At 68.3% G+C, this 56,502-nt stretch carries 50 protein-coding genes (1 of these 50 cut by a window edge); 26 read left to right on the forward strand and 24 right to left on the reverse strand.

Annotated elements, in window-relative coordinates:
- From dnaB to HZI36_RS18005, 3 genes are all read left to right on the forward strand, one after another.
- Positions 1-700, forward strand: partial view of a replicative DNA helicase gene (dnaB, locus tag HZI36_RS17995; protein WP_179404006.1) — the end only. It extends 1,721 nt beyond the left edge of the window; 700 of the gene's 2,421 nt are visible here — the last part of the coding sequence; its start codon lies beyond the left edge, outside the window; it ends in the stop codon at positions 698-700.
- A gap of 138 nt (positions 701-838) precedes the next feature.
- Positions 839-1,465, forward strand: coding sequence for a DUF47 domain-containing protein (locus HZI36_RS18000; protein ID WP_179404007.1), 627 nt, complete (start codon positions 839-841; stop codon positions 1,463-1,465).
- 10 nt (positions 1,466-1,475) lie between these two features.
- Positions 1,476-2,486, forward strand: a complete 1,011-nt coding sequence (locus tag HZI36_RS18005) for an inorganic phosphate transporter (protein WP_179404008.1) — start codon at positions 1,476-1,478, stop codon at positions 2,484-2,486.
- Between the two features lie 100 nt (positions 2,487-2,586).
- Here HZI36_RS18005 and HZI36_RS18010 read toward each other — a convergent pair whose 3' ends face one another.
- The 11 genes from HZI36_RS18010 to HZI36_RS18060 all read right to left on the reverse strand — a co-directional run bounded on the left by HZI36_RS18010 (position 2,587) and on the right by HZI36_RS18060 (position 14,592).
- Positions 2,587-3,732, reverse strand: a complete 1,146-nt coding sequence (locus HZI36_RS18010; RefSeq protein ID WP_179404009.1) for a C40 family peptidase — start codon at positions 3,730-3,732, stop codon at positions 2,587-2,589.
- Between the two features lie 229 nt (positions 3,733-3,961).
- Positions 3,962-5,809 (reverse strand): PhoH family protein, encoded by a 1,848-nt coding sequence (locus HZI36_RS18015; RefSeq protein ID WP_179404010.1) that lies wholly within the window; start codon positions 5,807-5,809, stop codon positions 3,962-3,964.
- Positions 5,810-6,143: 334 nt separating this feature from the next.
- A complete protein-coding gene (locus tag HZI36_RS18020; RefSeq protein ID WP_179404011.1) occupies positions 6,144-6,605 on the reverse strand; it encodes a redoxin domain-containing protein in 462 nt (153 codons plus the stop codon).
- A gap of 82 nt (positions 6,606-6,687) precedes the next feature.
- Positions 6,688-7,584, reverse strand: a complete 897-nt coding sequence (locus tag HZI36_RS18025; RefSeq protein WP_179404012.1) for a polysaccharide deacetylase family protein — start codon at positions 7,582-7,584, stop codon at positions 6,688-6,690.
- A 19-nt stretch (positions 7,585-7,603) separates the two neighbouring features.
- Positions 7,604-8,662, reverse strand: coding sequence for a bifunctional UDP-4-keto-pentose/UDP-xylose synthase (locus HZI36_RS18030; protein WP_179404013.1), 1,059 nt, complete (start codon positions 8,660-8,662; stop codon positions 7,604-7,606).
- Complete coding sequence (locus HZI36_RS18035) at positions 8,659-9,606, reverse strand: formyltransferase (RefSeq protein ID WP_179404014.1); 948 nt, start codon at positions 9,604-9,606, stop codon at positions 8,659-8,661. Before HZI36_RS18035 ends, HZI36_RS18030 begins: the two co-directional genes overlap by 4 nt.
- On the reverse strand, positions 9,603-10,637 hold the full coding sequence (locus HZI36_RS18040; RefSeq protein ID WP_179404015.1) for a glycosyltransferase: 1,035 nt from the start codon (positions 10,635-10,637) through the stop codon (positions 9,603-9,605). Before HZI36_RS18040 ends, HZI36_RS18035 begins: the two co-directional genes overlap by 4 nt.
- A 6-nt stretch (positions 10,638-10,643) precedes the next feature.
- Complete coding sequence (locus HZI36_RS18045) at positions 10,644-11,795, reverse strand: DegT/DnrJ/EryC1/StrS family aminotransferase (RefSeq protein WP_179404016.1); 1,152 nt, start codon at positions 11,793-11,795, stop codon at positions 10,644-10,646.
- A gap of 155 nt (positions 11,796-11,950) precedes the next feature.
- Complete coding sequence (locus tag HZI36_RS18050; protein WP_179404017.1) at positions 11,951-12,322, reverse strand: EamA family transporter; 372 nt, start codon at positions 12,320-12,322, stop codon at positions 11,951-11,953.
- 14 nt (positions 12,323-12,336) lie between these two features.
- Positions 12,337-14,106: a glycosyltransferase family 39 protein gene (locus HZI36_RS18055; protein ID WP_179404018.1), complete on the reverse strand. Its 1,770-nt coding sequence runs from the start codon at positions 14,104-14,106 to the stop codon at positions 12,337-12,339.
- A gap of 114 nt (positions 14,107-14,220) precedes the next feature.
- Positions 14,221-14,592: an Mth938-like domain-containing protein gene (locus tag HZI36_RS18060; RefSeq protein WP_179404019.1), complete on the reverse strand. Its 372-nt coding sequence runs from the start codon at positions 14,590-14,592 to the stop codon at positions 14,221-14,223.
- A gap of 230 nt (positions 14,593-14,822) precedes the next feature.
- On the opposite strand from HZI36_RS18060, the gene HZI36_RS18065 reads away from it, so the two are divergent.
- The 15 genes from HZI36_RS18065 to HZI36_RS18135 all read left to right on the forward strand — a co-directional run bounded on the left by HZI36_RS18065 (position 14,823) and on the right by HZI36_RS18135 (position 31,538).
- Positions 14,823-16,061 (forward strand): aminotransferase class I/II-fold pyridoxal phosphate-dependent enzyme, encoded by a 1,239-nt coding sequence (locus HZI36_RS18065; protein WP_179404020.1) that lies wholly within the window; start codon positions 14,823-14,825, stop codon positions 16,059-16,061.
- Between the two features lie 64 nt (positions 16,062-16,125).
- Positions 16,126-17,454, forward strand: coding sequence for a homoserine dehydrogenase (locus HZI36_RS18070; protein WP_179404021.1), 1,329 nt, complete (start codon positions 16,126-16,128; stop codon positions 17,452-17,454).
- A gap of 15 nt (positions 17,455-17,469) precedes the next feature.
- Complete coding sequence (gene thrC / locus HZI36_RS18075; protein ID WP_179404022.1) at positions 17,470-18,921, forward strand: threonine synthase; 1,452 nt, start codon at positions 17,470-17,472, stop codon at positions 18,919-18,921.
- Positions 18,922-18,957: 36 nt separating this feature from the next.
- On the forward strand, positions 18,958-20,181 hold the full coding sequence (locus HZI36_RS18080; RefSeq protein ID WP_179404023.1) for a YbfB/YjiJ family MFS transporter: 1,224 nt from the start codon (positions 18,958-18,960) through the stop codon (positions 20,179-20,181).
- A gap of 123 nt (positions 20,182-20,304) precedes the next feature.
- Entirely contained in the window at positions 20,305-20,841 is a 537-nt protein-coding gene (locus HZI36_RS18085) for an NUDIX domain-containing protein (protein ID WP_179404024.1), read from the forward strand.
- A gap of 74 nt (positions 20,842-20,915) precedes the next feature.
- A complete protein-coding gene (locus HZI36_RS18090) occupies positions 20,916-21,353 on the forward strand; it encodes an acyl-CoA thioesterase (RefSeq protein ID WP_179404025.1) in 438 nt (145 codons plus the stop codon).
- 22 nt (positions 21,354-21,375) lie between these two features.
- On the forward strand, positions 21,376-22,305 hold the full coding sequence (locus tag HZI36_RS18095; protein WP_179404064.1) for a branched-chain amino acid ABC transporter permease: 930 nt from the start codon (positions 21,376-21,378) through the stop codon (positions 22,303-22,305).
- A complete protein-coding gene (locus HZI36_RS18100) occupies positions 22,298-24,424 on the forward strand; it encodes a branched-chain amino acid ABC transporter ATP-binding protein/permease (RefSeq protein ID WP_179404026.1) in 2,127 nt (708 codons plus the stop codon). Before HZI36_RS18095 ends, HZI36_RS18100 begins: the two co-directional genes overlap by 8 nt.
- Entirely contained in the window at positions 24,421-25,125 is a 705-nt protein-coding gene (locus HZI36_RS18105) for an ABC transporter ATP-binding protein (protein WP_179404027.1), read from the forward strand. Before HZI36_RS18100 ends, HZI36_RS18105 begins: the two co-directional genes overlap by 4 nt.
- Before the next feature lie 133 nt (positions 25,126-25,258).
- Positions 25,259-25,486: a sulfurtransferase TusA family protein gene (locus tag HZI36_RS18110; RefSeq protein ID WP_179404028.1), complete on the forward strand. Its 228-nt coding sequence runs from the start codon at positions 25,259-25,261 to the stop codon at positions 25,484-25,486.
- Between the two features lie 203 nt (positions 25,487-25,689).
- On the forward strand, positions 25,690-26,070 hold the full coding sequence (locus tag HZI36_RS18115; protein ID WP_179404029.1) for a hypothetical protein: 381 nt from the start codon (positions 25,690-25,692) through the stop codon (positions 26,068-26,070).
- A 281-nt stretch (positions 26,071-26,351) separates the two neighbouring features.
- Positions 26,352-27,056 carry a response regulator transcription factor gene (locus HZI36_RS18120; RefSeq protein WP_179404030.1) on the forward strand — a complete coding sequence of 235 codons (705 nt, stop codon included), beginning with the start codon at positions 26,352-26,354 and terminating at the stop codon, positions 27,054-27,056.
- A gap of 86 nt (positions 27,057-27,142) precedes the next feature.
- Positions 27,143-28,438 carry a FecR domain-containing protein gene (locus HZI36_RS18125; RefSeq protein WP_179404031.1) on the forward strand — a complete coding sequence of 432 codons (1,296 nt, stop codon included), beginning with the start codon at positions 27,143-27,145 and terminating at the stop codon, positions 28,436-28,438.
- Between the two features lie 12 nt (positions 28,439-28,450).
- A complete protein-coding gene (locus tag HZI36_RS18130; protein ID WP_179404032.1) occupies positions 28,451-30,838 on the forward strand; it encodes a CHASE2 domain-containing protein in 2,388 nt (795 codons plus the stop codon).
- Positions 30,839-30,881: 43 nt separating this feature from the next.
- Positions 30,882-31,538, forward strand: a complete 657-nt coding sequence (locus tag HZI36_RS18135) for a DUF4136 domain-containing protein (protein WP_179404033.1) — start codon at positions 30,882-30,884, stop codon at positions 31,536-31,538.
- 69 nt (positions 31,539-31,607) lie between these two features.
- Here the strand turns inward: HZI36_RS18135 and galU are convergent, their stop codons facing one another.
- A complete protein-coding gene (gene galU, locus HZI36_RS18140; RefSeq protein WP_179404034.1) occupies positions 31,608-32,495 on the reverse strand; it encodes a UTP--glucose-1-phosphate uridylyltransferase GalU in 888 nt (295 codons plus the stop codon).
- Between the two features lie 87 nt (positions 32,496-32,582).
- Positions 32,583-35,450 (reverse strand): valine--tRNA ligase, encoded by a 2,868-nt coding sequence (locus HZI36_RS18145; protein WP_179404035.1) that lies wholly within the window; start codon positions 35,448-35,450, stop codon positions 32,583-32,585.
- A 137-nt stretch (positions 35,451-35,587) separates the two neighbouring features.
- Between HZI36_RS18145 and HZI36_RS18150 the strand changes: the two genes are divergently transcribed.
- Positions 35,588-37,951 carry a UvrD-helicase domain-containing protein gene (locus tag HZI36_RS18150; protein WP_179404036.1) on the forward strand — a complete coding sequence of 788 codons (2,364 nt, stop codon included), beginning with the start codon at positions 35,588-35,590 and terminating at the stop codon, positions 37,949-37,951.
- Positions 37,948-38,775: a 5'-methylthioadenosine/adenosylhomocysteine nucleosidase gene (locus tag HZI36_RS18155; protein ID WP_179404037.1), complete on the forward strand. Its 828-nt coding sequence runs from the start codon at positions 37,948-37,950 to the stop codon at positions 38,773-38,775. Before HZI36_RS18150 ends, HZI36_RS18155 begins: the two co-directional genes overlap by 4 nt.
- A 46-nt stretch (positions 38,776-38,821) precedes the next feature.
- Here the strand turns inward: HZI36_RS18155 and HZI36_RS18160 are convergent, their stop codons facing one another.
- The 5 genes from HZI36_RS18160 to HZI36_RS18180 form a co-directional block, all read right to left on the reverse strand.
- The gene (locus tag HZI36_RS18160) at positions 38,822-40,054 is read right to left on the reverse strand and encodes an MFS transporter (protein ID WP_179404038.1); all 1,233 of its coding nucleotides are present in this window, start codon (positions 40,052-40,054) and stop codon (positions 38,822-38,824) included.
- 178 nt (positions 40,055-40,232) lie between these two features.
- The gene (locus HZI36_RS18165) at positions 40,233-41,111 is read right to left on the reverse strand and encodes an efflux RND transporter periplasmic adaptor subunit (RefSeq protein ID WP_179404039.1); all 879 of its coding nucleotides are present in this window, start codon (positions 41,109-41,111) and stop codon (positions 40,233-40,235) included.
- 13 nt (positions 41,112-41,124) lie between these two features.
- A complete protein-coding gene (locus tag HZI36_RS18170) occupies positions 41,125-41,328 on the reverse strand; it encodes a DUF1656 domain-containing protein (protein WP_179404040.1) in 204 nt (67 codons plus the stop codon).
- Between the two features lie 2 nt (positions 41,329-41,330).
- Complete coding sequence (locus HZI36_RS18175) at positions 41,331-43,526, reverse strand: FUSC family protein (protein WP_179404041.1); 2,196 nt, start codon at positions 43,524-43,526, stop codon at positions 41,331-41,333.
- Between the two features lie 15 nt (positions 43,527-43,541).
- A complete protein-coding gene (locus HZI36_RS18180) occupies positions 43,542-45,104 on the reverse strand; it encodes an efflux transporter outer membrane subunit (protein ID WP_179404042.1) in 1,563 nt (520 codons plus the stop codon).
- A gap of 158 nt (positions 45,105-45,262) precedes the next feature.
- Between HZI36_RS18180 and HZI36_RS18185 the strand changes: the two genes are divergently transcribed.
- Together HZI36_RS18185 and HZI36_RS18190 are read left to right on the forward strand one after the other, a co-directional pair.
- Positions 45,263-46,204, forward strand: coding sequence for a LysR family transcriptional regulator (locus HZI36_RS18185; RefSeq protein ID WP_179404043.1), 942 nt, complete (start codon positions 45,263-45,265; stop codon positions 46,202-46,204).
- Between the two features lie 118 nt (positions 46,205-46,322).
- A complete protein-coding gene (locus HZI36_RS18190) occupies positions 46,323-46,469 on the forward strand; it encodes a hypothetical protein (RefSeq protein WP_179404044.1) in 147 nt (48 codons plus the stop codon).
- A gap of 37 nt (positions 46,470-46,506) precedes the next feature.
- Here HZI36_RS18190 and HZI36_RS18195 read toward each other — a convergent pair whose 3' ends face one another.
- The 4 genes from HZI36_RS18195 to wrbA are packed head-to-tail and all read right to left on the reverse strand — an operon-like array spanning position 46,507 to position 49,917.
- Positions 46,507-47,355, reverse strand: coding sequence for a metallophosphoesterase (locus tag HZI36_RS18195; RefSeq protein WP_179404045.1), 849 nt, complete (start codon positions 47,353-47,355; stop codon positions 46,507-46,509).
- Positions 47,356-47,381: 26 nt separating this feature from the next.
- Positions 47,382-48,803 (reverse strand): FAD-binding oxidoreductase, encoded by a 1,422-nt coding sequence (locus HZI36_RS18200; protein WP_179404046.1) that lies wholly within the window; start codon positions 48,801-48,803, stop codon positions 47,382-47,384.
- Between the two features lie 26 nt (positions 48,804-48,829).
- The gene (locus tag HZI36_RS18205; RefSeq protein ID WP_179404047.1) at positions 48,830-49,315 is read right to left on the reverse strand and encodes a DUF2069 domain-containing protein; all 486 of its coding nucleotides are present in this window, start codon (positions 49,313-49,315) and stop codon (positions 48,830-48,832) included.
- A complete protein-coding gene (wrbA, locus tag HZI36_RS18210) occupies positions 49,312-49,917 on the reverse strand; it encodes an NAD(P)H:quinone oxidoreductase (protein ID WP_179404048.1) in 606 nt (201 codons plus the stop codon). Before wrbA ends, HZI36_RS18205 begins: the two co-directional genes overlap by 4 nt.
- Before the next feature lie 90 nt (positions 49,918-50,007).
- Between wrbA and HZI36_RS18215 the strand changes: the two genes are divergently transcribed.
- Entirely contained in the window at positions 50,008-51,354 is a 1,347-nt protein-coding gene (locus HZI36_RS18215) for a YihY family inner membrane protein (RefSeq protein WP_179404049.1), read from the forward strand.
- A gap of 13 nt (positions 51,355-51,367) precedes the next feature.
- On the opposite strand, the gene HZI36_RS18220 is transcribed toward HZI36_RS18215, so the two are convergent.
- Positions 51,368-51,697 (reverse strand): Mpo1-like protein, encoded by a 330-nt coding sequence (locus tag HZI36_RS18220; protein ID WP_179404050.1) that lies wholly within the window; start codon positions 51,695-51,697, stop codon positions 51,368-51,370.
- A gap of 153 nt (positions 51,698-51,850) precedes the next feature.
- Here HZI36_RS18220 and HZI36_RS18225 point away from each other — a divergent pair, with 153 nt between their 5' ends.
- From HZI36_RS18225 to aroC, 3 genes are all read left to right on the forward strand, one after another.
- Positions 51,851-52,306 (forward strand): CBS domain-containing protein, encoded by a 456-nt coding sequence (locus HZI36_RS18225; RefSeq protein WP_179404051.1) that lies wholly within the window; start codon positions 51,851-51,853, stop codon positions 52,304-52,306.
- 16 nt (positions 52,307-52,322) lie between these two features.
- A complete protein-coding gene (locus HZI36_RS18230) occupies positions 52,323-54,257 on the forward strand; it encodes an MFS transporter (RefSeq protein WP_179404052.1) in 1,935 nt (644 codons plus the stop codon).
- 96 nt (positions 54,258-54,353) lie between these two features.
- Positions 54,354-55,454 (forward strand): chorismate synthase, encoded by a 1,101-nt coding sequence (aroC, locus tag HZI36_RS18235; protein WP_179404053.1) that lies wholly within the window; start codon positions 54,354-54,356, stop codon positions 55,452-55,454.
- 115 nt (positions 55,455-55,569) lie between these two features.
- On the opposite strand, the gene HZI36_RS18240 is transcribed toward aroC, so the two are convergent.
- Positions 55,570-56,502: electron transfer flavoprotein-ubiquinone oxidoreductase (locus tag HZI36_RS18240; RefSeq protein WP_179402508.1), on the reverse strand; the 933-nt coding region annotated here is incomplete at its 5' end.

The following is a 56,502-nucleotide window of genomic DNA, read 5'->3' on the forward strand; positions in this document are numbered from 1 at the left end:
GTTCTCGATGAACATCGGCGAATACGTCGCGGTCGAGTACGGGCTGCCGGTCGCGGTGTTCTCGATGGAAATGCCGGGCACGCAGCTCGTGATGCGGATGCTCGGCTCGGTCGGCCGGCTCGACCAGCACCGGATGCGTACCGGGCGCCTGACCGACGAGGACTGGCCGAAGCTCACGCACGCGGTGCAGAAGATGAGCGAGGCGCAGCTCTTCATCGACGAGACGGGCGGCCTGAACCCGATGGAATTGCGCTCGCGCGCGCGGCGCCTCGCGCGGCAGTGCGGGAAGCTCGGCCTCATCATCGTCGACTACCTGCAGCTGATGTCGGGCTCGTCGCAGGGCGAGAACCGCGCGACCGAAATCTCGGAAATCTCGCGTTCGCTGAAGAGCCTCGCGAAGGAGCTCGACGTGCCGGTGATCGCGCTGTCGCAGCTGAACCGCGGCCTCGAGCAGCGGCCGAACAAGCGCCCGGTGATGTCGGATCTGCGCGAGTCGGGCGCTATCGAGCAGGACGCGGACGTGATCCTGTTCATCTATCGCGACGAAGTCTACAACCCCGACAGCCCGGACAAGGGCACTGCCGAAATCATCATCGGCAAGCAGCGTAACGGTCCGATCGGGCCGGTTCGACTCACGTTCATGGGGCAATACACGAAGTTCGATAATTTTGCGGGTGCGCAGAACTTCTACGGCGAGTAACGCCGGTTTGTAAACCCCCCATTCGCCGACGTTGTATCGACGCGCGCGGAAACGCGCGTCGCGCGTCGCCGCGCGAGCGAAAACTGTACAATGTCGCCGATTTTCATGACAGCAGTTTGACCATTTTTCAGGAATCCCATGTTCGGTCGATTCATGCCCTCCGAGGGCAAGTTCTTCGAAATCTTCAATGCGCACGCGAATTTCATCGTGTCCGGCGGCCGCGAGCTCGAGCTGCTGATCGACAATCTCGCCGACGCCGAGATTCACAAGCAGAACGTGCAATCGGCCGAGAAAGCCGCCGACAAACTCACGCACGAAGCGATCGATCTGTTGCACAAGACCTTCATCACGCCGCTCGATCGTGACGAGATCCACAAGTTGATCACGACGATGGACGACATCCTCGACCTGATGGAGGACGTCGCCACGGCCGTGTCGCTGTACGACGTGCGCGCGGTCACGTCGGAGGCGAGCCAGCTCGCGCACATCGTCACGCAGTCGGTGCAGCACGTGCAGCAGGCGGTGTCGCTGCTGTCCGACATGAAGCAGTCGCGCCAGATCCTGAAGGCATGCGAAGAGATCGATCGCTGGGAATCGGAGGCGGACCGCGTGCTGCGCTCGGCGATGTCGAAGCTGTTCCGCGAAGAAGACGACGTGAAGACGCTGATCAAGCTGAAGGCGATCTACGAGCTGCTCGAAGAGACCACCGACAAATGCGAGGACGTCGCGAACATCATCGAAGGCATCGTGCTGGAAAACGCCTGAGCCGAACACGATGCATTCAATACAACTCGCCCTCTGGATAGTCGCGGCGCTGGTGCTCGTCGCGCTCGTATTCGATTTCATGAACGGCTTTCACGACGCGGCGAACTCGATCGCCACCGTCGTGTCGACCGGCGTGCTGAAGCCGCAGCAGGCGGTCGCATTCGCGGCCGTGTTCAACGTCATCGCGTATTTCATCTTCCACCTGAAGGTCGCGCAGACCGTCGGCAAAGGGACGATCGATCCCGCGATCGTCGATCATTACGTCGTGTTCGGCGCGCTCGTCGGCGCGATCGGCTGGAACGTGATCACCTGGTACTACGGGATTCCGTCGAGCTCGTCGCACGCGCTGATCGGCGGCCTCGTCGGCGCGGCGGTCGTGAAGTCGGGCTGGGGATCGCTGAACGTCGACGGGCTGCTGAAGACGGTCGCGTTCATCTTCATCTCGCCGCTGCTCGGCCTCGTGCTCGGCTCGCTGTTCATGCTCGGCGTGTCGTGGCTGTATTTCCGCACGCCGCCGAGCAAGGTCGACCGGCGCTTCCGGCGGTTCCAGCTCTTCTCCGCGAGCCTCTACAGCCTCGGCCACGGCGGCAATGATGCGCAGAAGACGATCGGTATCATCTGGATGCTGCTGATCGCGACCGGCTATTCGTCCGCGACGGCCTCCGCGCCGCCCGCGTGGGTGATCGCCGGCTGCTATCTGTCGATGGGCCTCGGCACGCTGTTCGGCGGCTGGCGGATCGTTCGCACGATGGGGCAGAAGATCACGAAGCTGAAGCCGGTCGGCGGCTTCTGCGCGGAAACGGGCGGCGCGCTGACGCTGTTCATCGCGTCGTTCCTCGGGATTCCGGTGTCGACCACGCATACGATCACCGGCGCGATCGTCGGCGTCGGCGCGACGCGCAAGCTGTCCGCGGTGCGCTGGGGCGTCGCCGGCAACATCGTGTGGGCGTGGGTGCTGACGATTCCGGCGTCCGCGCTGATCGCGGCGGGCGGGTGGTGGCTCGGACACAAGATCTTCTGAGCGCGCCGGTCCGCTGACTCCGCCGACGTATGCAGGCGCCGCGTGCCGAAGGGCTGCGGCGCTTTTTCCATGGTGCGGCGTGGGTTGCGGTGCGTGCGGATCAGTCGCTGCCGTTCGCGAAACGCGCGATCGGGTCGTCGCCGGTGCGGGTGCCGGCGTTCACGGGCGCCGACTGCGTCGACGCGCGCAGGACCTGCACCGGGTCGGGCGCGCGTGCCCCGGCCCCGGCCGGGCGGCCGGCCGCGCGGGCCATCGACGGTGGCGGCGCGAACGTATCGGAGGTCGCGGCGCCCGGCAGGTCGCTGGGGTTGACCGCGACGGTCGGGATCGACGTACCGGTGTTCCGCACGCTTTCGTCGCTCGACGCCGATGCGGCGGCCGGCTCAGTGGCCAATTCAGCGGTCGACTCAACGGCTGGCGCGACCGTAACGGCTGCCGCCGACTGCTGTTGCGCGGCGGCGAAATGCGCCGGTGGCGGCTCGTATGGATCGGCCGAGGCCGATGCGGTCGCGCCGCGCGACGGAACCGGTGCTGGCATTGGCGCCGCGACCGGCATCGGCGCACGCGCCTGCGCCGCGACAATGGGCGCAATGGCAGGCGAGGGCGAGGGCGCGACCACGGGCGCCGGAGCCACCGCCGCCGCGAGCGCCGGCTCAGCCTGCGGCGGCGCCGCATTGCGTCGCGCTTCGTAGGTTGGCGAATCAAACGGCGTCGCGCGCGGCGGCGCGACGCGGCGAATCCCGTCGAAGCGCTTCGCCCAGTACGGATTCGTCAGGTAGTCGAGCCGCACGGTGCCGCCGGTCGACGGTGCATTCACGAAGCGCAGTTTGCCGACGTAGATGCCGACGTGCGAGTGCGGCCGGCCGGTCGTGTTGAAGAAGATCAGGTCGCCGGGCGCGACCTGGTCGGGCTCGATCTCGACGCCGCGACCGCTCATGTCGGCGGTCGTGCGCGGCAGGTTCACGTCGGCCGCGCGGCCGACCACGTAGCGCACGAGTCCGCTGCAGTCGAAGCCGCTCGCCGGCGTGTTGCCGCCCCAGCGATACGGAACGCCGACGAGGCTCATCGCCTGGATCGAGATTTCTTCCTGACCGACGCTGTGGTCGACGAAGTGCGGGAAATCGGCGGGCGGCTTGAACGCGCGCGGCGTCGTGATCGTCATGCCGTTGGTGCGCGCCGATTGCCGCGGCACGCTCGAGCAGGCGGCGAGCAGCAGGACGACGAGGACGGGGCAAATTCGACGCATGAGAAGCGGGCGAACGCGATGCGCTCACCAATCGTATGACGGCAGCAAACCGGATAGTAGTCCGTGCGGCAGGGCTTTCGCAACCGTTCCTGAGAATTTACTTGAAGTTTTGCGCAAGAACGTGGCGAGCACGTGACGCCGGGCGCCGCGATTTTTTCCGGCCCCAAAAATAAAAAACGGCGCCCCGAAAGCGGAGCGCCGCGATGTGCCGTCGAAACGGCGGCAGGCGTTACAGAATCTCGGACGCGTAGTCGGCGAGCCGCGAGCGTTCGCCGCGCGCGAGCGTCACGTGGCCGCTGTGTCCCCAGCCCTTGAAGCGGTCGACGACGTAGGTCAGGCCCGAACTGCCTTCGGTCAGGTAAGGCGTGTCGATCTGCGCGATGTTGCCCAGGCAGACGATCTTCGTGCCCGGGCCCGCGCGCGTGACGAGCGTCTTCATCTGCTTCGGCGTCAGGTTCTGCGCCTCGTCGATGATCACGTACTTGTCGACGAACGTGCGGCCGCGCATGAAGTTCATGCTCTTGACCTTCAGCCGCGAGCGGATCAGCTCCTGCGTCGCCGCGCGGCCCCATTCGCCGGCCGCATCGTCGGTCTTCTGCAGCACTTCGAGGTTGTCGTCGAACGCACCCATCCACGGCTGCATCTTCTCTTCCTCGGTGCCCGGCAGGAAGCCGATGTCCTCGCCGACCGGCACGGTCGCGCGCGTGACGATGATCTCGTTGTAGCGCTTGTCGTCGAGCACCTGCGCGAGGCCGGCCGCGAGCGCGACGAGCGTCTTGCCGGTGCCGGCCTGGCCGAGCAGCGTGACGAAGTCGATCTCCGGGTTCATCAGCAGGTTCAGCGCGAAATTCTGCTCGCGGTTGCGCGCGGTGATCCCCCACACGTTGTTCTTGTGGTGGCTGTAGTCGCGCAGCGTCTGCAGCAGCGCCGTCTTGCCGTTCAGCTCGCGGACGATCGCGTGGAACGTCGGCTCGCCATTCTGCGGCTCCAGGTAGACGAACTCGTTGACGAGCATCGACATGACGAGCGGGCCCGTCACGCGGTAGTACGTCGTGCCGGTTTTCGTGTCCTGCCAGCTCTCCATGCCCTTCGCGTGCTTCGCCCAGAAGTCCTGCGGCAGCTCGCGCACGCCGTTATAGAGCAGGTCCTTGTCTTCGAGAACCTGATCGTTGAAGTAGTCTTCGGCGGGCAGGCCGAGCGCGTGCGCCTTGATCCGCATGTTGATGTCTTTCGACACCAGCACGACCTGGCGGTCCGGCCGGTCGCGCTGCAGCGCGCGCACGACGCCGAGGATCTGGTTGTCGGCCTTGCCTTCCGGCAGACCTTCGACGGGCGGAATGTTCGTCAGCGTCGTCTGGAAATACAGGCGGCCGAGCGCGTCGCGGCTGCCGAGACGCGACAGCGGAATGCCCGCGGTGATCGGGCCTGCGTCCGCGACGAGCTGGTCGAGCGTGCGGCTCACCTGGCGCGCGTTGCGCGCGACTTCCGACATCCCCTTCTTGTGATTGTCGAGTTCCTCGAGCGTCATCATCGGCAGATAGACGTCGTGTTCCTCGAAGCGGAAGAGGCTGCTCGGATCGTGCATCAGCACGTTCGTATCGAGCACGAACAGTTTCTGGATCTCGGCCTCGGCGGACTTGCGGCCGCGCGACTTCGGCGCCTTGCCGGTCGCGGCGGCTGCGGTGGGCGAAGCGGCCGCGGCCGGCTGCGGCACCGCCGGCTTCTCGGCGCGTGCGAGCGGCGCGGCGGGTTGCGTGGCGGGTGGCACGGCCTCGGCGGGCACGGCCTGCAGCAGCGCGGCGGTCTGTTTCGTCCTGCGGCCGCGCGCGGGAGCGGGCGCGGCGTCCTGAGCCGAAGCGGATGCGACCGCGTTGACCGCCCGAAGCGGGGCGGCGACATTCGCGGCGGGTGCCATTGGCTGGGCCACGTTCGCCGGGCCGTAATCGCCGGCGGCAGCGGTGGCGGACAGGTCCCCTTCGGCGGATTTCTTCGCGGCTTTCGCGGGTCGCGCTTTCGCCTTGTATTCGTCGGGCGGCAGCAGGCTGCCGAGCTTGCTGGGGGGGGTAGGCAAAGGCATGGTGTCCCTCGGGAGGAATCGTATCGCTTGGGATGCGCCGCTGATCGCATCCTGCAACGCTCGTGGCATGCAGTTTGCGCGCGGTGGCGCACGGGAATGTCGAAGTGCCGGTTCGCCTAAATGTCGATCAGCTCCTTGATGCGGTGAGTGGCCGGCTCGCATGCCGGCGCGCGAACATAAAAAAAGCCGCTACCCCGTCGACCGGGACAAGCGGCTCGGCTTCTATGATCATCGCGCTGCGCGTCACAGGCCGGACAGCATCGCAACGACTCCCGGCGCAGCTACGAGAAAAATGGGGCGAACAGGCATTCATTGCGGCCCAATATAGCGCGGGTCAAAGCGCTTGTACAGCACTTAGCACGTCGTCGACATGGCCCGGCACTTTCACGCCGCGCCATGCCTGACGGAGCACGCCGTGAGCGTCGATCAGGAACGTCGAGCGCTCGATACCGCGCACTTCCTTGCCATACATTTTCTTCATTTTGATGACATCGAACAGCGCGCACAGCGCTTCGTCGCCATCGGAGACCAGCGGGAACGGCAGCTCGAGCTTCGCCTTGAAATTGTCGTGCGAGCGCAGGCTGTCGCGCGACACGCCGACGATTTCCGCACCGGCCTGCTTGAACTTCGGATACAGCTCGCGGAATTGCAGCCCTTCGGTCGTGCAGCCGGGCGTGTTGTCCTTCGGATAGAAATACAGCACGAGCTTCGTGCCGCGCAGCGCGGCCAGCGAGAACTCGCCGCCCGTGGCGGGCGCGGTGAAATCGGGAACCTGGCGGTCTACTTCGACGGACACGTGACTCTCCTGACGGGTGGGCGGCGCGGCGGATGACGCGCGCCGGGGGAAGGCGGGAGCGCGCGGCGTCGCGCGCGCATGCTCAGTCGGGCTGGACGATCAGTTCGCCCGAACGGCCCGGGATCTCGCCCCAGGTGACAGGGTACGATGGCAGCGTGTCGCGGTCCAGCGTCGCCGCGTAGTCGCCCATGGTAGCGAACGTATGACCCTGTGCGCGCCAGCCCGCGAGCAACTGCTCGAACACCGGCGCGAGCTTCTGGCCTTCGAGTTCCGCGTGCAGCGTGAAGACCTGGTCGTGCGGATTCGTCTCGGTGAACTTCAGCAGATGCGTGGCGACGTTGTGCGTGTCGATGCCGTCGACGCCGAGCACTTCGTCGAGCGTCGGCAGCGTCGTCGGCATCTGCACGTGCGCGAGCGTTCTGCCGCGAACGACCGGCAGATACGGCCCGTGCCCGCGGCCGTCGGATGCATAGCGCATGCCCCATGCGTCGATCTGCTCGAACGCGGCCTCGTTCATCTGCCAGCCGGCTGCGCCGTGCGTGGCGGGCGGCGCGCCGAACACCTCGACGAAGCGCGCATGGCTCTTGCCCATCTCGCGCGCGGTCCAGTCGCGGTCGCGCTGGCGGACGTTGTCCTGCCAGAGCACGTGATCCCACGTGTGGATCCCGCATTCGAAGCCGGCCTCGTGGATCGCACGCATGTCGGCGACCGCGCGGCGGCCGATGTCGGGGCCGGGCAGCAGCACACCGTACATCAGCTGCTTCACGCCGTAATGCTCGACGACGGACGTGCGCGACACCTTCTTCAGGAAGCCCGGCCGGAACACGCGCCGCAGCGCCCAGCCGGTGTGATCCGGACCGAGGCTGAACAGAAAGGTCGCGCGCGCGTTGAAGCGATCGAAGATGCGCGCGAGGTTCGGCACGCCTTCGCGCGTGCCGCGCAGCGTGTCGACGTCGATCTTGAGGACGATGCGTGCCAAGCGTGTGCCTTCCGTCTCGTCAGCCTTGCTGCTGCTCGACGAGCGCGCGCGCCTCGCCGACGTGGCCGCGGTACGCCTCGAAGATCTTGCGCAGTGCGTCGTCGAACGTCGAGCCCGGCGCCCAGCCGAGCTCCTGCATCGTGTTGTCGATCTTCGGCACGCGGTTCTGCACGTCCTGATAGCCGTTGCCGTAGTACGCGCCCGACGTCGTCTCGACGAGCTGCACCTGCTTGGCCGACTCCGCGTACTCGGGGTACTCGGCCGCGAGTTCGAGCATCTTGTGCGCGAGTTCGCGCACCGAGAAGTTGTTCTTCGGATTCCCGATGTTGTAGATCTTGCCCGTCGCGATGCCGTTCGGGTTCTCGATGATCTTCATCAGCGCGCTGATGCCGTCGTCGATGTCGGTGAACGCGCGCTTCTGCGAGCCGCCGTCGACGAGGCTGATGTTCTCGCCGCGCACGATGTGCCCGAGGAACTGCGTGACGACGCGCGAGCTGCCTTCCTTCGGCGTGTAGATCGAGTCGAGGCCCGGGCCGATCCAGTTGAACGGGCGGAACAACGTGAAGTTCAGGCCTTCCATGCCGTAGCCCCAGATCACGCGGTCCATCAACTGCTTCGAGCACGCGTAGATCCAGCGCGGCTTGTTGATCGGGCCGTAGGTGAGGGCGGACGCGTCCGGGTCGAACTGCTCGTCCGCGCACATCCCGTAGACTTCGGACGTCGACGGGAACACCAGGTGCTTGCCGTACTTGACGGCCGAGCGCACGATCGGCAGGTTCGCCTCGAAGTCGAGCTCGAACACGCGCAGCGGCTGCTTCACGTAGGTGGCGGGCGTCGCGATCGCGACGAGCGGCAGGATCACGTCGCACTTCTTCACGTGATACTCGACCCACTCCTTGTTGATCGTGATGTCGCCTTCGAAGAAGTGCATCCGCTCGTGCTCGACGAGGTCCCCGAGCCGATCGGTCTGCATGTCCATGCCGAACACTTCCCAATCGGTGGTTTCAAGAATGCGTTTCGACAGGTGATGGCCGATGAAGCCGTTCACACCGAGGATCAGGACTTTTTTAGCTTTCATGAATGACGGGAAGATTGAGTGAGCTGCGCGAACGCGGCGGGCGACACGACGGTTTCTTCGCCGTCGCGCGGCTGCCGCAGTTCGAGAATGGAGATGGCGCGGCCGTCGCCGCAGACGCCGAGTAGCGCATTATCGCTTACCGCGAGGCCCGGCGGCAAATCCGCCGCGGCGCGCGCGGCCGCGCTGCCCGGCGCCGCGAGCCGCGCGCGCGCGACGATGAAGCGCACGCCGTCGAGGTCGGTGAACGCGCCCGGATAAGGGGGCGCGACCGCGCGGATCAGGTTGTACACGTGGGCCGCCGGCTGCGTCCAGTCGATCCGGCCGTCCTCCGGCTTGCGGCCGCCGTAGTAGCTGCCGGCCGCGAGATCGTTCGGCAGGTGCGGCGCGTCGCCCGCGAGCAGCGCGGGCAGCGCGCGCCACAGCGTCTGCTCGGCCGCGACCGTGACCTTGTCGAACACCTGCGCGGCCGTGTCGTCCGGCAGGATCGGCACTGCGGTCTGGCCGACGATCGCGCCCGCGTCGGGCTTCGCGGCCATCTCGTGCAGCGTCGCGCCGGTCTCGGTCTCGCCCTTCAGCACCGCCCAGTTCGTCGGCACGCGGCCGCGATACTTCGGCAGCAGCGATCCGTGCACGTTGTACGCGCCGCGCGGCGCGAGCGCGAGCAGGTCGACCGGCAGCATGTGCCGGTAGTAGAACGAGAAAATGAAATCGGGCTTCGCGTCGGCGACCGCGCGTCGCGCGTCGTCGCTCGCCGGGTCGGCCGGCGTGATGACCGGAATGCCGTGCTCGGCCGCGACCGATGCGACGCTGCCGAACCAGATGTTCTCGCTCGGATTGTCCTCGTGCGTGACGACGAGCGCGACGTCGACGCCGCGCGCGAGCAGCACCTGCAGGCAGCGCACGCCGACGTTGTGATATGCGAAGACGACGGCGCGCGGCTTCATCGCGACACCTCCTGACTGGCGGGTAGCGTGACGCCGGGCGCGCCGTTGCGTTGCTCGAGCACCATGTGGATCAGGTAGCGCGGCCGCGCGCGCACCTGCTGGTAGATGCGGCCGATGTACTCGCCGAGCAGCCCGAGCGCGAAGATGATCACGCCGAGCAGGAAGAACGTGATCGCGAACAGCGTGAACACGCCCTGGACTTCCGCGCCGACGATGAAGCGCCGCACGAGCAGCAGCACGAAGAGCGCCGCGGAGCCGCCCGACAGGATCACGCCGATGAACGACAGCCACTGCAGCGGCACGACCGAGAAGCCGGTCACGAGATCGAAGTTCAGGCGGATCAGGCTGTACAGCGAATACTTCGATTCGCCGGCGAAGCGCTCCTCGTGCGCGACCTCGATCTCGGTCGGGTTCTGCGCGAACGTGTACGCGAGCGCCGGGATGAACGTGTTCACTTCGCCGCACTGGTTGATCGTGTCGATGATGCGGCGGTCGTACGCGCGCAGCATGCAGCCCTGGTCGGTCATCTTGATCCGCGTGATGCGCTCGCGCAGCCGGTTCATCGCCATCGACGCCTTGCGTCGCCACAGACTGTCCTGCCGCTGCTTGCGGATCGAGCCGACGTAGTCGTAGCCCTCGCGCATCTTGTCGATCAGCTTGCCGATTTCCTCGGGCGGGTTCTGCAGGTCCGCGTCGAGCGTGATCACGATCTTGCCGCGCGATTGCTCGAAGCCCGCGAGGATCGCCATGTGCTGACCGTAATTGCCGTTCAGCAGCACGATGCGGGTCGTGTCCGGACGCGCGCGGAACTGGTCGGCGAGCATCGCGGCCGAGCGGTCGCGGCTGCCGTCGTTGATCAGGATCACTTCGTACGACGTACCGAGCGCGTCGAGCGCCGGGTAGAGCCGCGAAAAGAGCGCGGCGAGACCGTCTTCCTCGTTGTACACGGGGATGACGATCGAGACTTCCGGCAGTCCGGCGTCCGGGCGCCGGCCGTCCGGATTCCCGTCGCGTGATTCAATGTGACTCATGTCCGGTTATTTTCCGTATTGTTCGCAAATCTGATTGGTGGCGTCGACCACGCGCGCGACGTCGTGTTCCGTCATCTGCGTGAAGAGCGGCAGCGTGACCGTCGACGCGCCGTACCGCTCCGCGTGCGGGAACATGCCCTCCCTGAAGCCGAGCGCGCGGTACAGCGAGAACAGATGGATCGCCGGGTAGTGAACGCCGGTGCCGATCCCGTGCTCCTTCATCCGCGCCATGAATTCGCCGCGCGTGATCGACAGCGCGTCGAGCGGCAGCGTGATCTGGAACATGTGCCAGTTGCCGTGCTCGAAGTCCGCGACCGGCAGCCCGATTCCGCGCTTCACGGCCGCGCCGCCATCGAACGCCGCGAAATATGCGCGCGCGAGCGCGCGGCGCGTGTCGGTAAAGCGCGCGAGATGCGGCAACTGGCCGAGGCCGACGCGCGCGGCGACGTCGGTCAGGTTGAACTTGCCGCCGAGCACGTCGCAGTCCATCCCGTCGAAGCCGGTGCGCGTGATCCCCTGCAGCCGGTATTTCTGCGCGAGGGTCGCCTCGTCCTCGTCGTTCAGCACGAGCGCGCCGCCCTCGATCGACGTCAGGTTCTTGTTCGCGTGGAAGCTGAACGACACCAGATCGCCGATCGCGCCGATCCGCTTGCCGCGCCACGTCGAGCCGAGCGCCTGCGCGGCGTCCTCGATCACGCGCAGCTTGTGCGCGTGCGCGATCGCGTACAGGCGGTCCATGTCGACCGGCAGCCCGGCCAGATACACGGGGATGATCGCCTTCGTGCGCGGCGTGATCGCGCGCTCGACGAGCTCGAGGTCGATGTTGCGCGTGAGCGGATCGATGTCGACGAACACGGGCGTCGCGCCGGTCTCGAGAATCACGTTGCTCGTCGAGACCCACGACGCGGGCGTCGTGATCACCTCGTCGCCGGGGCCGACGCCCGCGATGCGCAGCCCGATCTCGAGCGTGCAGGTGCCCGAGTTGAACGTGCGCACCGGGCGCCCGCCGAAGTACTCGGACAGCGCGGCCTCGAAGCGCTGGTTCTGCGGGCCGGTGGTGATCCAGCCGGAGCGCAGCACCTCGGCGACGCCCTGAATGGTGTCCTCGTCGATCTCGGGGCGGACGAAAGGCAGGAACGGAACGGCAGTCTGGCTCATGAACGCTTGGCTCGTAATGGCGTGTAATGAAAGGGTCGGACGACGCGCTCGAAACCGGCATTAAAACACCGGATGGCGCGTTCGCACCGGACTTTTTGTAGGCGGACGCTTAACAGTGGCGGCTCGCCGGCGGCGGCCGGGCGGTGCGCGCCGGCTCAGCTGCGCGCGAGCACGTACACGCCGATCAGGATGATCCCGATCCCGACGAGCCGCTGCACCGACAGCACCTCGCCGAACAGGTACCACGCGGCGAACGCGTTGACGACGTAGCCGAGCGACAGCATCGGGTACGCGATCGACACGTCGACGCGCGACAGCCCGACGATCCACACGACGACGCTCAGCACGTAGCAGCCGAGGCCGCCGATGATCGGGAGCTGGGTCGCGATCTTCAGGCCGACGGGCACAATGTTCGCACGGGTGAAATCGAAGTGTCCAACGGCGTTGACGCCGGCCTTCAGCAGCAGTTGCGCGCATGCGTTCAGCATGACGCCGGTGATGATGCAGACGAACGAGATCGGGTTCACGGCAATGACGGTCCTCAGGATTGCGGCGCCGCTTGCGACTGCGGCGGCTGCGACGGTTGTTGCGGCTGTTGTTGCGGCGGTTGTGGCGATTGCGGTTTCTCGACGATCACGCGGCGGTTGTCGCGCGCGACCATCCGCATCGGCACGCCGGCCGCGGACAGCTTCGCGTAGTTGTCCGGCGACATGACCGCGAGCGCGTAGCGGTCGGCTTCCCAGCGCGGGATCCATGCGTCGATCGTCGGAATCCACTTGTTCGGCTCGACCGAGATGCCGAACGAGAGTTCGTCCTTGCGCTGGACCATGATCGTCGTGTGGCCGACGTAGAACGGCAGCGTGTGGTCGAGCACGTCGACCCCATAGAACGGCGTGTCGGGCGGCAGCTTCGCGAACTCCGCGCGCACCGCGGGCGCGAGCAGCGCGCCGGAGCTGTAGCGGCCGAACTCGTCGTGGCCGGTGCCGGCGATCGTGCCGAGCAGCAGCCACGCGGCGCCGAACGTCGCCGCGACGGCCGAAAGCCCCGAAAGCCCCGACAGGCCCGCGCGGCCGTGGCGGATCAGCCACAGTGCGGCGAGCGTCAGCGCGAACGCGACCGCGATGCCCGCGTAGACCCAGACCGCGAACGCGCGGTACTGCGCGTTCGGCGTGCGCGCGTCGCCGACGAAGAACAGCGCGATCGCGCCGAGCGCCGCGACGACGAGGAACACGAGATAGCCGACCAGATGGCGGCGGTAGCGATCGGCGCCGACGAGCGGCAGATACGCGCCGATCATGAGCGCGAGCGCGGGCGCGACGGGCAGCACGTACGACAGCAGCTTCGAATGCGACACGCTGAAGAACAGGAAGATGAACGCGGTCCAGATCAGCAGCACGAGCATCGGCGCGAAGCCGTTCGGCTGGCGCGGCATCCGCGCCGCGTGGCGCAGGCTCTGCCACGCGACCGACAGCCACGGCAGGAAGCCGATCAGCAGCACCGGCACGAAGTAGTAGAACGGGCCGGGGCGGTTCTGCTCCGGGGTCAGATACCGGCGGAATTGCTGGACGATGAAGAAAAAGTTGAAGAATTCCGGGTTGCGCTGCTGGACGAGCACGAACCACGGCGTCGCGATCGCGAAGAAGATCACGAGGCCGCTCGCGAGGTACAGGCGCTTCCACAGCGCCCAGTCGCGCGCGATCGCCGTATAGAGCACGAGTACGGCGCCGGGCAGGATCAGCCCGACGAGCCCCTTCGACAGCACCGCGAGCGCCATCGACGCCCAGCACGCCCACATCCAGCCGCGCACGGCGGCGGGGCGCAGGCCGGGCCGCTGCGCGAGCAGCAGCGAGCACAGCGTGATGGCCATCCACAGCGACAGGCCCATGTCGAGCGTGTTGAAGTGGCCCATCAGGTTCCAGTACGGCGAGCACGCGAGCACGACGGCCGCGAGGAAGCCGGCGAGCGGCGTGAACAGGCGCGCGCCGGTGTAGCCGACGAGCAGCACGCCGGCGAAGCTCGCGACGGCGGTGTACAGGCGCGCCTGCCACTCGCCGATGCCGAACCACGCGAACGTGAGCGCGTTGAGCCAGGTCTGCAGCGGCGGCTTCTCGAAATACTTGTAGCCGTTGTAGCGCGGCGTGATCCAGTCGCCGGTCACGAACATCTCGCGCGCCATTTCCGCGTAGCGACCTTCGTCGCTCGGGATCAGGTGGCGCCAGCCGAGCGGCACGAACCAGACCACGGCGAGCGCGACGACGAGCAGGACGAGCGCGGTGCGATTGAGCGGTAGCCTCGACGGCGTATCGTTCATGGATGTAATCAGCCTGTTGGTAGTGTTGGTTGAGCTGACGGCGGCGGCGAGGAAGAGGCCGGCGCGCCGGCCCGGGACGGATGTCCCGGACGCGGAAGTGTCGCGCATCCGCGATTAACGTTCTATTAAGAGCGCGGCGGCGACCTTGCGGCCCTCGGCCATCAGGATGTTGTACGTGCGGCACGCGGCCTGGAAATCCATCGTCTCGACGCCGATCCGCTGCGCGGCGAGCTTCGCGGTGAGCCGCGGGTGCGGAAAGCGCAGCCGCGCGCCGCTGCCGAAGATCACGACTTCCGGCGCCGGGCCGAGCAGCATCTCGAAGTGCTCGGCCGCGAGCGCGTCGAACGACGCGACCGGCCACGCGATGACCGCATCCGGCAGCACGATGACGCTCTGTTCGTGGCGTTCGAGGTTGATCTCGACGTAATCGGGGCCGTAGCCGGTGACGGTGTTGAGTGCGCCGCTTGTATCCTGGTGAAGTTTCAAGGCTGGGGTTCCGGGTTCCGAAAGGAATGGTGCATTGCGAAAGTCGGCCAAAATCCGCTAAATTATAACTTTTTAGCCGCTCCCGGGCGGCGCCCCGCGTCGCGCGCCGCCACAAGCCGTGCCCGGCCGCCGTTTTCGTCCAGCCTAGACAGCGCGCAACAGACCGGCCGCTCTCCAGTTTTGATTCCCGCCCCCCAGCCGTGCCAGGCATTACCAGGAACCGTTTCGCCGTGAAACCGATTCAGAAGTCGAACAAGCTGCTCAACGTCTGCTACGACATCCGTGGCCCGGTGCTCGAGCACGCGAAACGCCTCGAGGACGAAGGCCACCGGATCATCAAGCTGAACATCGGCAACCTCGCGCCGTTCGGTTTCGACGCGCCCGACGAAATCATCCAGGACATGATCCGCAACCTGCCGACGTCGTCCGGCTACTCGGATTCGAAGGGGGTGTTCTCGGCGCGCAAGGCGGTGATGCACTACACGCAGGAGAAGGGTGTCACGGGCGTCGGGCTCGACGACATCTACATCGGCAACGGCGCGTCCGAGCTGATCGTGATGGCCACGCAGGCGCTGCTGAACGACGGCGACGAGGTGCTGCTGCCCGCGCCCGACTATCCGCTGTGGACGGCCGCGGTGAGCCTGTCCGGCGGCACGCCGGTGCATTACATCTGCGACGAGCAGAACGCGTGGATGCCCGACCTCGACGACATCCGCCGCAAGATCACGCCGAACACGAAGGCGATCGTCGTGATCAACCCGAACAACCCGACGGGCGCGCTTTATTCCGACGAATTGCTGCTCGAGCTGCTCGCGATCGCGCGCCAGTACGGGCTGATCGTGTTCGCGGACGAGGTGTACGACAAGATCGTCTACGACGGCAAGACGCACACGTCGATGGGCGCGCTCGCGGAGGACGTGATCACCGTCACGTTCAACAGCCTGTCGAAGAGCTATCGTTCGTGCGGCTACCGCGCCGGCTGGATGGCGGTGTCGGGGCTCGGCGGCGAGAACCGCGCGCGCGCGAAGGATTATCTGGAAGGGCTCGGCATCCTGTCGTCGATGCGGCTCTGCGCGAACGTGCCCGGGCAGTTCGCGATCCAGACCGCGCTCGGCGGCTACCAGAGCATCAACGAGCTGATCATGCCGTCGGGACGCCTGTTCAAGCAGCGCGACATCGCGTACGACATGCTGACGTCGATTCCGGGCGTGTCGTGCGTGAAGCCGGAGGCGGCGCTCTACATGTTCCCGCGCCTCGATCCGAAGCTCTATCCGATCGAGAACGACCAGCAGTTCATTCTCGAGCTGCTGCTCGAGGAGCGCGTGCTGCTCGTGCAGGGCACGGGCTTCAACTGGCCGACGCCGGACCATTTCCGCGTCGTCTTCCTGCCGAACGTCGACGATCTCACCGATTCGATCAACCGGATCGCGCGCTTCCTCGACGGCTACCGGAAGCGCCATTCGGTCTGAGCCGCGTGCGGCTCAGGCTGCGCGCCGGACCTCACCCTTTTTCAATCTAAAGATCACACGCAGCATGGAACCGATCAAAGTTGGCCTGTTGGGCTTCGGCACCGTCGGTAGCGGCACCTTCACGGTGCTGCGCCGCAACCAGGAAGAAATCAAGCGCCGCGCGGGGCGCGGCATCGAGATCTCGCGGATCGCGGTGCGCAACCCGGCGAAAGCGACCGCCGCGCTCGGCGGCGACGCCGGCGGCGCGTCGATCACCGACGACTTCAATGCCGTCGTCGACGATCCGTCGATCTCGATCGTCGCCGAGATGATCGGCGGCACCGGCATCGCGCGCGAACTCGTGCTGCGCGCGATCAGGAACGGCAAGCACGTGGTGACCGCGAACAAGGCGCTGCTCGCGGTGCACGGCACCGAGATTTTCGAGGCCGCGCGCGAGAAGGACGTGATGGTCGCGTTCGAGGCGGCCGTCGCCGGCGGCATCCCGATCATCAAGGCGCTGCGCGAAGGGCTGACCGCGAACCGCATTCAGTACATCGCCGGCATCATCAACGGCACGACGAACTACATCCTGTCGGAAATGCGCGACCGCGGGCTCGACTTCGCGACCGCGCTGAAGGCCGCGCAGGAACTCGGGTACGCGGAAGCCGACCCGACGTTCGACATCGAGGGCGTCGACGCCGCGCACAAGGCGACGATCATGAGCGCGATCGCGTTCGGCGTGCCGGTGCAGTTCGACCGCGCGTACGTCGAGGGGATCAGCAAGCTCGATGCGACCGACCTGCGTTACGCGGAAGAGCTCGGATACCGGATCAAGCTGCTCGGCATCACACGCCGCACCGATCGCGGGATCGAGCTGCGCGTGCATCCGACGCTGATTCCGGAGAAGCGCCTGCTCGCGAACGTCGAGGGCGCGATGAACGCGGTCGTCGTGCACGGCGACGCGGTCGGCACGACGCTCTACTACGGCAAGGGCGCGGGCGCGGAGCCGACCGCGTCGGCGGTCGTCGCGGATCTCGTCGACGTCACGCGCCTGCATACCGCCGACCCCGAGCATCGCGTGCCGCATCTCGCGTTCCAGCCGGACAGCCTGTCGAACACGCCGATTCTGCCGATCGAAGAGGTGACGAGCGGTTATTACCTGCGCCTGCGCGTGGCCGACGAAACCGGCGTGCTCGCGGACATCACGCACATCCTCGCCGATTCCGGCATCTCGATCGACGCGCTGCTGCAGAAGGAATCGGAGCAGATCGCCAACGCGAACGGCGAAACCGACGTGATCATCATCACGCACGAGACGCTGGAGAAGAACGTGAACGCGGCGATCGCGCGGATCGAGGGACTTTCGACGGTCGTATCGAAGGTGACGAAGCTGCGCATGGAAGCGCTGAACTGATCTGAGGCCCGCGACATGAACTACATCTCCACGCGCGGCGCCGGCATCGGCGAGCGCCACACGTTCTCCGACATCCTGCTCGGCGGTCTCGCGAAGGACGGCGGGCTTTACCTGCCGGCCGAGTACCCGACGGTGTCCGCCGACGAGCTCGCGCGCTGGCGCGCGCTGCCGTACGCGGATCTCGCGTTCGAGGTGCTGTCGAAGTTCTGCGACGACATTCCGGCCGACGACCTGCGCGCGCTCACGCGCCGCACGTACACGGCCGACGTGTACCGCAACGCGCGCCACGGCGAGAACGCGTCCGACATCACGCCGCTGAAAACGCTCGGCACCGAGAACGGCGTGACGATCTCGCTGCTCGAGCTGTCGAACGGCCCGACGCTCGCGTTCAAGGACATGGCGATGCAGCTGCTCGGCAACCTGTTCGAGTACACGCTCGCGAAGCACGGGCAAACGCTGAACATCCTCGGCGCGACGTCCGGCGACACCGGTAGCGCGGCCGAATACGCGATGCGCGGCAAGGCCGGCGTGCGCGTGTTCATGCTGTCGCCGCACCAGAAGATGAGCGCGTTCCAGAGCGCGCAGATGTACAGCCTGCAGGACCCGAACATCTTCAACCTCGCGGTCGAGGGCGTGTTCGACGACTGTCAGGACATCGTGAAGGCGGTGTCGAACGATCACGCGTTCAAGGCACGCCAGAAGATCGGCACGGTCAACTCGATCAACTGGGCGCGCGTCGTCGCGCAGGTCGTCTACTACTTCAAGGGCTATTTCGCGGCGACGAAGACCAACGATGAGCGCGTGTCGTTCACGGTGCCGTCGGGCAACTTCGGCAACGTCTGCGCGGGTCACATCGCGCGGATGATGGGGCTGCCGATCGCGAAGCTCGTCGTCGCGACGAACGAGAACGACGTGCTCGACGAGTTCTTCCGCACCGGCGCCTATCGCGTGCGTACCGCGGAGAACACGTATCACACGAGCAGCCCGAGCATGGATATCTCGAAGGCGTCGAACTTCGAGCGCTTCGTGTTCGACCTGCTCGGCCGCGATCCGGCGCGCGTGATGCAGCTGTTCCGCGACGTCGAGGAGAAGGGCGGCTTCGATCTCGCGGCGAGCGGCGACTTCGCGCGCGTCGCCGAGTTCGGCTTCGTGTCGGGCCGCAGCGATCACGCGGACCGTCTCGCGACGATCCGCGACGTGTATGCGCGCTACGGCGCGATGATCGACACGCATACGGCGGACGGCCTGAAGGTCGCGCGCGAGCATCTCGATGCGGGCGTGCCGATGGTCGTGCTCGAGACCGCGCAGCCGATCAAGTTCGGCGAGACGATTCGCGAGGCGCTCGATCGCGAGGCCGAGCGCCCGGCCGCGTTCGACGGGATCGAGGCGCTGCCGCAGCGCTTCGAGGTCGTGAAGGCCGATGCGCAGCCGGTGAAGGATTTCATCGCCGCGCATACCGGGCTTTGACGCGGGGCCGGGCGCCGCAGCCCGGCTCGTCGACGAATGAAGCCGATTGAAATCCCGGGCCTGAGCGCGCGCACCGTCGCACTCGCGTGCGCGATCGGGCTCGCGGTCGCGCTCGGCGTCGGCCGCTTCGCGTTCACGCCGCTGCTGCCGCTGATGCTCGCCGACGGCTCGGTTGGCCTGCGCGCCGGCGGCTGGCTCGCGTCCGCGAATTACGCCGGCTACTTCATCGGCGCGATGAGTTGCGCGCGGTTCAGCATCGAGCCCGCGCGGATGGTCCGCTTCGGGCTCGTGGCGACGGTGCTGCTGACCGCGCTGATGGGCGTCGGGCATGCGCTGCCGCTGTGGCTTGCCGCGCGGTTCGTCGCGGGCGTCGTCAGCGCGTGGACGTTCGTGTTCGTGTCGCAGTGGGGGCTGCGGCGGCTTGCGGCGCTGCATGCGCCCGCGTGGGGCGGCGTGATCTATACCGGGCCGGGCGTCGGGATCGTGCTGACCGGGCTCGCGGGGCGCGTGCTCGCCGGGCATCGCGCGGAGATCGGCTGGCTCGGGTTCGCGCTGCTGGCGGCCGGGCTGTCGGCGGCGATCTGGCGCTCGTTCGGGGCCGGCGAGCCGGGCCGCGCGAGCGCAATGCCGGTGCAGACGGCAGAGCGTCGCGCGGCCGGGCAGCCGGAATCGGAACTGGAGCCGGAGCCGGAGTCGACCGCGGGCGCCGCGAAGGTCGCCGCGCTCGTCGTCTGCTACGCGATGCCGGGCTTCGGCTACATCATCACAGCGACGTTCCTGCCGGTGATCGCGCGCGCGGCACTGCCGGCCGGGTCGCCGTGGCCGGACCTGTTCTGGCCGATGTTCGGCGCGGCGCTGATGCCGGGCGTGCTCGTGGCCGCGCGTTTGCCCGCGCACTGGGACAACCGGATGCTGCTCGCCGGCGGCTGCGCGATGCAGGCGATCGGCATCGTCACGGGCATCGTGTGGCCGACCGCGGCCGGTTTCGCGATCGGCAGCGTGCTGATCGGGCTGCCGTTCACCGCGATCACGCTGTTCGCGCTGCGCGAGGCGCGCCGGCTGCACGGCGAACGCGCGGCGGGGCTGATGGGCTATCTGACCGCGTCGTACGGGGTCGGGCAGATCGCGGGGCCGCTCGTCGCCGCGCCGCTTGCCGCGCATACCGGGTCGTTTACGCCGGCGCTGTGGCTGGCCGTCGCGGCGCTGATCGCGGGGGCGGCGGGGTTCGTCGTTCTCGCGCGGCAGGCGGGGCGGCGCTGACGCCGCCCTCCAGGGTCTGATCATCTGCGTGCCGGGTAAAGCCGCTAGAATGATGCCTTTCCCGTGCGAAGCGGGGGTTCGCGCCGCGCGGATGCCGCGGCCGGGCGCCCGCCCGAATTCCCGATGACGACTCCGGACTACCGCTTCTGCCCGCGCTGCGCGCAACTACTGATCGAGCGCACCGACCCCGCCGAGGACGGCGGCCGTATCCGCCAGGCGTGCCCCGATGCCGCGTGCGGCTTCGTCCACTGGAACAATCCGCTGCCGGTCGTCGCGGCGATCGTCGAGTACGGCGACAAGATCCTGCTCGCGCGCAACGCCGCGTGGCCCGAAGGGATGTTCGCGCTGATCACCGGCTTTCTCGAGCACGGCGAGACGCCGGAGCAGGGGATCGCGCGCGAGGTCCTCGAAGAGACCGGCCTCGCGGCCGACCACGTCGCGCTCGTCGGCGTCTACGAATTCATCCGCAAGAACGAACTGATCATCGCGTATCACGTGCGCGCGTCCGGCACCGTCACGCTGTCGCCGGAGCTGCTCGAATACCGGCTCGTCGATCCGCCGAAGCTGCGCCCGTGGCGCGCCGGCACCGGCTACGCGCTCGCCGACTGGATGCGCGCGCGCGGCCTCGACTTCGAGTTCGTCGACCGGGCGGGGCAATGACGCCCGCGCTTGCCCGCGCGTCCCGCATCGCACACTGACAGCACACCGACCGAACCGCCTCGACCTTCATCGCCATGTCCGACAAGCCGCAGCCGCGCGCACGTGACGCGTATCCGCATTTCCTGACGATCACGACCCGCTGGATGGACAACGACATGTACGGGCACGTGAACAATGTCGTCTACTACAGCTACTTCGACACGGTCGTCAACGAGTACCTGATCCGCGCCGGCGTGCTCGACGTCGAGCACGGCCGGACGATCGGGCTCGTCGTCGAGACGCAGTGCAACTACCTCGCGTCGCTCGCGTTTCCGCAGCAAGTCGAAGCGGGGCTGCGCGTCGCGAAGCTCGGCTCGTCGAGCGTGCGCTACGAGATCGGCCTGTTCGCGGCCGGCGACGCGGCGCCCGCCGCGCAGGGACACTTCGTGCACGTGTATGTCGATCGCGACACGCGGCGGCCGGTGCCGCTGCCCGAGCCGCTGCGCGCGGCACTGACGGCGCTCGCCGTCTGAGCGGAGCGCGCGCGTGGCGCAGATGCTCGTCGTCGACGTCTTCAACGGCGTCAGCTACGGACTGCTGTTGTTCATGTTGTCGGCGGGCCTCACGCTGATCTTCAGCGTGCAGGGCGTGCTGAACTTCGCGCACGCGAGCTTCTACATGCTCGGCGCGTACGCCGGGTATGTAATCGCCGCGCATCTCGGCTACTGGGCCGCGCTCGTGCTCGCGCCGCTTGCGGTCGGCCTCGCCGGCGCCGGCTGCGAGCGCTGGCTGCTGCGCCGCGTGCAGGCGCGCGGCCACACGAGCGAATTGCTGCTGACGTTCGGCCTCGCCTATCTGATCGCCGAAGGCGCGAAGCTCGTCTGGGGGCTCGCGCCGTTGCCCGCGCCGGTGCCGGCTTTTTTCGACGGCGCGCCGGCGACCTGGCTCGGCGTCGCGGTGCCGCGCTATCGGCTGTTCATGATGGGGATGTCGGTCGCGATGCTCGTCGCGCTGGCGGCGCTGCTGCGCACGTCGCGCGCCGGGCTCGTCGTGCGCGCGGCGCTCACGCATCGTGCGGCGGTCGAGGCGCTCGGCTACGACGTGTCGCGGCTGATGACCGGCCTGTTCGGGGTGGGCACCGCGCTCGCGGCGGCGGCCGGCGTGATCGGCGCGCCGCTCGCGGTGATCGAGCCGGCGATGGCCGAGACGGTTGGCTCGGTCGTGTTCGCGATCGTCGTGATCGGCGGGCTCGGTTCGCTCGGCGGCGCGCTCGTCGCGTCGCTCGCGGTCGGCTGCGCGCAGACGTTCGCGGCCGCGAGCAGCGTGTCGCTGCGCGACGTCGCGCTGTGGCTCGGCGTCGTGCCGCCCGAAGGCGCGGCCGCGCTGTCGCTGTCGCAACTCGCGCCGCTCGTTCCGTATCTGCTGCTCGTCGCCGTGCTCGTCGCGCGGCCGCGCGGGCTGTTCGGCGAACGCAGCGATGCATAGCGCGACGTCCGCGCCGCTCGCGAGCCTCGCGCGCTGGACGGCGTTCGCCGGCTGCCTCGCGCTGCCCGCGTGGCTGTGGCCGCACGGCGCGATGCTCGCGTATCTCGCGCAGACCGCGGCGCTCGTCGTGCTCGCGCTGTCGTACAACCTGCAGCTCGGCACCTGCGGGCTGCTGTCGTTCGGGCATGCCGCGTTCGCGGGCCTCGGCGCGTTCGCGGCCGCGCACTGGTTCAACCGCTACGGCTGCCCGTTGCCGCTGTTGCCGCTCGTCGGCGGCGTCGCCGGCGCGGGCTTCGGGCTGTTGTTCGGTGCGCTGGCGACGCGCCGCTCGGGCACCGCGTTCGCGATGATCACGCTCGGGCTCGGCGAGTGCGTCGCGGCCGCCGCGTGGAGCATGCCCGACTGGTTCGGCGGAATCGGCGGGCTGTCGATCGACCGCACGCAGGGCATGCAGTGGGGCGGCGGGCCGTTCGGTGCGCAATTCGGTGCGCAATTCGGCTCGCCCGCGCACGCGTATGCGCTGATCGCCGCATGGTGCTTCGCGTCCGCGCTCGCGATGCGCGCGCTGACGCGCACGCCGCTCGCGCGCCTCGCGAACGCGGTCCGCGACAATCCCGCGCGCGTCGCCGCGCTCGGCACCGCGCCGCGCACGGTGCGGCTCGCGATGGTCGTCTGCGCGTCGTTTTTCGCGGGCGTCGCGGGCACGCTGACGCTGATCGACGTCGAGATCGCGACCGCCGACAGCGTCGGGATGGCGCGCTCGGCGACGGTGCTGATCGCGGCGGTGATCGGCGGCACCGCGTCGTTCTTCGGGCCCGCGCTCGGCGCGGCGGTGCTCACGTGCTTCAGCGTGGCGGTCGCCGGCGTGTCGCGTGCGTGGGCGCTGTATCTCGGGCTGCTGTTCGTCGTCGTCGTGATCGCCGCGCCGCGCGGGCTCGCGGGCGTCGCCGCTGACGTCGCGCACGCGTTCCGGCGCGACGCCCGCGCGGGCGAGCGGCGCCGGGTGCTGTGCGGCGCGGCCTCGGTGCTGTGCTGGGGCGTCGCGGTTGCCTGCGCGGCGGAGCTCGGCTACGCGTGGCGCTTCGCGCAGGACGAAGGCACGCGCGCGACGCTCGGCGCGTGGCGTGTCGATCCCGCGTCGCCGTTCGGCTGGGCGGTCGCGCTTGCGGCGGCGGTGGCCGGCACAGCGCTGTGGCGCGTGCGCGCGCCGCGCGGTGCCGATGCCGATGCCGATGCCGGCGGCGCGGATGCGCGCGCGGGGAGCGGCGCGATGAATGGTGCGATGAATGGTTCGATCGGCGGCGCGATGGGCGGCGCGATGGGCGGCACGATGGGCGGCACGATGAACGTCACCGCGGTCGCGCTGATCGGCGTGCAGAAGCGTTTCGGCGCGCAGACGGTGCTCGAGCACGTCGACCTGTCGGTCGCGGCGGGCGAGCGGCACGCGCTGATCGGGCCGAACGGCGCGGGCAAGTCGACGCTCTTCAACGTGATCGCGGGCGTCGAGCGGCCGACACGCGGCCGCGTCGTGCTGCACGGCGTCGAGCTTGCCGGGCGCGGCGCGGTCGCCGCGAGCCGGCTCGGGATCGGCCGCAGCTTTCAGCAGACGAGCGTGTTCCCGCGGCTGTCGGTGTTCGACAACCTGCGCTGCGCGGCGCTGCATGCGCCCGACGTGCGGCGGCGCTGGTGGAACCGGCTGCGCGAATCGGCGCTGGTCGACCGCGCGGCCGAGCGCGTGCTGCGCGAGATCGGCCTCGACGCGCGGCGCGACGTGCCGGCGGGCACGCTCGGCTACGCGGAGCAGCGCGCGCTCGATCTCGGGATCGCGCTCGCGAGCGGCGCATCGACGCTGCTGCTCGACGAGCCGACGGCCGGCATGAGTCGCGCGCAGGCGGCGCGGATGATCGACCTGATCCGCCGGACCACGCGCGGCCGCACGGTGCTGATGATCGAGCACGATATGGATACGGTGTTCGGCTTCGCGGAGCGGATCTCGGTACTCGTGCGCGGCGCGATCGTCGCGACCGGCGCGCCGGATGCAATCCGCGCGGATCCGGCGGTGCGCGCCGCGTATCTGGGCACGCATGCCGGAACGCCTGTCGGCGGGCGGGCTGGATGAGCGCGCTGCTCGATCTGCGCGGCGTGCGCGCGTGGTATGGCGCGCAGCCGGTGCTCGACGGCGTCGATCTCGCGCTCGCGGCGGGCGAGACGCTCGCGCTCGTCGGCCGCAACGGCTCGGGCCGCTCGACGCTGGCGAAGGCGGTGATGGGGCTCGTGCGTGTCGCGGGATCGGTGCGGATCGACGGCGTCGAATGCGCGGGCAAGCGGACTTTTGAGATCGCGCGGCGCGGGCTCGCGTACGTGGCCGAGAGCCGCGACGTGTTTCCGCTGCTCAGCGTGCGCGACAATCTGCGCCTCGGGCTGCGCGGCGTGCATGGCGCGGCCGGGCGGGCGGCGCTCGAGCGCCTGCTCGCGCGCTTTCCGCTGCTGGCCGCGCGCGCGGACGTGAAGGCGGGACGGCTGTCCGGCGGCGAGCAGCAGATTCTCGCGCTCGCGCGCGCACTCGCGGGCGCGCCGCGCGTGCTGATCGTCGACGAGCCCGCGGAAGGGCTCGCGCCGCTCGCGGTCGAGCAGGTCGGCGCGTGCCTCGACGCTTTGCGCGCGGACGGCGTCGCGATCCTGCTAATCGAGCAGCGGCTGCAACTCGCGCCACAGCTGACGCGGCGCGTCGCGGTGATGGGGCGGGGCCGGATCGTGTACGACGGAGCGCTCGATGCGCTCGACGGGACGGTTGCCGATGCGTGGCTGAGCGCGGGGTGATGGCGGACTGATGGCGGGGTGAGGGCGGGGCAATCGGCGGCCACGCAAGCGCCGGCGGGCGCGCACCCGCTGCGGTAAAATTGCGGTTTTCCCCGGCGCCGCATGCGGCGCGTCATTCGAAGGTCGACAGTCGATGCAGATTCACAAGGAAGTGGACGCGCGCGGGCTCAACTGCCCGCTGCCGATCCTGCGTGCGAAAAAGGCGCTTGCGGACATGGAAAGCGGGCAGATCCTCAAGGTGCTCGCAACCGATCCCGGCTCGCAGCGCGACTTCGCCGCGTTCGCGAAGCAGACGGGCAACGAGATCGTCGAGGCGACGACCGAGGACAAGACCTTCGTGTTCCTGATGCGCCGTCGCTGACGGCCGCCATGCTGCCACGTCGCCATGCCGACTTGGCCGGCATGATGACAATTCTTAACCTTCCCTACGCCGCGCACTGCTTATACTGCTGGAGGCCTTCGGCCGTCCGGCGGCGGATGGACGTCGGCCCGCGATACGAACAATCATCGCGGCCGGGCGCGACCCGGACCGCTCGATGCCGCCAACGCACACGGGGAAGACGCATGCGATTCAGATCGGGGGTTACCCGCATTCCGCCCGAAACGGAACGCGCCACGCATGCCGGGACGAGCGGGCTGGGCCGCGTCGAACTCGATCCCCGTCAGGATCGCCACGCGCGCGCCGCGCTCGAGGCGTACGCGGATTCGGCGGCGACCGAGATGCCGTGGCTCGCCGAATGGCTGCGCACCGTGGTGCCCGCGACGCATCCGGGCTTCACGTACTGCGCGGCGACCGTCGAGCGCCTGTTCGGCGCCGCGCGCGCGTGGGCGGCGCAGCAACCGGACTATGCGCCCGGTGCATGGGACGAGGTGGGCGGCCAGCTCGCCGAGATGCTGCGGCGCAGCGGCGAGCCTGCGGAACGGAGCGCGGATCGGACTGAATAGTCGGCCGGACATCGTCAACCGGGAAGCAACACTCGACGCTGGAATGCGCTCGAGCGCGATTTCTGTGCGGCTTTCATACTACTATGGTGAAATTGCCGTTTCGTCCCTGCCCCGTTTTTGAGATATTAGTCGGATTCGTCTGACGCGTGTGCTGCGCGGCGGGCGTGTTCCGGTCACGGCCGGGCGGCAGACGACATCGATGCCGCCGCGCGCGTTCGCAGGCGGTACGGGGTGAGCGCGAGGCCGAAACTGGACGACTGGATTTCGTATTGCGGGGTGCTATGAGAATTGCTGTACTGGATGACGATCCGGCCCAGACGGATTTCGTCAGTCAAACGCTGACGGCCTCGGGTCACACGTGCTACGCGTTCACGGAAGGCCGGGCGCTGAAGAAGCGCCTGCAGCGCGAGACGTTCGACCTGCTGGTGCTCGACTGGAACGTGCCCGACCTGTCCGGCGAGGAAGTGCTGAAGTGGGTCCGCTCGAACCAGACCGAGCACAGCCTGCCGATCATCTTCATGACGAGCCGCGACGACGAGTCCGGCATCACGCAGATCCTGAACGCAGGCGCCGACGACTACGTCGTGAAGCCGGTGTCCGGCCCGATCCTGCGCGCGCGGATCGACGCGCTGCTGCGGCGCGCGTATCCGGTCAACACCGAGGCGGCGGTGCGCGAGTTCGATCTGTACAAGTTCGACGTGAACCTGAAGCAGGCGTACGTCGGCGACAAGCCGGTCAGCCTCACGCAGAAGGAATTCGAGCTCGCGCTGCTGCTGTTCCTGCATCTCGACCGTCCGCTGTCGCGCGCGCACATCCTCGATCTCGTCTGGAAGCAGGCGACCGACATTCCGTCGCGCACGATGGACACGCACGTGTCGATGCTGCGCACGAAGCTCGGGCTGCGCCCCGAGAACGGCTACCGGCTGGCGCCGATCTACGGCTACGGCTACCGGCTCGAACGCGTGCCCCAGGGAGAACCGCAGTGACGGCAACGATAACAACAGCGACAGCGACAGCGATCGCACCGCGCACGTGGCGCACCGCGTGCGTCGCCACCGCGGCCTGCGCCGCGATGCTCGCGACGCAGGCCGCGTTCGCGCAGGCGGCGGGCGCCGCGGCCGGCAAGACCGTCGACTACACCGCGCGCGCGGGCGACACGCTGTACGACGTCGCCGACCGCTACATGCAGGGCTCGGGCGACTGGGCGATCCTCGCGCGGATCAACGGTGTGCCGGCGCCACGGCATCTGCAGCCGGGCACGGTGCTGAAGCTGCCGGTCGTGCGGCTGCGCCGCGAGCGGCAGTCGGCGCGCGTGATCGCGGTGCAGGGGCCGGCCGAGCGCGCGTCGGGCGGCGCGTACGTGCCGCTCGTGCTCGACACGACGCTGACCGAGGGCGATCACTTGCGCACCGGCGCGAACGGTTTCGCGACCCTCGAACTTGCCGACGGCACGCACATGAGCCTGCCGCCCGACAGCCGGCTCGAATTGACGACCCTGCGCCGCACGGTGCTGACCGGCACGCTCGACCGCGTGTTCGACTTGCGCGGCGGCTCGGTCGACAGCGAGGTCACGCATCTGAAGAAGCAGGACGATCGCTTCCAGATCCGCTCGCCGTCGGTCGTCGCGGGCGTGCGCGGCACGCATTTCCGCGTCGACTACGATGCGGCCGCCAGCGCGGTGACGCGGGTCGAAGTGCTCGACGGCACGGTCGGCGTCGCCGGCGGGCGGCCGAAGGCCGACACCGGCGCGACGCTCGTGCACGCGAACTTCGGTAGCGTCGCGACCGCGGACGGCAAGGTCGGCGCGCCGGTCGCGCTGCTGCCGGCGCCCACGCTCGACAAGCCGGGCCGTGTGCAGGACGAGCCCGACGTCAGCTTCGATCTCGCGCCGGTGCCGAACGCGCATGGCTACCGCGTCGAGCTCGCGCACGACGCGGCGCTGCTCGATCCGTTCAGCGAGATGCGCACGACGGCGCCGCACGTGGTGTTCAGGAACGTGCCGAACGGGATGCATTTCGTGCGGATCGCCGCGATCGACGAGAACGGCCTCGAAGGCCAGCCGCGCACGTATACGTTCGAGCGGCGCCAGATGGGCATCGACGCAAGCGCGACGCCCGGCGCCGAAGGCTATGTGTTCCGCTGGTCGCCGAACGGCGCGGGCGCGAGCGCGCGCTATCGTTTCGTGCTGTCCGCATCGAAGGATCTGAGCGCGCCGATCGTCGACCAGGTCGGGCTGACCACGCGGCAGGTGTCGGTCGCGCATCTGCCGCCCGGCGACTATTACTGGGCGGTGACGATCGAGGAATTCGAAGGCGGTCGCTTCTACGAGAAAACCAGCCCCGTCAGCGCGTTCACGTTGTCGCGCTGACGGGCGCCGCGCATGAGACTCGATTCCGTCGCGCCGCGGCGGCTGCACGGTCGCCGCTTTCTCGTCGAGTGGATCGCGATCGGCTGCCTCGGCGTCGTGGTGATTCTCGCGTGCGCGCTCGGCCGCGCGACGCTGAGCGTCGACGGGCTGATCTACGACCGGCTGCTGATGCTGCGCAGCCTGCCGCTGTCGCCGGACATCGTCGTCGTCGACATCGACAACCGCAGCGTCGCGTCGCTCGGCCGCTGGCCGTGGCCGCGCAGCGTGCATGCGAAGCTGCTCGACACGCTCGCGCGCGAAGCGCCGGCCGCGGTCGTCTACGACGTGCTGTTCACCGAGCCGTCGGCCGATGACGATGAATTCGCGCAGGCGCTCGATCGCGTGCCGACCTTCCTGCCAATCCTGCTGAGCCCCGAGCAGCCCGACGGCACGCGCACCGTCGATCCGCCCGTCGCGCCGCTCGCCGCGCGCGCGGCGGGCGTCGGCCACATCAATCTCGAAGTCGATCCGGACGGCATCGTGCGCAGCGTCGCGCTCTACGAAAACGACGGACAGCGCCGCTGGCCGCAGCTGATGATGTCCGTGTTCCGCGCGCTCGTGCACGGCCGGCTGCATCCGGCCGGCACGCCGGCCGCGCATGCGCACGATCTGTCGCAAGACGCGAGCGGCGACGCACGCTACCTGATCCCGTTCAGCCGCAGCACGCCCGCGTATCCGCTGATCTCGTTCGCCGACGTGCTAGATGGGCGTACGCCGCCCGGGTTGCTGCGCGGCAAGATCGTCGTCGTCGGCGTGACCGCGTCGGGCCTGTACGACCGCTTCGCGACGCCGGTGTCCGGCGACTACGGGCCGCTCGCCGGGGTCTACATCCACGCGAGCGTGCTCGACATGCTGATGACCGGGCGCACGATCTCGCCGGTATCGGGCGCCGAGCTGTTCGCCGCGTCGCTGCTGCCGCTCGCGGTGCTGCTGGTCGGCTTCCTGATGCTGTCGCCGTGGCGCGCGCTGCTGCTCACGCTGAGCCTCGCGGCGGTCGCGGTCGTGTCGAGCGCGGCGCTGCTGTACGGTGCGCGGCTGTGGCTGTCGCCGGCGCCCGCGATCGTCGGCCTCGTCGCCGTGTACCCGATCTGGAACTGGCGGCGCCTCGAGATGACGATGGCGCATCTGCGGCGCGAGCTGCAGCGGCTCGCCGACGAGCCGCACCTGTTGCCCGAGACGCCGCGCGTGCGCGGCGAGTTTCGCGGCGACGTGCTCGAGAAGCAGATGGCGCTGATGGCACAGGCGGCGCAGCGCGTGCAGGACATGAAGCGCTTCGTGTGGGACAGCCTCGACAGCATGCCGGAACCGATCTTCGTGACCGACGTGGCGGGCAGCGTGCTGATCGCGAACCACGCGGCGAAGCAATACGCGGCGCGGCTCGCGCTGCCGGCGGCCGAAGGGCGGCCGCTGCGCGACGCGCTCGGCGAACTCGCGTTCGTGAAGACCGTCGACGGCAACCCGGAGCACGACGCGGAGCTCCGCCAGCACTGGCCGGTCGCGCTCGATCCGACGCGCGAGCGGGAGGCCGGGATGATGGAGCGGGGCATCGAGGTGCGCGACCGCGACGGCCTCGACCATCTGCTGCGCTACGCGCCGTGCACCAACGCGAGCGGCCACGTGACCGGCTGGATCGCGGGCCTCGTCGACTTGACGGAGCTGCACGCGGCCGAGCGGCATCGCGAGGAGGCGCTGCACCTGCTGTCGCACGACATGCGCTCGCCGCAGTCGTCGATTCTCGCGCTCGTCGCGCTCGAGCGGGAGCGTGTCGACTCGGACGAAACGCGCGGGCTGCTGTCGCGGATCGAGCGCTACGCGCAGCGCGCGCTGTCGCTCGCCGACGAGTTCGTGCAGCTCGCGCGCGCGGAGTCGCAGACTTACCAGTTCGAGGTCGCGAGCTTCGCCGACGTGCTGATCGACGCGAGCGACGAGGTCTGGCCGCAGGCGCAGGCGAAGCGGATCCGCATCGACGCGGTGCTCGGCGACGCGCTCTGCTGGATCAGCGCGGACCGCTCGATGATGACGCGCACGTTCGTGAACCTGCTGAACAACGCGGTCAAGTACAGTCCGGCGGACACGGTCGTCACGTGCACGCTGAAGGTCGAGCCCGCGTCGAAGCGAATGTTCTGTACGATTCGCGATCAGGGGTACGGGATCTCGCCGGAGGACCAGCGGCATCTGTTCGAGCGCTTCAAGCGCTTCCATGCCGGCGAGCGGCCCGAGATTCCGGGCTCGGGGCTCGGCATGGCGTTCGTGAAGACGGTCGTCACGCGGCATGGCGGGAATGTGGCGGTCGACAGCGAGGTGGGCGTCGGCACCGTGGTAACGGTCTCGTTGCCGATGGTCGACGAGCCGGCGGTCTGACGGCCTGACGGCCCGGCGGCAAGTGAAACATTGGGGGAAAAACATGAAGATCGAATGGGCGGCCGCCGCGCTGGCGGCGGCGCTGTTGACGGGCTGCGCGGGTGTCACGTCCGGCGTGGGCGCGGCGGGGCAGGCGGGCGCGTTCGCGTCCGGTGCGCACGGCTACGGCTTCGCGCGCACGGACGCGCAGGCCGACAACGCCGAATACAAGCAGATCGAGGCGCTCGTTCACGACGAGCTCGCGCGCCGCGGCTTCGACGCGCAGCCGTTGAAGGACGCGCCGTACCGGCTGTCGATCGCGTATGCGACGCAGCCGGCGGCGGTCGCGGTGGCGACGGACGCATGCGGCGACGCGAAGGGGGAGACGAGCGCGAAGGGTGAGAACGGTGAAAACGGTGAGAAGGGCGCATGCACGGGCGTCGACGGGCCGGCGCCGTTCCTGTCGTTCTTCGGCAAGGTCTATCGGCACACGCTGACGCTGCGTTTCGTCGATGCGAAGACGAACGCGCAAGCGTATCGCGTGTCGGCCGCGCTGCAGGATCGCGAGCCGGGCTCGCTCGAAGCCGCGCCGGCGCTCGTGAAGAGCGCGCTCGCGAAACTGCCGTTCGATGCGGGCGGGCGCTGGCTCGTGAAGACGAAAAAAGACGACGCGGGCGGCATGCCGGGCGTCGTCTCGGTGAAGCCGGCCGACGCGCGCTGAGCGCCGTCGGCCGTATCGGCAGGGTCCGCGGGTGATGTGACACCGCCCGCGGCCCCGCCTGTTCGATGCTTACTCGGCGGTGGGCGTGTTGCCGCCGCGCGTGCGCAGGTAGGTGGCGAAATCCTCGCCGACCTCCGGATGGCGCAGCGCGAACTCGACGGTCGCCTTCAGATACCCGAGCTTGCTGCCGCAGTCGTAGCGCGTGCCCTGATACTTGTACGCGAGCACCTGCTCGTCGGCGAGCAGCGCCTGAATCGCATCGGTGAGCTGCAGCTCGCCGCCCGCGCCCGGCTTCAGCGCGCGCAGATGCTGGAAGATCCGCGGCTTCAGCACGTAGCGCCCGACCACGCCGAGGTTCGACGGCGCCACTTCCGGCGCCGGCTTCTCGATGATCGCCGACATCTTGATGATCGACTCTTCCCACTCCTTGCCGTCGACGATCCCGTACGACTTCGTGTCCGACGGCGGAATCTCTTCGACCCCGATCACCGAGCTGTGATAGTGATCGAACACGTCGACCATCTGCTTCATCACCGGCGGATTGCCGTCGAGCAGATCGTCGGCGAGGATCACCGCGAACGGGTTGTCGGCGACCAGCTTCTCCGCGCACAGCACCGCGTGACCGAGGCCGAGCGCTTCCGGCTGGCGCACGTAGAAGCAGTCGACGTGGCTCGGCTTGATGCTGCGCACGAGTTCGAGCAGCTTCTCCTTGCCGCGCGCCTCGAGCTCGGCCTCGACTTCATACGACTTGTCGAAATGGTCCTCGATCGCGCGCTTGCTGCGGCCGGTGACGAAGATCATCTCGGTGATGCCGGCGGCGATCGCTTCCTCGACCGCGTACTGGATCAGCGGCTTGTCGACGACGGGCAGCATCTCCTTCGGGCTCGCCTTCGTGGCGGGCAGGAAACGCGTGCCGAGGCCCGCGACCGGGAATACCGCCTTGGTGACTTTCAGCATGTTCGAACCCTTGCTCCTGTAATCGGCCAATCATGGTGACGGATTTATCCGCGAATTATAGATAATCGCAACTGGCCTTACGGTTTGTTACGCCGGCAGCCGGTCGAGTTGCGCGCTCAGTTTCGCGAGCGTGCTCCGGAATTCGGCGACGCGCTTCTGTTCCTGCTCGACCACGGCGGGCGGCGCTTTCGCGACGAACGCCTCGTTGCCGAGCTTCGCGTTGCACTTCGTGATCTCGCCGGTCAGGCGCGCGATTTCCTTCGACAGGCGCTCGCGTTCCGCGGCGACGTCGATCTCGACCTTCAGCACGAGCTTGTTCTGCCCGACGATCGCGATCGGCGCGCCTTGCGCGTCCTGGTCGAGCGCGGCCTCGTCGGCGAGGATCTGCACGTCGGACAGCCGCGCGAGCGCCTGCACGTACGGCGCGAACGCGCGCAGGCGGTCGGACTCGCCCGCCGCGAGCAGCGGCACCTTCGTCGCCGGGGACAGACTCATTTCGCCGCGCAGGTTCCGGCACGCGTCGACGATCGCCTTCAGGTCGGCCGCCCACTGCTCGGACGCCTCGTCGATCTTCTTCAAATCGGCGATCGGATACGCCTGCGTCATCAGCGACGCGACGCCCTCGTCCACGCCTTGCGGGTAGCGGCCCGCGAGCGGCGCGACCTTCTGCCACAGCGCTTCGGTGATGAACGGGATGATCGGGTGCGCGAGGCGCAGCACCGTTTCGAGCACGCGCAGCAGCGTGCGGCGCGTCGCGCGCTGCTGCTCCGGCGTGCCGTTCTGGATCTGCACCTTCGCGAGTTCGAGATACCAGTCGCAATACTCGTCCCAGACGAACTTGTAGATCGCGTTCGCGATGTTGTCGAAGCGGTAGTCCGCGAAGCCCTTCGCGATGTCCGCCTCGACGCGCTGCAACAGCGACACGATCCAGCGGTCCGCCTGCGAGAAGTCCAGATAGCCGCCCGGGCCGCAATCGCCGGCGCCGCAGACCTCGGGCTTGTCGAACCCGCAGTCGTGGCCTTCGCAGTTCATCAGCACGAAGCGCGTCGCGTTCCACAGCTTGTTGCAGAAGTTGCGGTAGCCCTCGCAGCGCGCGAGGTCGAAGTTCACGTTGCGGCCGAGCGTCGCCATCGACGCCATCGTGAAGCGCAGCGCATCGGTGCCGAACGCCGGGATGCCGTCCGGGAATTCCTTGCGCGTCTTCTTCTCGATCGTCGCGGCCTGCTTCGGGTTCATCAGGCCGGTCGTGCGCTTCGCGACGAGCGCGTCGAGGTCGATGCCGTCGACGATGTCGATCGGGTCGAGCGTGTTGCCCTTGCTCTTCGACATCTTCTGGCCTTCCGCGTCGCGCACGAGGCCGTGCACGTACACGGTGTGGAACGGCACCTTGCCGGTGAAGTGGGTCGTCATCATCACCATCCGCGCGACCCAGAAGAAGATGATGTCGAAGCCGGTGACGAGCACCGACGACGGCAGGAAGTGCGACAGCTCGGGCGTTTCGTTCGGCCAGCCGAGCGACGAGAACGGCACGAGCGCGGACGAGAACCACGTGTCGAGCACGTCGTCGTCGCGCTTGAGCGCACCCGTGTAGCCCTTCGCGGCCGCCTGCGCGCGCGCGGCGTCCTCGTCGCGCGCGACGAACACCTCGCCGTTCTCGCCATACCACGCGGGGATCTGATGGCCCCACCACAGCTGGCGCGAGATGCACCAGTCCTGGATGTTCTCGAGCCACTGGTAGTACGTGGTCGTCCAGTTCTCGGGCACGAACTTGATCTGGCCGCTGCGCACGACGTCGAGCGACACATCGGTGATCGACTTGCCCGGGTTGAACGTGCCGTCGGGCGCCGCCTTCGTCATCGCGACGAACCACTGGTCGGTCAGCATCGGCTCGATCACGACGCCGGTGCGGTCGCCGCGCGGCACCATCAGCTTGTGCGGCTTCACCGATTCGAGGAAGCCCTGCGCGTCGAGGTCGGCGACGATCGCCTTGCGTGCGTCGAAGCGGTCGAGGCCGCGATACTGCGCCGGCGCGTTGTCGTTGATCTTCGCGTCGAGCGTCAGGATCTCGATCGGCGCGAACTGGTGGCGCTGGCCGACCTGATAGTCGTTGAAGTCGTGCGCGGGCGTGACCTTCACGACGCCGGTGCCGAATTCACGGTCGACGTAGTCGTCGCCGATCACCGGGATCTCGCGCCCGCACAGCGGCAGCTTCACGTGCTTGCCGATCAGATGCCTGTAGCGCTCGTCTTCCGGATGGACCATCACCGCGACGTCGCCGAGCATCGTCTCCGGGCGCGTCGTCGCGACGACCAGCTCGCCCGAGCCGTCGGCGAGCGGGTAGCGGATGTGCCACAGATGGCCGTTTTCCTCCTCGCTCGCGACCTCGAGATCGGACACCGCGGTCATCAGCACCGGATCCCAGTTCACGAGGCGCTTGCCGCGATAGATCAGGCCCTGTTCATAGAGCGCGACGAACACGTCGCGCACCGCGGCCGACATCTTGTCGTCCATCGTGAAATATTCGCGCGACCAGTCCGGCGACGCGCCGAGGCGGCGCACCTGGCTCGTGATCGTCGAGCCCGACTGCTCCTTCCATTCCCACACGCGCTCGACGAATTTCTCGCGGCCGAGATCGTGGCGCGACACGTTCTGCGCATCGAGCTGGCGCTCGACGACGATCTGCGTCGCGATCCCCGCGTGGTCCGTGCCGGGCACCCACAGCGTGTTCTCGCCGAGCATCCGGTGATAGCGGGTCAGGCCGTCCATGATCGTCTGATTGAACGCGTGGCCCATGTGCAGCGTGCCGGTGACGTTCGGCGGCGGCAGCTGGATCGCGAAATCGGGCTTGCCCGGATCGAACGCCGGGGCGGCGTAGCCGCGTTTTTCCCACTCCGGCCCCCATTGGGCTTCGATGGTATGGGGTTCGAAACTCTTCGCCAGCGTGTTGTCGCTCATGGTGGAAATCTGCCGAAAATGCGTGAATTGGATGCGGAAACCTTGAATTATAAATGGATGCGCATCGGCGGGGCAGCGCGGCGCGCGCGGGATTTATAATGGCGGGTCTGCATTCCTTCGTTCGTCCGTCATCCTCCATGCCCGATCTGCTCGCGAACCTGAACCCCGAACAACACGCCGCCGTCACGCTGCCGAACGAACCGGCGCTGATCCTCGCGGGGGCGGGCAGCGGCAAGACGCGCGTGCTGATCACGCGCATCGCGTGGCTGATCCAGCAAGGTTACGCGTCGCCGTCGACGGTGCTCGCGGTCACGTTCACGAACAAGGCCGCGCGCGAGATGCTCGCGCGGCTCACCGCGATGCTGCCGATCGACCCGCGCGGGATGTGGATCGGCACGTTCCACGGCCTGTGCAACCGGATGCTGCGCGCGCACCACCGCGACGCGGGCCTGCCGCAGACGTTCCAGATCCTCGACACCGCCGATCAGCTGTCGGCGATCAAGCGGCTGATGAAGGCCGCGAACATCGACGACGAGAAATATCCGCCGAAGAACGTCCAGTACTTCATCAACAACGCGAAGGAGCAGGGGCTGCGCCCCGACCAGGTCGACGCGACCGACAGCTTCAACCGCAAGTTCGTCGAGATCTACCACGCGTACGAGCAGCAGTGCCAGCGCGAGGGCGTCGTCGATTTCGCGGAGCTGCTGCTGCGCTGCTACGAGCTGCTCGCGCATAATCCGCCGCTGCGCGCGCATTACCAGGCGCGCTTCAGGCAGATTCTCGTCGACGAGTTCCAGGACACGAACAAGCTGCAGTATGCGTGGCTGAAGCTGCTCGCGGGCGGGCAGAACGCGATCTTCGCGGTCGGCGACGACGACCAGTCGATCTACGCGTTCCGCGGCGCGAACGTCGGGAACATGCGCGACTTCGAGGACGAGTTCCGCGTGAGGAACCTGATCAAGCTCGAGCAGAACTACCGGTCGCACGGCAACATCCTCGACGCGGCGAACCATCTGATCGCGCACAACGCGCATCGTCTCGGCAAGAACCTGCGCACCGACGCCGGGCACGGCGAGCCGGTGCGCGTGTACGAGGCGACGACCGATTCGCAGGAGGCCGGCTGGATCGTCGAGGAGATCCGCTCGCTCGTGAACACCGGGATGACGCGCGTCGAGATCGCGGTGCTCTATCGCAGCAACGCGCAGTCGCGCGCGATCGAGCACACGCTCGTCAGCGCGGGCATTCCGTATCGCGTGTACGGCGGCCTGCGCTTCTTCGAGCGGCAGGAAGTGAAGCACGCGCTCGCGTATCTGCGCCTGATCGACAACCCGAACGACGACACCGCGTTCGTGCGCGTCGTGAACTTCCCCACGCGCGGGATCGGCGCGCGCTCGATCGAGCAGCTCGCCGACGCCGCGCGGCTGTACAACTGCGCGATGGCGGCCGCGATTCCGTATGTGGCCGGCAAGGCCGGATCGAGCCTCGGCGGGTTCGCGAACCTGATCGCGAAGATGCGCGCGGAAACCGCGCAGATGAGCCTGCCCGAGACCGTCGAATACGTGGTGCGCGCGAGCGGTCTCGCCGAGTTCTATCAGGGCGAACGCGAAGGGCAGGACCGGCTCGAGAACCTGCAGGAACTCGTCAATGCGGCGACCGCGTTCGTCAGCGAGGAAGGCTACGGGCTCGACACGCCCGCGCGCTCGATTCCGCTGCGTGCCGGCGCGATCGCGGCGCCCGAGATCGCCGAGGCGCAGGACGATCCGAGCGACGCGGTACTCGACCCCGCGTCGCTCGGCGACCCCGCGCAGAACCCGGACACGATGACGCCGCTTGCCGGCTTCCTGTCGCACGCGTCGCTCGAGGCCGGCGACAACCAGGCGCAGGCCGGGCAGGACGCGGTGCAGCTGATGACCGTCCATGCGGCGAAGGGGCTCGAGTTCGCCGCGGTGTTCATCACCGGGCTCGAGGAGGGGTTGTTCCCGCACGAGAACAGCGCGATGGAGGCCGACGGGCTCGAAGAGGAGCGGCGGCTGATGTACGTCGCGATCACGCGCGCGAAGGAGCGGCTCTATCTGTCGTTCGCGCAGAGCCGGATGCTGCACGGCCAGACGCGCTACAACGTGCGCTCGCGCTTCTTCGACGAGCTGCCGCAGCACGTGCTGAAGTGGCTGACGCCGAAGGTCGAGGCCGGCTCGCGCTGGGGCGGACGTTCGGACAACGCGGGCTGGGGGCGCGACTGGTTCGCGCGGCCGGGCACCGCCGCACGCGAGCAGTTCGTCGACGCGGCCGTGTCCGCGCCGCTGCCCGCGTTCGCGAATCAGCAGCGCGCGGCCGAGAGCGGCTTCCGGATCGGCCAGCCGGTGTTCCATACGAAGTTCGGCGAGGGCACGGTCACCGCGCTCGAAGGCAGCGGCCCCGACGCGAAGGCCCAGGTGAAATTCAAGCGGCACGGCGAGAAGTGGCTCGCGCTCGCGGTCGCGAAACTGCAGGCGGTCGAATGAGCATCGCATCTTCTTCTTCTTCTTCTTCTTCTTCGAAACCGCTCGGTATCCTCGCCGCGCTGCCCGAGGAGCTCGGCGACCTGATCGCCGCGATGCGCGCCGAAGGCCCGGTCGAAACCGTTACGCTCGGGCGGCGCGATTATCACGCCGGCACCGTGCACGGCGCGTCCTGCGTCGTCGCGCTCGCGCGGATCGGCAAGGTCGCGGCCGCGGCGACGGTCAGCGCGCTGATCCACGTGTTCGACGTTGCGGGGATCGTGTTCACCGGCGTCGCGGGCGGCGTGTCGCGCGCGGTGCGCGTCGGCGACGTCGTCGTTGCCGACACGCTGCTGCAGCACGATCTCGACGCGTCGCCGCTGTTTCCGCGCTACGAGGTGCCGCTGCTCGGCATCACGCGTTTCGCGGCCGACGCGGCGCTGACGGCGCGCCTCACGGCCGCGTGCGCGCAGTTCATCGCGGACGAGGGCGACGCGCTCGCGGCGCGCTTCCGGCACGCCGGCGCGACGCCGGCGCAGTTACCGCAGCTACCGCAGTTACGTAGTGGGCTCGTGATCAGCGGCGACCGCTTCGTGTCGAGCGAGCGCGAGGTCGTCGCGCTGCGCGATGCGCTGCCCGACGCGCTCGCGGTCGAGATGGAGGGCGCGGCGATCGCGCAGGTGTGCGTCGAGCACGGCGTGCCGTTCGCGCTGGTGCGCACGATTTCCGACACCGCCGACGATCACGCGACGCAGTCGTTCACGCATTTCCTCGGCGAGATCGCGAGCACCTATTCGTCGGGGATCCTGAAGCGCTTCCTGACGCTCCATGCGACGACGGCGGCCTGAGCGGCCGCCGTCGCGAGACATCCCCGTTGCGGCGAGGCGCCGCGCGTCAGGCCTTCGCGGCCGGCCGGCCGTGCTCGATGTTCGGCAGGAACACGGTGAGCACGCCGATCAGCGGCAGGAACGAGCAGACCTTGTAGACGAACTCGATGCTCGTCGCGTCGGCGAGCTGGCCGAGCACGGCGGCGCCGATCCCGCCGAGGCCGAACGCGAAGCCGTAGAACAGGCCCGCGATCGTGCCGACCTTGCCGGGAATCAGCTCCTGCGCATAGACGATGATCGCGGCGAACGCGGACGCGAGCACGATGCCGATGATCACGGTCAGCACGGTGGTCCAGAACAGGTTCGCGTACGGCAGCAGCAGCGTGAACGGCGCGATACCGAGAATCGAGCCCCAGATCACGACCTTGCGGCCGATCCGGTCGCCGACCGGCCCGCCGATCACGGTGCCCGCGGCGACGGCCGCGAGGAACACGAACAGATGGACCTGCGCACTCTGCACGGACAGGTGGAACTTGTCGATCAGATAGAACGTGTAATAGCTGTTGATGCTAGCGAGATAGAAATACTTCGAGAACACGAGCATCACGAGCACGCCGATCGCGAACATCACGCGGCGGCGCGGCAGCGTCGCGTGTGACGCGGCCACGGCCTTCTTTTTGGCCGACGGATGATGCCGGTACCAGTGACCGACCTGCACGAGCACGACGATCGCGACGAGCGCGGCGGCCGAGAACCACGCGATGCTCGGCTGGCCGCGCGGGATCACGATCAGCGCGGCGAGCAGCGGCCCGAGCGCGGTGCCCGCGTTGCCGCCGACCTGGAACAGCGACTGCGCGAGCCCGTGGCGGCCGCCGGACGCCATCCGCGCGACGCGCGACGATTCCGGATGGAACACTGACGAGCCGCAGCCGACGAACGCGGCGGCGACGAGCAGCAGCGGGAAGGTCGGCGCGACCGACATCAGCACGATGCCGAACAGCGTGAAGCCCATCCCGATCGGCAGCGAGTAAGGCTGCGGCCGCTTGTCGGTATAGAGGCCGATGACCGGCTGCAGCATCGACGCGGTGATCTGGTAAGTCAGCGTGATGAGGCCGATCTGCATGAACGACAGCGAGAATTCGTCCTTCAGCATCGGATAGATCGCGAGGATCAGCGACTGGATCATGTCGTTGAGCATGTGCGAGAAGCTGATCGCGCCGAGCACCGGGTAAAGGGTGCGGGAGGCGGGCGCGGCGATCGCGGCGGCGCCTGCGGCGCGCGGGTCGAGACGGGTTTCCATATGAGCCGGGGGCGAGTTGGGGGACGGTCACGTGGCGCGACCGTGTCAGCCAAGTTTAATGTGGCGTATGTCGATTGTCAGGCCAAATTTTGTCGCGAATCGGACATCGCGACGAGAGAAGACTCGACCGAACGGCGCGTTGTGCCGCGCCGCGCCGTGCCCCGCAGCCCAAATCCCCTCACGACTCCTTCCGCTTCTTCTCCGGCTCGATGATGACCGTACACGTCGTGCCCGCCGACAGCAGCACGCCGTCCGGCACTTCGTCGATCTTGATCCGCACCGGCACGCGCTGCGCGAGGCGGACCCAGTTGAACGTCGGGTTCACGTCGGCGACGAGATCGCGGCTTTGCGGATTGTCGCGATCGTAGATCCCGCGCGAGATGCTCTCGACGTGGCCCTTCAGCACGCCGCCGCTCATCAGCCGGATCTCCGCCTGCGCGCCGATCTTCACGCGCGGCAGTTTCGTTTCCTCGAAATAGCCGTACACCCAGAACGAATGGCTGTCGACGATCGCGAGCTTCGGCTGCCCGGCCGCCGCGTAGTCGCCCTTGAACACGCTCAGGTTCGTCACGTAGCCGTCGACCGGCGCGACGACGCGCGTGCGCTCGAGATTCAGCTTCGCGGCGTCGAGCGCGGCGAGCGCCTGCTGATACTGCGCCTCGGCGCTCGATGCGGTCTGCGCGGCGTTCTCGCGGTTCTCCTTCGACACGACGAGCGCGTCGAGATCGGCGCGGCGCGCGGCGTCCGCCCGGCGCATCTGCAGTTCGGCCAGGCGCGCGGCGACCGCGGCCTGCGCCTGCTCGACCGCGATCTGGTAATGCGACGGATCGATCTGCATGATCAGGTCGCCCTTCTTGACGGGCGCGTTGTCGTGCACCGGGAGGTCGACGACGGCGCCCGACACGTCCGGCGCGACGTTGACGATTTCCGCGCGCACGCGTCCGTCGCGTGTCCACGGGTCGTCCATGTAGTGCACCCACAGCGAGTGTCCGATCAGGATCGCGACGAGAAGGATGATGGCGGTCGCGACGAAGCCGAGAGATTTGCGGAGGATCATGGTTCGATGAGGATCAACGGTAAACGGCGAGGCTGAGCCCGCCGCAGATGCAGACGAGGAGGCTGGCCCGGAACAGCGCCGGATGCCAGACGAAACGGAAAATCCCGGTATAGGCGAGCAGCCGGTCGACCGCCCAGGTCGCCGCCGCACCGATGATGCACATCAGCACCACGGTCGGGATGTAGGCGTCGAGTATCGCGATTTCGCGCGGCATCATGATCAGGTTCCTTGTTGGGGCGGTACGTGGCGGTTGCGATTGAGCGCCTCGAACGGCGATTCGGGGTCGAGCAGCGCGCTGCGGAAGAAGTGCAGGTGGCTCAGGATCCGCTGCAGCTTGTGGCGCTCGTCGCGCGGCGGCGCGAATTCGGCGAGCGCCGCCTGCGTCGCGTCGATCGCGGCGCTGGCCGTCGCGAGCGCCGCGTCGAAGCGGTCCGGGGCCGGGCGCGAGAACAGTGCGGTCACGTTCTCGCGCATGGTCTCGATCGCGCGGCGCCACGGCATCGACGACGCGTAGCGCGGATCGTCCGGCAGCTTCGCGATCTCCTCGCGCAGGTCGATCGCCGCGTTGCCGGTCTCGAGCACCGCGAACATCCAGCGCAGCGCGTCGCGCTGCACGTCGGGCTGGTCGGCCGCGATCGCGTGCGCCTGGAACATCAGATCGCGCGCGCCGCTTTCGAAGCGCGTGCGCAGCCCCGGCAGCCGTGCGCAGCACGCGGCGACCGCCTGGTGGCGCAGGTCCGCGAACAGCCGGCGCTTCAGCCACGGCGCGGTCGGCGGGAACAGGATCGCGAACGCGATCGCCGACACCACCATCGACAGCACCAGCGCGAGCGCGTCGTTCATGAACCCGGTCGGGTTGTAGCTCTGCACGTTGTCCGGGCCCGCGAGCGTGCAGAAGAAGATGCAGTAGCCGACGCCCATCCCCGCGATCGCCGGCCGCATCGACATCAGCAAGCCGAGCGCGAGGAACGGCGTGAGCGCGACGCACAGCATCACGTAGCCGTCGATGCGCGGATAGACGCCGAACATCACGATCATCCCCATCAGCGCCGCTATGGCCGTGCCGGCCGCCATCTGGGACGCCATCTTCGTCGGCCGCGGCATCGACGACGCGAGCGCGCACGTCGCGGCCGCGGTCAGCACCAGCGTGATGCCGCTCGGCCATGCGGTCTGGATCCAGAACCAGCTCAGCAACAGCATCACGACGGCGGTGCGGATCCCCGCGATCAGCGTGGCCGTCGCGTTCGTGCGCGGCTCGTACTGCTCGACCCAGCGCTCGCGCTCGTGTGTCGCGGTCGAGAGCGACGCGTAGGTCGCCGAGTACGCGTGCAGATCCGTGATGAAGCGGTACAGCAGCTCGGACGCGGTGTCGAAGTCGAGCAGCGGGCAGTCGGGATGCGCTTCGAGCGTGGCGCGCGTCGCGCGGATCCGGCGCGGCAGCGCGTCGCGGTAGGCGAGCAGTTGCTCGGCCGCTTGCGCCGCGTCCGCCGCGCTGCGCACCGGCTCGCCGTCCTTCGTGAGCAGCGGCGCGACCTCGCGGAAATACGGCTCGATCGCGTCGACCGCGGTCGTCGCTCCAGTCGCGCGCAGCCGGTTCATCAGCTGATGCAGCGAGTGGAAGCGGCTCGACGCGCTCATGAACTCGCTGTTCAGCCGCGCGAGACGGCCGCTTCTCAGCCGCGTGTCGGGGTTCTCGAACACCGCCATGCTGCGCGCGGCCTCGAAGCCGACGACGTCCGCGACGAAGCGCGTGTGCACGCGCTCGATGTGCGCTCGGTCGAGCTGGCCGGACAGCGCGGCGGCGACATAGTCGACGAACGAGCCGAAGCGCTGGCGGACCGTCGTGCGGATTTGCTCGCCGGTGTAGCGCGGAAACACGAGCGCGCTGACGACGCCGGCCGACAGAATGCCGACCGTGATCTCGGCGACGCGGGTCATCGCGGTCATGAACGCGGCATCCGGGTGCTGCGACGCGGGCAGGCCGATCAGCGCGGTCGTGTAGCCGGCGAGCAGAAAGCCGTAGCTGCGGAAGTTGCGGTTGCGCGCGGCGCCGGCCGTGCACGCGGCGACCCACAGCGAGATCGTCAGCAGGAACAGCACCGGCTGCTGCGCGAACAGGCCGACGAAGGTCAGCGTCGCGGCGAGGCCGACGAGCGTGCCCATCAGCCGGTAGAAGCTCTTCGCGAACACGGCGCCGCTTTGCGGCTGCATCACGATGAACACGGTCGTCATCGCGGTCTTCGGCTGCGGCAGGTCGAGCCGCATCGAGATCGCGAGCGACAGGAACGCGGCGAGCAGCGCCTTCGCGATGTAGAACCACATCGCGCCATCGGTGCGTGCCCAGTCCGCGAGCGCGGTGCGCCACGCGGGCGGCTGCGCGGGGCCGGCGGCGGTAGTGGGGGAGGAGGCTGACATGTCGGGCGCTCCGCGTTACTGCGCCTGCGCGACGGGCGTCGCGGCAGGGGTGGGGGAGGCGGAAAGAGCCGCGGCCGCCGGCGCCTTGCCGTCAGACGCGTTGCCGTCCGGCGCCGGCTTGCCCGGCACGTCGTCGCCGCGCTCGACGCCGCCGCCGAGCGCCGCCATCAGCGACGCATGCGCGGCGAGCCGGTCCGCGTCGATCGTCGCGGCGGTCTGCTGCGCGCGCAGCAGCGCCGACTGGGCGAGCAGCACGTTCACGTAGTCGGTGAGCCCGCGGCGGAAGCCCTCGCGCGACAGCTCGTAGGTTCGCCGCGTCGCGGCGACCGAGCGCGCGGCGTCCCGCTTCTGCGTGTCGAGCGAGCGGATCCGCACGACGCCGTCGGCGACGCTCTTCAGCGCGCCGACGATCGTCTGGTTGTACTGGTCGACCGCGATGTCGTAGCCGGCCGTCGTCGCGCCGAGCTGCGCGCGCAACCGGCCGCCTTCGAAGATCGGCAGCGACAGCGCCGGGCCGGCCGTCCACTCGCCGTTCATCGCGCGCAGGAAATCGGTGAAGACCGGGCCCACCGCGACGCCGCCGAGCGTGCCGACGAGATCGATGTTCGGATAGAACGCGGCCTTCGCGACGTCGATGCCGCGCGCCTGCGCATCGACGAGCCAGCGCGCCGCGACGACGTCCGGCCGGTGGCCGAGCAGCTCGGCCGGGATCGTCGACGGCAGGCCGGCCGGCGCACCGAGCGTGAGCGTCGGCCGCTTGATCGCGTCGCCCGCGCCCGGGCCTTTGCCCGCGAGCGCGGCGAGCTGGTGGCGGGCGAGTTCGATCGCTTCCTCGTAGCTGTCGATCTGGCGCTGATAGTCGGGCAGCGTCGATTCGGCCTGACTGACTTCGAGCTGCGTGCCGAGGCCGGCCTGCAGCCGCTTGTGCGCGAGGTCGGCGAGCGCGTGCTGCTGGTCGTAGGTCTGATGCGCGAGGTCGAGCAGCGCGTAGTTCTTCGACAGATCGATGTACGCGCGCACGACGTTGACCTCGAGTTCGAGGTGCGCCGCTCGCGCGTCGGCCGCGGCGGCGTGCGCGGTGTCGAGCGCCTTCTCGGTCGAGTTCTTGTCCTTGCCCCACAGATCGAGGTGATAGGACAGGCTCAGCACGCCGGCGTTGTTCCAGGTGGTCGTGTCCGCGAGCGGGCCGGGGCCGTAGTAGACCGGGTTGTCCGCCCAGTGCTGGCGATCCAGCTGCAGACTGCCGTTCAGCTCGGGCAGCTCGGCCGCGTGCGCGGCGCGGGCCAGCGCGTCGGCGCCGCGCACGCGCGCCTGCGCGGCCGCGAGCGTCGGGTTGCCGGCCTCGGCGGCCGCGATCCACGCGTCGAGCTGCGGATCGCGATACGCGCGCCACCAGTCGGCCGCGGGCCAGCCGGCGTCGCGGTCGGCCGCGCGAACCGCCGCGCCGACGTCGAGCGTGGCCGGATCGGTCTGTTTCGCCTGCGGCGCAACGCCGCCCATGCTCGCGCATCCGGCCATTGTTAATGACATTGCAAGAACCGCAAGTGCCAACGCCCCTCTCGTTGCCGGAGACTGCACGATTTTCTTCCTTTTGGATAAAGATGACTCGGGTGCGATTTTATTTTTCATCGATTGCTGAATAAACCGACAAGAATGCAAGGCATTTTTACGAATTCTGAGATAATGTTTGTTGGCGCATATGCAACAATCCTGTCGGAGTCAATCGGAAAAAAAGCATGGACACGTTACAGAACATGCGTGTGTTCGTTCGCGTGGTCGACGCGGGGAGCTTCACGGCCGCGGCCCAGCAGATGAACACGACGACCGCGTACGCGTCGCGGGCCGTCTCGGATCTCGAGGCCCATCTGCAGACGCGCCTGTTGAACCGGACGACGCGCCGCATCGCGCTGACCGAGGCCGGCGAGCGCTACCTGCAGCGCTGCGAGCAGATTCTCGCGTACGTCGACCAGGCCGAGGCGGAAGCGAGCGACGCGCATGCGCGCCCGTCGGGCACGCTGCGCGTGCACTGCGTGACGAGCCTCGGCCAGCACTACGCGGTGCCGTCGGTCGCGCGCTACCGCGAGCGCTACCCGGACGTGCACATCGAGCTGACCCTCGCGCAGCGGATGCCGGACCTGCTCGACGAGGGCTACGACGTTGCGATCATCGTCGGTCAGGATCTGCCCGATTCGGGGCTCGTGTCGCAACGGCTCGGCGCGACCTACAGCGTCGCGTGCGCGTCGCCGGCCTATCTCGAGCGGCGCGGGGTGCCGCAGCGCGCGCACGATCTGACGAATCACGTGTGTCTGGGGATGGTCGCGCCCGGGGTCAACTGGCACGAATGGACGATGTCCGGCCCGCATGGCGACGAAACCGTCGCGATCGGCGCGCCGCCGTTCCGCGTGAACGTCGCCGAGGCGCTCGCGACGGCCATCCGCGAAGGGATGGGGGTCGGCGTGCTGCCGCTCTACTCGGCGATCAGCGGTTTGCGCAGGGGAGACTTCGTGCGCGTGATGCCCGAATATCGTTCGCATCTGATGAATATCTACGCGTTGTATCCATCCCGCCAGTATCTGGATGCCAAGATCCGCACGTGGGTCGATTTCCTGCGCGACGAACTGCCGGCGACGCTCGAAGCGGACGAGGCCGCGCTCGAGCAGTTCACGCGCGCAACATGACGACCGTGCGTTTTACGCAATCTAACGAAATTTCGCGTCGACGCAACATTTTTTTACCTTCGTCGGGCCGGCGGTTTGATATTGTCTGTTCGAGCACGATCCGCAATTGGGAGGAAGAATGGATACGCACCTGTTGATCGGCCTTGGGGCCTTGTTCGGCGTGATCGGCGCGGTGGCGACGCGCGATCTGCTGCGCGCGATGAAGGCGCGCATGCAGCCGGCACGGGTGCGGGCGGCGGCGCCGTCGCCGCGCGGGCGGCGCTGAACCTGACCCGGGCGCTGCGGCGCCGCGGCGCTTCGCGTCAGCGGCGTTCCGCTTCGTCGAGCACCACGACCTTGTCCCACGAGAACGCGAGGTTCTCCCGTTCGCCGGTGCGCCGGTGAATGTAGCCGCGCGGGTTGCACACGACGCGCGTGCCGCTTTCCGTCAGGTAGTTGAAAGACGTATGCGTATGGCCGTGCACCCAGAGCGCGACCGGCGCGCGCACGCGTTCGGCCAGATCGACGACGAAGCCCGCGGACACCGGATCGTCCGCATAGCGCACCGCGAGCGAGCGGCGGTGCGGCGCGTGGTGGGTGACGACGATCGTCTTCCCCGCGAACGGCGTCGCGAGCTGCGCTTCGAGCCATGCGCGTGAGCGCCGGTGCAGCGCGAGCGAATCGGCCGGCGTGAAATCGCGTTCGGCGCCCGCGTGCGATATGCCGTGCAGCGCCGCGTCGTGCGGCCACGTGACCTGGATCAATCCCCTGAAATCGAGCATGACGCGCGACGCCGCGTCGATCGCGTGCGCGATGCTGGCGTCGTCGGCGCCGAACAGCGCGAAATCGGTCCACAGTGTCGTGCCGAGCACGCGAAAGCGCTGCGCGGGGTCGACGTACACGTCGTTGTTCAGGTAATGGACGTTGTCGAGCGCGCTTGCCGCGTCGCGCATCGCGGCTTCGAGCGCGCCGAACTCGCCGTCGTAGTACTCGTGGTTGCCGGGCACGTAGACGACCGGCACGTCGGGATCGAACGTCTCGGCGGCCCAGCGTAGGCCTTCCGCGTGGTTGTGGATGTCGCCCGCGAGCACGACGAGATCCGCGTCCGCGTGCGCAATCGCTTCAGGCAGATTGCCTTCGAGATGAAGATCGGACAGCACGCGGATTTTCACGGGCGACGCTCCTTCGCGGAATGATTTCAGCGTAGCACTTTGCCGGGATTCATCAGGTTGCGCGGATCGAGCGCGGTCTTCAGCGCGCGCATCAGCGCGATCTCGACGTCCGATTTGTAGCGCTGCGCGTCGTCGATCTTCAACTGGCCGATTCCGTGCTCCGCGCTGATCGTGCCGCGATGGCGGTGCACCGCGTCGTAGACGATCCGGTTGATCGGCGCCTGGAACGCGGCGAGGAACGCCTTCGAATCGCCGCCTTCAGGCGTCTGCACGTTGTAGTGCAGGTTGCCGTCGCCGAGGTGGCCGAACGTGACCATCCGCGCGCCGGGCGCGGCCTGCTGGATCGCCGCGTCGGTCTCGTCGATGAAGTGCGCGATCGACGAGATCGGCACCGCGATGTCGTGCTTGATGTTGAGCCCCTCGTCGGCCTGCGCGAGCGGGATGTGCTCGCGCAGATCCCAGAACGCGCGCGACTGCGCGAGATTCTCCGCGACGACCGCGTCGACGACGACGCCCGCGTCGAACGCTTCTTCCATCATCTTCTCGAACAGCGCGCGCGCGTGCGCTTCGCTCTCGTTGTCGGACAGCTCGAGCAGCACGGTCTGCGCATGCGGTTGCGCGAACGGGTAGCGCAGTTGCGGATAGTGCTTGCCGACGAGCTTCATGCAGAAATCGGACATCAGCTCGAAGCCGGTCAGGAGCGGCCCGGCCACGCGCTGCGCGAGCGCGAGGAAGTCGAGCGCCGCGTGCGCCGACTCGAGCGCGGCGAGCGCGGTCACGCGCGCGGCGGGGCGCGGGTGCAGCTTCAGCACCGCCGCGGTGATGATGCCGAGCGTGCCTTCGGCGCCGATGTAGACGTCGCGCAGATCGTAGCCGGTGTTGTCCTTGCGCAGCCCGCGCAGCCCGTCCCAGATCTCGCCCTGCGGCGTCACGACCTCGAGCCCGAGGCACAGCTCGCGTGCGTTGCCGTAGCGGAGCACCGCGGTGCCGCCCGCGTTCGTCGCGAGGTTGCCGCCGATCGTGCAGCTGCCTTCGGCCGCGAGGCTCAGCGCGAAGAGGCGGTCGGCCTCCTGCGCGCGCGTCTGCACGTCGGCGAGGATCACGCCGGCTTCGACCGTGATCGTGTTGTTGTGCGGATCGAGCGCGCGCACGCGGTTCAGTCGCGCGAGGCTCAGCACCGCCTGCGCGCCGGTCGCGTCGGGCGTCGCGCCGCCGGCGAGGCCCGTGTTGCCGCCCTGCGGCACGAGCGCGACGCCGTGTTCGTTCGCGAGCTTCACGAGCGCCGCGACTTCGGCGGTGTCCGCGGGCCGCAGCACCGCGCATGCGGCGCCCCGGTAGCGGCGGCGCCAGTCGGTCAGGAACGGTTCGGTGTCGTGCGTGTCGGTCAGCACATAGGCTGCGCCGATCGCATGTCGGCAGGCGGAAACGAAAGCGTCGGAAGTGTTCATCAGGTGGGTGGCGAAAAACGAAAGGGTCAGGACGCGGCGCGCTTCGTGCGTGTTTCCGCACTTTTTTTCGCACGTTTGGCCGCTTGTTTGGCCGCGCGCTTGAACGGCGCGACGTACGCGAGCGCGGCCGCGAAAAAGGCGACGGCGAGGGCGGTCTCGCACCAGCCGAGCGTCGACGACAGCCCGCGGTCGGTCATGCCGCGCACGATGCCTTCCGCGAAGTAGACGAGCACGAGCATGCTCGCCCATTGCATCGTATAGACGCTGCGCCGCCAGACGCCGGGCAGCGCGATCGCGAGCGGCACCGCCTTCAGCATCAGCGCGGAGCCGCCGGGCCGCAGCGGCGCGAGCCACAGCTCCCACGCGATCGACAGCGCGACGAGCGCCGTGAGGCACGCGGCGGCGGCGATCGCGTAGCGCGGCCGAGGGGCAACGGTGGCGGCGTCGGGCGTGGCGGCCGGTGTGGCCGCGGGTTTGGCGGCGGGTTTGGCCGACGAGGCGGGGCGATTCATGCGGAACCGGCGACGAGGGCGGCGGCCGTGTGCGCGAGCCGTGCGCCGAGCGCGGCGGCGAGCGCCTTTTCGTCGGCGGACAGGCCTTCGGGCGCGCGCTCGTGGCGCGCGACGTGCGATGCGCCGTAAGGCGTGCCGCCCGTCTGCGTCGTGCTGAGCGCGGTCTCGGTATAGGGAATGCCGACGATCAGCATCCCGTGATGGAGCAACGGGAGCATCATGGAGAGCAGCGTCGATTCCTGCCCGCCGTGCAGGCTGCCCGTCGACGTGAACACGCACGCGGGCTTGCCGGCGAGCGCGCCGGACAGCCACAGCGGCGTCGTGCCGTCGAGGAAGTATTTCAGCGATGCGGCCATGTTGCCGAAGCGGGTCGGCGAGCCGAGCGCGAGGCCCACGCATTCGTCGAGATCGCGCAGCTCCGCGTACGGCGGGCCGTCGGACGGAATGTCGGGCTCGATCGCCTCGCAGACGCCCGACACGGACGGCACGGTCCGGATCCGGGCCTGCATGCCCGGCACGCTGTCGATGCCGTTCGCGATCGCGAGCGCGAGATCGCGCGTGGCGCCGTGGCGGCTGTAATAGAGGACGAGAATGTCTTTCATGGGTCTTTTGGGCGAGCGGCTATTATAGGGGCTGACGCCGGCGCGCAGCGCGCCGGCGCGTCGCATGCAGTATCCGGAAGGGGGAAACCGTTGCCGAAGTTGAGCGTCGATCTCGACACCATCAAGCGCCTCGCGCGCTTCGCCGCGAAGCGCAGCGCGGAGGACCGCATTCCGCAAGTGGCGGGGAGCCTCACGTTTACGACGATGCTCTCGCTCGTGCCGCTCGCGACGGTCGCGTTCGCGCTGTTCACCGCGTTTCCGATGTTCGCGTCGTTCCAGATTTCGCTGCAGGACTTCATGGCCGATCACCTGATGCCCGCGCAGTTCAGCATCCAGATCGTCAAGTACCTGAACCAGTTCGCGCTGAAGGCGAAAGGGCTGACGACCGCCGGCCTGCTCGTGCTCGTCTTCACGTCGGTGATGACGATGATGACGATCGAATCCGCGTTCAATCTGATCTGGCGCGTGAGGAAGCCGCGGCCGTTCGCGCAGCGCGTGCTCGCGTACTGGGCGCTGATCACGCTCGGGCCGATCCTGTTCGGCGTGAGCCTGTCGATCTCGTCGTACCTGTTCACGCAGTCGCTCGCGTTCACCGGCGCGCAGTCGCCGCCGCCGATCCTCGAATGGATGCTGACGGTCGCGTCGCTGCCGCTGACGGTGCTCGCGTTCACGCTGCTGTACGTGTATCTGCCGAACTGCGCGGTCGCGTGGCGCGACGCGGTGATCGGCGGGGTGTTCGCGGCGCTCGCGTTCGAGCTCGCGAAGCGCGGTTTCGGCTTCTACGTGCGGCGGATTCCGACCTATACCGCGGTGTACGGCGCGTTCGCCGCGTTGCCCGTGTTCCTGCTGTGGATGTATCTGAGCTGGTTCGTCACGCTGCTAGGCGCGATGCTGACGTCGGCGCTGCCGGCGATCCGGCTCGGGCAGTTCCACCGCGTGCACTACGCGGGCAGCGACCTGCTCGACGCGCTCGAGATGCTCGCACGGCTCGCGGACGCGCGCGCGGCCGGCAAGCCCGGCTACACGGCGATGCGGCTCGCGGCGAAGCTGCGCGCGGACATGGAAACGGCGCAGCGCCTCGTCGCGACGATGGAGGAGCACGAGTGGGTCGCGCGGCTGCAGGACGAGAACGGGCCGCCGCGCTACGTGCTGCTCGCGAATCCGGAGCGCCTGACGCTCGCGAACCTGTTCGACGTGCTCGTGATCGACCGCGCGGAGCTGACCTACCAGTTGCAGCGGCGCCGCACGCACATCGACGGCGCGGCGCTGCTCGGCGTGCTGTCGAACGAGCGCTTCGACGTGTCGCTCGCGTCGCTGATCACGGTGCCGCGGCGCGCGGGTGCGCATGAGAAGGTGGCCGCGCCGGCAACGGCGGCGGCCGCAGCGAAGGCGGCCGGCGCGGCGGACCCGCACGCGCGGCCGCCGCGGGCCGCGTGATGCCGGCCGGGCGTCACAGCGGAATCTTTCCGGTGCAGATATCCTTGAACATCACCCAATCGCCCATCAGGCTGTAGATCGGATGCCGGAACGTCGCCGGGCGGTTCTTTTCGAAGAAGAAATGGCCGACCCACGCGAACCCGTAGCCGCAGACGACGGCGGCCGGCAGCCACGGCCATTCGCCGGTTGCGGCCGCCATCGCGGCGCAGCCGATCACGCCGAGCGAGCCGATGAAATGCAGCCGCCGCGACGTCAGGTTCTGGTGTTCGTTCAGGTAGTGCGGGTAGAAATCGGCGAAGCTGGCGAAGTGCTCCGACTGTGAGTGCGAGTGCGAATGCGCCATGACATCCCCTCTGGACGCGTGATCCATACGGTCATTGTGCGGCGGGCGGCGATCCGCCGCAAGCGGCTGCCCGGTGCGGCGCGCTTTCCTTTTGGGAGGCTTTCCGATAGGATCGAAAGCCAGTTTTCGCACATAGGCAAACAGGGGACTACGATGCGCGTCAGCGATATTCTGAAGGTCAAGGGCAACACGCTGTTCACGGTGACGCCCGAAACGCCGTTGCGCGATGCGGTCGACACGATGGCCGAGCACGACATCGGCTCGCTCGTCGTGATGGAGTACGGCGATCTCGTCGGCATCGTGACATTCCGCGAGATCATCCTGACGCTGCGCGAGAACGGCGGCAGCATCGGCGACGGCAAGGTGCGCAAGGTGATGGACGTGCCGCTCACGTGCACGCCGGAAACCGACGTCAACGAAGTGCGCCGGATGATGCTCGATCGCCACGCGCGCTACATGCCGGTGCTCGACAAGAAGATGCTGATGGGCGTGATCTCGTTCTACGACGTCGCGAAGACGGTCGTCGAGGCGCAGAGCTTCGAGAACCGGATGCTGAAGGCGTACATCCGCGACTGGCCGGAACCCGAGGCCGAATCCGGGAACCCGTGAGCGCCGCGCTTTCCGAATGAGCGATCACACGTCAGTCACGTCCGAGCGTCGCGATGAGCCGCGCGCGCACGCGTCCCAGTTCGACCTGCTGCGCGAGCGCCGCTTCGCGCCGTTCTTCACGACCCAGTTCTTCGGCGCGCTGAACGACAACGTCTTCAAGATCGGCTTCTCGTCGCTCGTCACGTACCAGACCGCGCGCTTTTCCGGCGTCGACGCGAAGACGGCCGCGTTCCTGATTTCGGCGATCTTCATCGTGCCGTTCGTGCTGTTCTCGGCGACGTCCGGGCAGATCGCCGACAAGTACGACAAGGCGCGCCTCACGCGCTTCGTGAAGACGTTCGAGATCGCGCTGACGCTCGTCGGCGCCGCGGGCTTCGTCACGCACAGCGCGACGCTGCTGTATCTGTGCACGTTCATGCTCGGCATGCACTCGACGCTGTTCGGGCCCGTCAAGTATGCGTACCTGCCGCAGCACCTGAGCGATCACGAGCTCGTCGGCGGCAATGGGCTCGTCGAGATGGGCACGTTCGTCGCGATCCTGATCGGCACGATCGTCGGCGGCGCGGCCGCGGGCCTGCCCGGTGGCGGCGAATCGGTGCTGGCGTTCTGCTGCGTCGGCATCGCGCTCGCCGGGCGCGTGGTCGCTTCGTTCGTGCCGGCCACGCCGTCGATGCAGCCCGATCTGAAGATCAACTGGAACCCGATCAGCGAGACCTGGCGCAACCTGTCGCTCGCGAGACAGAACCGGACCGTGTTCCTGAGCCTGCTCGGCATCTCGTGGCTGTGGTTCGTCGGCGCGACGTTCCTCGCGTCGTTCTTCAACTTCGCGAAGGACGTGCTGTCCGCGAGCCCCGACGTCGTCACGGTGCTGCTCGCGACGTTCTCGATCGGGATCGGCCTGGGCTCGATGCTGTGCGAGCGGCTGTCGCGGCGGCGCGTCGAGATCGGCCTCGTGCCGCTCGGCTCGATCGGCATCAGTGCGTTCGCGATCGATCTCTATTTCGCGAGCCACGCGCTGCCGGATCCGGGCCATCTGCTGTCGGTCGGCGAGTTCCTGGCCGGCGCGCGCCACTGGCGGATCCTCGCGGATCTGTTCCTGCTCGCGATGTTCGGCGGCTTCTACAGCGTGCCGCTGTACGCGCTGATCCAGAGCCGCTGCGCGCCGACGCACCGCGCGCGGATCATCGCCGCGAACAACATCCTCAATGCGCTGTTCATGATCGTGTCCGCGCTGATGGCGATGGCGCTGACGCGCGCCGGCGTCGGCATTCCGGGGATTTTCCTCGTCACCGCGCTGCTGAACGTCGCGGTCGCCGCGTACATCTATCTGCTCGTGCCCGAATTCCTGCTGCGCTTCGTCGCGTGGGTGCTCGTGCACACGTTCTACCGGATCCGGCTCGTGCATCCGGAGCGGCTTCCGGAGGAGGGCGCGGCGGTGCTCGTCTGCAATCACGTCAGCTACGTCGACGCGCTCGTGCTCGCTGCCGCGAGCCCGCGGCCGATCCGCTTCGTGATGGATCACCGGATCTTCTCGACGCGCTTCGCGAGCTGGGCGTTCCGGCACGCGAAGGCGATCCCGATCGCGCCGCGCCACGAGAACCCGGCGCTGCTCGCGCGCGCATACGACGCGTGCGAGGCGGCGCTCGCGGACGGCGAGCTCGTCTGCATCTTCCCCGAAGGGAAGCTGACGAAGACGGGCGACATCAACACGTTCCACCACGGCGTGACCGAGATCCTCTCACGCACGAACGCGCCGGTGATTCCGATGGCGCTGCGCGGGCTGTGGGGCAGCGTGTTCTCGCGGCACGAGGACGCGCGCTGGCCGCGGCCCGTCAAGCGCGGCGTGATGAGCCGGCTCACGCTCGCGGTCGGCGAGCCGATTCCGTCGCCGGTCGCGACGCCCGAGCGGCTGCAGGCCGCGGTGGCCGAACTGCGCGGCGCGCGCAAGTGATTGCGCAAGTGATTGCGTAAATGACACGCGGCCCGCGACGGCCGGCGCTGCTGGCATAATGGCGGTTTTCCCGACTTTTCCTGGGGCGGCTCCATCATGTCCGGCAATACTCTCGGCACGCTTTTCACTGTCACGACCTTCGGCGAATCGCACGGCCCCGGGATCGGCTGCGTGATCGACGGCTGCCCACCCGGGATGATGCTCGCCGAAGCCGACATCCAGCTCGAGCTGGACCGCCGCAAGCCCGGCACGTCGCGCCACGTCACGCAGCGGCAGGAGGCCGATCAGGTCGAGATCCTGTCGGGCGTGTTCGAAGGGCGGACGACGGGCGCGCCGATCGCGCTGCTGATCCGCAACACCGACCAGCGCAGCAAGGACTACGGCAACATCGCCGATACGTTCCGGCCGGGCCACGCGGACTACACGTACTGGCAGAAATACGGGATTCGCGACTATCGCGGCGGCGGCCGCTCGTCCGCGCGGCTGACCGCGCCGATCGTCGGCGCGGGCGCGGTCGCGAAGAAATGGCTGCGCGAGCGCTGCGGCGTCGAGGTGCGCGGCTACATGAGCGCGCTCGGCGAGATCGACGTGCCGTTCGTCGACTGGGCGCACGTGCGCGAAAATCCGTTCTTCGCGCCGAATGCGGCGATCGTCCCGCAGCTCGAGGCGTACATGGACGCGCTGCGCAAGGACGGCGACTCGATCGGTGCGCGGATCGACGTCGTCGCGTCGGGCGTGCCGGTCGGCTGGGGCGAGCCGGTGTTCGACCGGCTCGACGCGGACATCGCGAAGGCGATGATGAGCATCAACGCGGTGAAGGGCGTCGAGATCGGCGCGGGCTTCGCGAGCGTCGCGCAGCGCGGCTCCGTGCACGGCGACGAGCTGACGCCGGAAGGCTTCGTCACCAATCACGCGGGCGGCGTGCTCGGCGGAATTTCGACCGGGCAGGACATCGCGGTGTCGATCGCGATCAAGCCGACGTCGAGCATCCGCACGCCGCGCCGCTCGATCACGACGGCCGGCGAGCCGGCGACGGTCGAGACGTTCGGCCGTCACGATCCGTGCGTCGGGATTCGCGCGACGCCGATCGCCGAATCGATGCTCGCGCTCGTGCTGATCGATCACGCGCTGCGCCATCGTGCGCAATGCGGCGACGTCGAGACGCCGACGCCGAAGATCGCCGGAAGCGCGACCTGACGCGACGCGGGGCGGATGACAGAACGGGGCGCTGCGGTGAAAGCAGCGCCCCGTTTCGTTTGTGCGGTGCCGGTCGGAGACAAAAAAGCGCCGCATGAAGCGGCGCTTTCGTTCGTCACATATTCGGATAATTCGGGCCACCACCGCCTTCGGGCGTGACCCACACGATGTTCTGCGTCGGATCCTTGATGTCGCAGGTCTTGCAGTGTACGCAGTTCTGCGCGTTGATGACCAGCCGGTCGCTGCCGTCGTCGTTCTTCACGAACTCGTACACCGCCGCCGGGCAGAACCGGCCTTCCGGCCCCGCGTACTGGTGCAGGTTCACGTTCACCGGCACGCTCGCGTCCTTCAGCGTCAGGTGCGCCGGCTGGTTCTCCTCGTGGTTCGTGTTCGAGATGAACACCGACGACAGCCGGTCGAACGTCAGCTTGCCGTCCGGCTTCGGATACTCGATCGGCTGACACATCGACGCGGGCTTCAGCATCTCGTGGTCCGCGTGCTGGTGGCGCAGCGTCCACGGCACGTTGCCGTTCATCAGCTTCTGCTCGATCCCGACCATCAGCGTGCCGAGATACAGCCCCTTGCTCATCCACTGCTTGAAGTTGCGCGAGCGGTACAGCTCCGTGTATAGCCACGACGTCTTGAACGCATCCGGATACGCGGCGAGCTCGTCGCTCTGACGGCCCGCCTGCACCGCGTCGAACGCCGCGTCGGCGGCCAGCATCCCGGTCTTGATCGCCGCGTGCGAGCCCTTGATCCGCGCGGCGTTCAGGAACCCGGCGTCGTCACCAATCAGCGCGCCGCCCGGAAACACCGTCTTCGGCAGCGACATCAGCCCGCCGGCCGTCATCGCCCGCGCGCCGTACGACACGCGCTTGCCGCCCTCGAGGAAATGGCGGATCGCCGGATGCGTCTTGTAGCGCTGGAATTCCTCGAACGGCGACAGGTACGGGTTCGAATACCCGAGCCCGACCACGAAGCCGACGACCACCTGGTTGTTGTCCATGTGGTACAGGAACGAGCCGCCGTACGTGTCCGGCTTCAGCGG

The organism is Burkholderia guangdongensis (assembly GCF_013403875.1).
GTDB lineage: Bacteria > Pseudomonadota > Gammaproteobacteria > Burkholderiales > Burkholderiaceae > Burkholderia > Burkholderia guangdongensis.

Bases quoted from the DNA above. Each gene is read 5' to 3' on its own strand.
- HZI36_RS18000 (WP_179404007.1), top strand. From the start codon at position 839: ATGTTCGGTCGATTCATGCCCTCCGAGGGCAAGTTCTTCGAAATCTTC.
- HZI36_RS18005 (WP_179404008.1), top strand. From the start codon at position 1,476: ATGCATTCAATACAACTCGCCCTCTGGATAGTCGCGGCGCTGGTGCTC.
- HZI36_RS18010 (WP_179404009.1), bottom strand. From the start codon at position 3,732: ATGCGTCGAATTTGCCCCGTCCTCGTCGTCCTGCTGCTCGCCGCCTGC.
- HZI36_RS18015 (WP_179404010.1), bottom strand. From the start codon at position 5,809: ATGCCTTTGCCTACCCCCCCCAGCAAGCTCGGCAGCCTGCTGCCGCCC.
- HZI36_RS18030 (WP_179404013.1), bottom strand. From the start codon at position 8,662: ATGAAAGCTAAAAAAGTCCTGATCCTCGGTGTGAACGGCTTCATCGGC.
- HZI36_RS18035 (WP_179404014.1), bottom strand. From the start codon at position 9,606: ATGAAGCCGCGCGCCGTCGTCTTCGCATATCACAACGTCGGCGTGCGC.
- HZI36_RS18040 (WP_179404015.1), bottom strand. From the start codon at position 10,637: ATGAGTCACATTGAATCACGCGACGGGAATCCGGACGGCCGGCGCCCG.
- HZI36_RS18045 (WP_179404016.1), bottom strand. From the start codon at position 11,795: ATGAGCCAGACTGCCGTTCCGTTCCTGCCTTTCGTCCGCCCCGAGATC.
- HZI36_RS18055 (WP_179404018.1), bottom strand. From the start codon at position 14,106: ATGAACGATACGCCGTCGAGGCTACCGCTCAATCGCACCGCGCTCGTC.
- HZI36_RS18070 (WP_179404021.1), top strand. From the start codon at position 16,126: ATGGAACCGATCAAAGTTGGCCTGTTGGGCTTCGGCACCGTCGGTAGC.
- thrC (WP_179404022.1), top strand. From the start codon at position 17,470: ATGAACTACATCTCCACGCGCGGCGCCGGCATCGGCGAGCGCCACACG.
- HZI36_RS18080 (WP_179404023.1), top strand. From the start codon at position 18,958: ATGAAGCCGATTGAAATCCCGGGCCTGAGCGCGCGCACCGTCGCACTC.
- HZI36_RS18085 (WP_179404024.1), top strand. From the start codon at position 20,305: ATGACGACTCCGGACTACCGCTTCTGCCCGCGCTGCGCGCAACTACTG.
- HZI36_RS18090 (WP_179404025.1), top strand. From the start codon at position 20,916: ATGTCCGACAAGCCGCAGCCGCGCGCACGTGACGCGTATCCGCATTTC.
- HZI36_RS18095 (WP_179404064.1), top strand. From the start codon at position 21,376: ATGCTCGTCGTCGACGTCTTCAACGGCGTCAGCTACGGACTGCTGTTG.
- HZI36_RS18100 (WP_179404026.1), top strand. From the start codon at position 22,298: ATGCATAGCGCGACGTCCGCGCCGCTCGCGAGCCTCGCGCGCTGGACG.
- HZI36_RS18105 (WP_179404027.1), top strand. From the start codon at position 24,421: ATGAGCGCGCTGCTCGATCTGCGCGGCGTGCGCGCGTGGTATGGCGCG.
- HZI36_RS18110 (WP_179404028.1), top strand. From the start codon at position 25,259: ATGCAGATTCACAAGGAAGTGGACGCGCGCGGGCTCAACTGCCCGCTG.
- HZI36_RS18115 (WP_179404029.1), top strand. From the start codon at position 25,690: ATGCGATTCAGATCGGGGGTTACCCGCATTCCGCCCGAAACGGAACGC.
- HZI36_RS18120 (WP_179404030.1), top strand. From the start codon at position 26,352: ATGAGAATTGCTGTACTGGATGACGATCCGGCCCAGACGGATTTCGTC.
- HZI36_RS18125 (WP_179404031.1), top strand. From the start codon at position 27,143: ATGCTCGCGACGCAGGCCGCGTTCGCGCAGGCGGCGGGCGCCGCGGCC.
- HZI36_RS18130 (WP_179404032.1), top strand. From the start codon at position 28,451: ATGAGACTCGATTCCGTCGCGCCGCGGCGGCTGCACGGTCGCCGCTTT.
- HZI36_RS18135 (WP_179404033.1), top strand. From the start codon at position 30,882: ATGAAGATCGAATGGGCGGCCGCCGCGCTGGCGGCGGCGCTGTTGACG.
- galU (WP_179404034.1), bottom strand. From the start codon at position 32,495: ATGCTGAAAGTCACCAAGGCGGTATTCCCGGTCGCGGGCCTCGGCACG.
- HZI36_RS18145 (WP_179404035.1), bottom strand. From the start codon at position 35,450: ATGAGCGACAACACGCTGGCGAAGAGTTTCGAACCCCATACCATCGAA.
- HZI36_RS18150 (WP_179404036.1), top strand. From the start codon at position 35,588: ATGCCCGATCTGCTCGCGAACCTGAACCCCGAACAACACGCCGCCGTC.
- HZI36_RS18155 (WP_179404037.1), top strand. From the start codon at position 37,948: ATGAGCATCGCATCTTCTTCTTCTTCTTCTTCTTCTTCGAAACCGCTC.
- HZI36_RS18160 (WP_179404038.1), bottom strand. From the start codon at position 40,054: ATGGAAACCCGTCTCGACCCGCGCGCCGCAGGCGCCGCCGCGATCGCC.
- HZI36_RS18165 (WP_179404039.1), bottom strand. From the start codon at position 41,111: ATGATCCTCCGCAAATCTCTCGGCTTCGTCGCGACCGCCATCATCCTT.
- HZI36_RS18170 (WP_179404040.1), bottom strand. From the start codon at position 41,328: ATGATGCCGCGCGAAATCGCGATACTCGACGCCTACATCCCGACCGTG.
- HZI36_RS18175 (WP_179404041.1), bottom strand. From the start codon at position 43,526: ATGTCAGCCTCCTCCCCCACTACCGCCGCCGGCCCCGCGCAGCCGCCC.
- HZI36_RS18185 (WP_179404043.1), top strand. From the start codon at position 45,263: ATGGACACGTTACAGAACATGCGTGTGTTCGTTCGCGTGGTCGACGCG.
- HZI36_RS18190 (WP_179404044.1), top strand. From the start codon at position 46,323: ATGGATACGCACCTGTTGATCGGCCTTGGGGCCTTGTTCGGCGTGATC.
- HZI36_RS18200 (WP_179404046.1), bottom strand. From the start codon at position 48,803: ATGAACACTTCCGACGCTTTCGTTTCCGCCTGCCGACATGCGATCGGC.
- HZI36_RS18205 (WP_179404047.1), bottom strand. From the start codon at position 49,315: ATGAATCGCCCCGCCTCGTCGGCCAAACCCGCCGCCAAACCCGCGGCC.
- wrbA (WP_179404048.1), bottom strand. From the start codon at position 49,917: ATGAAAGACATTCTCGTCCTCTATTACAGCCGCCACGGCGCCACGCGC.
- HZI36_RS18220 (WP_179404050.1), bottom strand. From the start codon at position 51,697: ATGGCGCATTCGCACTCGCACTCACAGTCGGAGCACTTCGCCAGCTTC.
- HZI36_RS18225 (WP_179404051.1), top strand. From the start codon at position 51,851: ATGCGCGTCAGCGATATTCTGAAGGTCAAGGGCAACACGCTGTTCACG.
- HZI36_RS18230 (WP_179404052.1), top strand. From the start codon at position 52,323: ATGAGCGATCACACGTCAGTCACGTCCGAGCGTCGCGATGAGCCGCGC.
- aroC (WP_179404053.1), top strand. From the start codon at position 54,354: ATGTCCGGCAATACTCTCGGCACGCTTTTCACTGTCACGACCTTCGGC.